The organism is Jiangella ureilytica (genome assembly GCF_004348545.1).
Taxonomy (GTDB): Bacteria; Actinomycetota; Actinomycetes; order Jiangellales; family Jiangellaceae; genus Jiangella; species Jiangella ureilytica.
In genome coordinates this window covers 1-57,261 of sequence record NZ_SMKL01000030.1, presented here as the reverse complement: position 1 = coordinate 57,261, position 57,261 = coordinate 1, and the positions used below count along the sequence as shown (strand labels likewise).

The window sequence follows — 57,261 nt, the reverse complement described above, 5'->3', positions numbered from 1 at the left end:
TGGTCAGCGAGCCGCCGTTCTCGATGTTGCGCGCGGCGCCGAAGAACCGCTTCGGCGGGTACAGCGCGCTGGAGTCGACACCACCGGACAGGATGCGCCCGCTGGCGGGGGCCGCCAGGTTGTAGGCGCGGCCCAGGCGGGTGATGCCGTCGAGCAGGATGACGACGTCGTGACCCAGCTCGACCAGCCGCTTGGCCCGCTCGATGGCGAGCTCGGCGACCATGGTGTGGTCGACCGGCGGGCGGTCGAACGTCGACGCGATGACCTCGCCCTTGACGGTGCGCTGGAAGTCGGTGACCTCTTCGGGCCGCTCGTCGACCAGGACGACCATGAGGTGCGTCTCGGGATTGTTCTGCGTGATGGCGTGCGCCAGCGCCTGCATGATCAGCGTCTTGCCGGCCTTGGGCGGCGACACGATGAGACCACGCTGCCCCTTGCCGATGGGCGCGATGAGGTCGATGATGCGCGTCGCCATGTTCGTCGCCTCGGTCTCGAGGCGCAGGCGGTCCTGCGGGTAGAGCGGGGTCAGCCGCGAGAACTCCGGACGCTGCTTGGCGGCCTCGGGGTCGGCGCCGTTGATGGTGTCGACCCGGACCAGCGCGTTGAACTTCTGCTGCTTCTCGCCCTCGCGCGGCTGGCGCACGGCGCCGGTGACGGCGTCGCCCTTGCGCAGGCCGTAGCGGCGGACCATGGCCAGCGACACGTACACGTCGTTGGGGCCGGGCAGGTAGCCCGACGTACGCACGAACGCGTAGTTGTCGAGGATGTCGAGGATGCCGGCGACCGGGATGAGGACGTCGTCCTCGGAGACCGTGGGCTCCTCGATGCGCTCGCGGCCGCCGCCGCGGCGGTCGCGGTCGCGGTCGCGGTCAGTGCGATCGTTGCGGTCGTTGCGGTCGCGGTTGCTGCCGCGGCGGTCGCGTCGGCGCCGCCGGCGGCCGCGGTCGTCGTCATCGTCCTGGGCGTCGTCGCGGCCACCGCCCTGGCGCCCGCCGTCGGCGTCCTGACGCGCGCCGTCGCGGTCGGGCTGACGGTCGCGGTCGGGCTGGCGGTCGCGGTCGGGCTGCTGGCGGTCGCGCTGCCGGCCACTCTCGCGGTCGGTCTGGCGGTCGCCGTCGCGGCCGCCCTGACGGCTGTCGCGGCCGCGCCGGTCGTTCTGGCGGCCGTCGCGGCGCTCGCCCTGCTCGTCGTCGCCGTCCTGCGAGTCGGCGCGATCGTCGGCGCCGCGGTCGTCGCCCCGCTGGTCGTCGCGGGTGTTCTCGCCGCTGTCGTCGCCGCCGCGGGTGTCGTCGTTGCCGCGGTTGTCGCGCCGGTTGCGGCGCGGGCGCTCCTCGGGCTGCGACTCCTCGCGGGCCTGCGGCTCGGCCGGCACCTGCGAGGGCGCCTTGGCCGGCGCGTCGGCGGCCGGCGCGTCGGCGGCCGGCGCCTCGGCCGGGACGACCACCTCGTCGAGGCGGGACTCGGCGGCGGCCTGCGGGCGCTGGACCCTGCGGCGGCTGCGGCCGGTGGTGGCGGGCGCGGCGGCCGGAGCGGCGGCCGGTGCGGCGGACTCGACCGGAAGCGTCTCGGCGGCGGCCGGCGCCGAGCCGCCGGACTGAGCCGCCTTGATGGCCTCGACCAGCTCGCCCTTGCGCATGCGGCCGGTGCCCTTCAGCCCGAGGCCGGCGGCGAGCTGCTGCAGCTCAGCCAGGACCATGCCCTCGAGGCCGGCAGCGCGGCGGCGCGCGGGGCGCTTCGCCGCGGCGGCGTCGTCGGACGACGCCTGAACGTCCGGCGTCCCAGTGACGCCGGGGATCTCGGTATTAGTCACTCAGGGTCCTTCCCTGGACCGGCATCGGTTCAGACAAGCCGATGCATCGAACACCTCGGGTGGTTCCCGAGGAAAGGCACGACGCGGACTGATGGGCCGCCCCTCTGCCGAATCCGCACGTGCGAACCGTAGGAGATGGGCGAAGACCATGGCCATCGGCGACGAACGTCACCACCATGGGATACCGACCAGCAGAACGTCGGTGCACAGCGAGCGTAGCACGTCGTCAGCCGTTTGACCCACCCCGGTCGGGCCCGCTCACACCGTGGCGGATTCCACAACGGCACCCCGCGTGTCCACTTGCAATGCGCGGACGTCCCACCCCTCGGCGAGTGCCCCGACCCGGCCCGTCTCGTCGCCGGTCGCGAGCACCAGGACGGTCGGCCCGGCGCCGGACACGACGGCCGCCAGACCCTCCGCACGCAGCGCCGTGACCAGCGCGAACGTCGGTGGCATGGCCGGCTCGCGGTAGTGCTGGTGCAGGCGGTCGGATGTGGCGTCGAGCAGCAGGTCCGGCCGCCGGCCGAGTGCGTGGACGAGCAGCGCGGCGCGGCCGGCGTTGGCGGCGGCGTCGGCATGCGGGACGCTGTCGGGCAGCAGTCCTCGGGCCTTCTCCGTCGACACCTCGAACGACGGCACGCACACGACCGGGACCACGTCGGGGTGCACGTCGACGCGGGTCGCCCGGGCGGCGCCGTCGTCGCCGCGCCAGGCGACGGTGAGCCCGCCCAGCAGGCAGGCGGCGACATTGTCGGGGTGTCCTTCGAGGCGGTCGGCCGGCGCGAGGGCGTCGTCGTGCTCCGTGATCCCGCTCAGCGCGCGAGCCGCGACGACGCCGCCCACGATCGCGGCGGCCGACGACCCCAGCCCGCGGCCGTGCGGGAGCGCGTTGCGGCAGCTCAGCCGCAGCGCCGACGGCTGCTCACCGAGATCGGCGAAGGCGGCGCGCAGCGACCGGACGACGAGGTGGCGCTCGTCGAGCGGCACGGACCCGGCGCCCTCGCCGTCGACCGTCACCTCGACCGGAGCCTCGGGCCCGCCGAAGGTCGCCGTCACCTCGACCTCGTCGTGCAGGCTCAGCGCGAGGCCGAGAGTGTCGAATCCCGGACCGAGGTTGGCGCTGGTGGCGGGCGTGCGGACGCGGACCGACGCCGTGGTGGGGCTCACGCCAGGCCCAGCGCCTTCGCGGCGGCGCCGGCCTCGGCCGGGACGACATAGGGGCGGATCTCGCCGTAGTAGGCGCTTGCGGTGTCGACGTCCTTGAGGCCGTGCCCGGTGACCGTGACGACGATGCGCTGCCCGGCGTCGACGCGCCCGGTGCGCGCGTAATGCAGCAGGCCCGCGACGCCGGCCGCCGACGCCGGCTCGACGAACAGGCCCTCGCGGCCGGACAGCTCCTGCTGCGCGGCCAGGATCTGCTCGTCGGTGACGGCGTCGATGAGGCCGCCGGAGTCGTCGCGCGCGGCGATGGCGAGGTCCCACGAGGCGGGGTTGCCGATGCGGATGGCGCTGGCCACCGTCTCGGGCGACGACACCGGGCCGCCGTGCACGAACGGCGCGGCACCGGCGGCCTGGAAGCCCCACATGCGCGGGCGCCGCCTCGCCGGGCCGTCGGCGGCGTACTCGCTGTAGCCCAGCCAGTAGGCCGAGATGTTGCCGGCGTTGCCAACCGGCAGCACGTGCAGGTCGGGCGCGTCGCCGAGGTCGTCGACCACCTCGAACGCGGCGGTCTTCTGCCCGGCCAGCCGGTACGGGTTGACGGAGTTGACCAGCGCGACGGGGTACGTCTCGGCCAGCTCGCGGGCCAGCCGCAGGCAGTCGTCGAAGTTGCCCTGCACCGACGCGATGACGCCGCCGTGCACCACGGCCTGGGCCAGCTTCGGGCCGCTGATCTTGCCGTCGGGCAGCAGCACGACCGGGCGCATGCCGGCCCGGACGGCGTACGCGGCGGCCGAGGCGCTGGTATTGCCGGTGGACGCGCAGACGACGGCCTCGGCGCCCTCTTCGGCGGCCTTCGAGATGGCCACCGTCATGCCGCGGTCCTTGAACGAGCCGGTCGGGTTGACGCCCTCGACCTTGAGGTACACCTCGCAGGACGTCTGCTCGGACAGCCACGCAGCCGGGACGAGCGGCGTCCCGCCCTCGCGCAGCGTCACCACCGGGGTGGCCGCCGTGACCGGCAGCCGGCCGCGGTACTCCTCGATCACGCCACGCCACAGCCGAGACTGAGTCACGACAGCCATGGTGGTCACTCGCCTTCTACGCGCATCACCGAAAGGACAGCACGAACGGTATCGAGTCGCGTGAGCCCGTCGACAGTCGCCGCCAGCGCGTCGTCGGCCGCCTGGTGCGTGACGATCACCAGCTCGGCGTCGTCGGGACCCTCGGCGCGCTGGCGGACGGTCTCGATGGACACGTCGTGCTCGGCGAACACCGCGGCGACGGCGGCGAGCACGCCCGGGCGGTCGTCGACGTCGAGGCTGATGTGGTACCGGGTGACGGTCTGGCCCATCGGGCGCACCGGGCGGTCGGCGTACCACGAGCCGCGCGGCCCGACGGCGTCGCCGATGCGGTTGCGGGCGGCGGTCACGAGGTCGCCGAGCACGGCGCTCGCGGTGGGCACGCCGCCGGCGCCGGGGCCGTAGAACATCAGCCGGCCGGCTGCCTCGGCCTCGACGAACACCGCGTTGTAGGCGCCGCGGACGCTGGCCAGCGGGTGGGTGCGCGGCAGCATGGCCGGATGCACGCGCACGCCGACGCCCTGGCCGTCGGCCGAGAGCTCGCAGATGGCCAGCAGCTTGACGACGGCGTTCATGGCCTGCGCCGACGCGACGTCGGCCGACGTGACCTCGGCGATGCCCTCGCGGTGCACGTCGGCGGCCGTCACCGGCGAGTGGAACGCGATGCCGGCCAGGATGGCGGCCTTCGCGGCGGCGTCGAAGCCCTCGATGTCAGCGGTGGGGTCGGCCTCGGCGTAGCCGAGCGACTGCGCCTCCTCGAGCGCCTCGGCGAAGCTGCTGCCCTCGCTGTCCATGCGGTCGAGGATGTAGTTGGTGGTGCCGTTGACGATGCCGAGCACGCGCTTGATGCGGTCGCCGGCCAGCGACTCGCGCAGCGGGCGCAGCAGCGGGATCGCGCCGGCCACCGCGGCCTCGTAGTAGAGGTCGACGCCGTGCTTCTCGGCCGCGGTGTGCAGCGTGACGCCGTCCTCGGCGAGCAGCGCCTTGTTCGCCGTCACGACGGAAGCGCCGCGCTGCATGGCGGCCAGCAGCAGCCCGCGAGCCGGCTCGATGCCGCCGATGACCTCGACGACGAGGTCGACGTCGTCGCGCTCGACGAGCGCGCGCGCGTCGGTCGTGAACAGGCTCGGGTCGACGCCGGTGATGGAGCGGTCGCGGCCGACCCGGCGCACGGCGATGCCGGCGAGCTCCAGCCGGGCGCCGGCCCGGGCGGCGAGGTCGTCGGCGTGCTCGTGCAGGAGGCGGGCGACCTCTGTGCCCACCACACCGCATCCGAGCAGTGCCACGCGCAGGCTGGCCATCACTCCCCCTTCACCCCGGTCGGACGTTCGGACACCAGTGTCCGGGAGGTCCGGACGATCTCGCGCCTTCCATCCATGATGCGAGACATCCGTCTCACCATGCGCGGCGGGGCCGCAAGTCCTTCGCTCCCCCGCGACGCCCTCGGTGGGCTGCCCTCACCTCCGTCCTTTCCCCTTGCGGCACTCCTGCCGCCTGGGACCTGCGGCCGGCCTTCGGTCGTATGATTCCGCGCGTGAGCGTGCTGCGGGTCACCGTCGGCGGGGTGACCCAGCATTTCCCGCCGTCCGCCGGGGTCGTCCGGATCGGGCGGGCGGCCGGAGCCAACGTCGTCGTCCCCGAGTCCCGCGTCTCACGCCAGCATCTCACCGTCGCGTACGACGGCGGCTGGGTCGCGCGCGACGCCGACAGCTCCGGCGGCACCTGGCGCGACGGCGTCCGGGTCACCGAGGTGCCGGTCGACGACGGTGTCGAGCTGACGCTGGGCGGGCCGTCCGGACCCGCGGTGTCGCTGGCGTCGCGCTCGGTCGCGGCCGGGCCGGGGACGCCGCCGTCGCCGCCGCCGTCGGTCATCCGGGTCGGGCGCGCGCCGGACAACGACATCGTCATCGACGACCTCCTCACCGCCCGCTACCACGCGCGGCTCACCCCGAACGCGGCCGGCTGGTACCTCGAGGACCTCGACAAGCACCACCAGACGTTCCTCCGCGGCGCCGACGTCGAGACCGCGCAGCTGGCCGAGGGCGACGTCGTCACCTTCGGCAAGGTGCGCTTCGTCGTCACCCGCGACGGTGTGCTGCCGGTGCCCGACTCTCCGTCGAGCGGCGGCCTCGACGTCTCCGGCGTCCACTATGCGCTGCCCGACGGCAAGGTGCTCACGTCGGCCGTCTCGCTGGACGTGGCGGGGCCGCGGCTGGTGGCGCTCATCGGGCCGTCGGGCTCGGGGAAGTCGACGCTGCTGCGGCTGATCAGCGGCGAGCTGGAGCCGTCGCAGGGCTCGGTCCGCTACCAGGGCATCGACCCGCACCGGCAGCAGGAGGAAGTGCACGGGCGCATCGGCGTCGTGCCGCAGCACACCATCGCGCACGCACAGCTGACCGCCCGCAAGGCACTGCAGTACGCCGCGGAGCTGCGGCTGTCGCAGGACACCACGGCCGCCGAGCGCAGGCAGCGCATCGACGACGTCCTGCGCGAGCTGTCGCTGTCCGATCACGCCGACACGCAGGTGCGGCGGATGTCCGGCGGCCAGCGGCGCCGGCTCGCCATCGCGTTCGAGCTGCTGACCCGGCCGTCGCTGCTGATCCTCGACGAGCCCACCGCGGGCCTCGACCCCGCCCTCGTCCGGCAGATCATGACCGGGCTGCGCGAGCTGGCCGACGGCGGCCGCCAGATCATCGTCACCACCCACGACCTCGCCCATCTCGATCTCTGCGACGAGGTGATGATCCTGCTGCCGGGCGGGCGCGTGGAGTACTTCGGCCCGCCGGGCGGCATCGAGGCCCACTTCGGCACCAGCGACTGGGCCGACATCTTCGAGCGGCTCAACGCGGCGGTGCCGCCGCCCCCGCCGTCGTCGGGCCCGGCCGTCTCCTCGGCCGACGTGCGCGCGTGGCTGCACCGGCTGAACCCGCTGACCTGGCTGGACCGTGCGAGCGGCTACGGGCGGCCCGACGCGGGAGATCCCGCGGCCAGCGCGCGCCGGCTGGCCCGCCTCGGAACCGCCGGGCCGCGCACCGTCGGAGAGCTGCCCGAGATCGTGGGCCCGCAGGCCATCGACCAGCAGCGCCGCCGCCAGCAGACCTGGGTGCTGGCCCGTCGTCAGCTCCGGCTCATCTGGGCCGACCGCGGCTACGCCGGCTTCCTGCTGGTGCTGCCGATGGTGCTCGCGTTGCTCACCTTCGCCATTCCCGACGAGACCGGCCTCGCCCGGCCGGCGAGCCCGCGCAGCACCGAGGCGATGCGGCTGCTGGTCGTCCTGGTGGTCGGGGCGGCATTCATGGGCATGGCCGCGACCGTCCGCGACCTCGTCGCCGAGCGGCGCATCTTCCGGCACGAGCGAGCAGCGGGGCTGATGCCCGACGCCTACCTTGCGGCGAAGATCGCGGTGTTCTGCGGTGTCGTCGTCGTGCAGACGCTGATCCTGCTGCGGCTGGTGTACTGGTTCCGGGCCGGGCCCGAGGACGGCGTGCTGCTCGGCACCGGCAAGGTCGAGGTGGGCGTGGCCCTGGCGGCGACGGCCATCGTGTCGGCGCTGCTGGGGTTGCTGATCTCGTCGCTGGTCTCCACACCGGAGCAGACGATGCCGCCGCTGGTGGTCGCGATCATGGCGCAACTGGTGCTCTGCGGCGGCCTCATCGAGGTGACGGGCCAGGCCGTCGTGTCGCAGCTGTCCTGGCTGGTCCCGGCGCGCTGGGGCTACGCCGCGGCCGCATCGACGGTCGACGTCACCGAGTTGGTCCCCAACGCCCCGGACGACGCGCTGTGGAGCCACCATCCGGCAGCCTGGCTGGGGGCGCTGATCGCGCTGGCGGTGCTGGGGACGGGCTACGCCTGGCTCGCCCGGAGGCGGTTGCGGAGTATCTGAGGTTGGCCGGGGCGGTGAGGTGGGCGGGGGTTCGAGGTGGGCTCCCCGTCGCCCTTGCTGCCCATTCTCTCGACTCTCCGGGCACCCGCCGATCATCTCCAAGGGCGGGTTGGCTCCTCGCCGAGTCGGTCGGGGGTGATGAGGTGGGCTCCCCGTCCCCCTTGCTGCCCATTCTCTTAACCCCGGGCACCCGCCTCAAGCCGGCGCCCTCTGTGGTCACCCCGCCGCTGTGCTCGCGGGGCTTCGGCTTGACCCGGGCACCCGGGGCCCAAGAACGGGCAGCTATCAGGGGGACGGGGAGAACCTGGGCACGCCTCGCCGCCCGCGTGCCCGTTTCGCCCCGGTTCGCCGGACTGTGCACCGCGATGATCATCGGCGATCCGCTACATCACCAGGCCTTCTGCCACATCACCAGGCATGCATGCCTCGTGAAGCGGCAGAGAACCTCGTGACGGCCCCCCGAAACGCGCCAAATCCCACATCGCGGACGCCAGCAGGCCGCCAGGACGCCGCGCCCGTCGCCAGACTCCCCCGTCCCCCTGATAGCTGCCCGTTCTTAGGCCCCGGACGGGCGGGTCAAGCGGACCCCCAGGGCGCGCAGCGCCCACCGGTCCGCTTGAGGCGCGGATTCGCGGCTAAGAGAATGGGCAGCAGGGGGACGGGGAACTCCACGCACCCCCCACGCACCCCCGACGAAACGTCAGCTCAGGGGGCGTTCCATCGGTCGATGGCGGGCGTCTCGCGCTCCCAGCCGAGCACCGACACCGTCGCCGTGTCCAGCCGCAGGCGAGCGCCGTCGGCGACCGGCAGGCCGACCCAGCGGGCGCCGAGGACACGCAGGATGTGACCGTGCGCGAACACCAGCGCCTTCTCCCCGTCGAAGGATCGCAGCCGCTCGACCACCCGGTCGACGCGGGTCTCGACGTCCTTCGGGCGCTCGCCGCCGGGCGCGCCGTCGGTCCACAGCGACCAGTCCGGGTCGGTCTCGCGGATCTGGGGCGTGGTGATGCCCTCGTAATCGCCGTAGTCCCACTCGCGCAGGTCGTCGTCGAGCTCCGCCGAGGCGAAGCCGGCCAGCTCGGCCGTCACCCGGGCCCGCTGCAGCGGGCTGGAGAGCACCAGGCCGAACGCGGCGCCGTCGAGCCGCGCCGCCAGCGACCTGGCCGCTTCCTCGCCCACGGGTGTCAGCGGCAGGTCGGTGGCACCGGTGTGCTTGCCGTCGCGGCTCCACTCGGTCTGCCCGTGCCGGACCAGCCAGATCTCGGGCCGGTGAGTCGGCTGATCTGTGTGCCGGATCGTCGCCATGCTGGTAACGCTAGTCCGGGGAGTCGGCTCGGTGAGGAGGAAACCGTGACGGTGGGGGAAGGAGGCAGCCGGCCGCGAGGTCCGACGCCAGCCCCAGATGACTGGGCGCTCTACCGCGACGGCCGGTTGCAGCCCGGCCGGGAGTACGACGACGCCGTCGCGGCGGCCCGTGAGCGGCAGGGGTTCGTCTGGGTCCGGCTGCACGAGCCGACGGGCGAGGACGTGCGCGCCGTCGCGTCGGAGTTCGGGCTGCATCCGCTCGTCGTCGACGACGCCCGCGACGAGCGGCATGGCACGAAGGCCGGGCTCTACGACGGGCTGGTCTACCTGGTCCTGCACCGAGTCGCCTACGAGGGCGAGGCCACCGGGGTGCGCGACGCCGGCCGGCTGACGGTGTTCGCCGGGCCCGACTTCGCCGTCACCCTCAGCGAGGGCGGGCCGGACCCCGTTCCCGCGATCGTGCAGCGGCTCGAGGAGCAGCCGAAGCTGCTGGCACACGGCCCGGCCGCGGTCCTGTACGCGACCGCCGACGCCACCGTCGACGAGTACACCGAGGCCGCCGAGGCGTTCGAGTCCGACCTCACCGACATCGAGGCCGCCGTGTTCGACGACACCAGCGGCAACCAGGCCGGGCGCATCTACCGGGCCAAGCGCCGGCTGCTGCAGCTGCGCCGCGCCGTCGTGCCGCTGGGGCCGCCGGTGCGCACGCTGATGCAGCACGCGCCGGAGCCGGTGCAGGCGAAGGTGCAGCAGCTGTTCCAGGGCGTCGGCGCCCACCTCGACCACGTGCACGGCCAGCTCGCCGCCCACGACGACATCATCAACTCGATGCTGCAGGCCAACCTCGCGCAGCTGTCGGTGTCGCAGAACAACGACATGCGCAAGATCACGTCATGGGCGGCGATCGTGGCGGTGCCGACGGCGATCGCCGGCATCTACGGCATGAACTTCACCGACATGCCCGAACTGCACTGGGTGTTCGGCTACCCGGCGGTCATGCTCGTGATGGCGGCGATCTGCGTCGTCCTGTACTGGAACTTCAAGCGCCGCGGCTGGCTCTAGGTCTGCAGCGAGAGCTTGGCCAGGTGGTTGCGGGCTTCGTCGGCGAGCTGGTGCTGGCAGTAGATCTCGTACCGGTTGGCGACGGTGACGCTCTGCGAGGTGAAGTCGCGCCGGCCGCCGGTCAGCGCGTAGCCGACCAACCCGAAGATCATCATGAAGATGGCGCCCCACAGCACGCTGAGCAGGATGATCGCCAGCCACCCCTCGTCGGTGAACAGGCCGAGCAGCAGGCCGACGAACAGGCCCAGCCAGGCGCCCGTCGCCAGTCCGCCGAGGGCCGCCTTGCCCCACGTCAGCCGTCCGGTGACCCGTTCGACCTGGCGGAGGTCGCTGCCGACGATGGCCAGGTTCTCGACGGGGAACTTCTGGTCGGCGAGGAAGTCGACCGCCTTCTGCGCTGCGGGGTAGTCGTCGTACGTGCCGACGACGATGCCGGTCGGGAGACCGGGAACAGGACTCACCATGACGCACCTCCTTGAGGCCGACAGTACTCGCGCGGCCGATCATCCGGCGGCTCATTCGACGCGCGGCGGGCAGACTCCGGCTACGCGGTGGACGCGATGAGCCAGTCGGGCAGGTCCGCGGCCGCCGTGACACCCAGCGCCAGGACCAGCGCGCGGTGCGCCTTGGGCTCGAACGGGTCGACGAGCAGGGTCATGCCCGCCTCGGCCGGTGTGCGGTCGGCCTTGAGCTGGTTGCACGACACGCACGCCGCGACGGTGTTGAGCCAGCTGCGCTGGGCACCGCCGCGGGAGGTCGGCACGATGTGGTCGATGGTGTTGGCGCGGCCGGCGCAGTAGGCACAACGCCGGCCGTCACGCTCGAGCACCCCGCTGCGTGACCACGGCACCTTGCGCCGGTAGGGGACGCGGACGAACCGCAGCAAGCGCACGACCAGTGGAGTGGGCAGTTCGCGGGTGGCCGACCGGATGAGCTTCTCGGTGTCGGCGTGCTCGACGACGGCCTTCTCGGTGAGGATGAGGATGACGGCCCGGCGGACCGAGACCACGGCGAGCGGTTCATAGGAGGCGTTCAGAACGAGTGTGTTCATAGCGCACACGCCTCCTTCCCGAGCCCGGGTCAGGGCTCGTCGCTCTGACTCTAGTGTGGCCTACTCACTCGGCAAGGAACGGAACGGCAAAATCTGGACCAATCGCCGGCGGCGCCCGCCCGTGCGGACCCGCCTCTACAGTGCAACGACACCGCCGCGTTCACAACGGTTTTTCCTTCTGGTCCAGGTCGAGCCGTGGCAGCGACTCGCCCGACACCGAGCGCCACACGTCGGTGACGCGGTCCTGGATGACCTCGACGACATCGCGCAGCGGCTGGCCGGCGAACTCGTCGGGCAGGATCGGCTTGCCGACCCGCAGCCTGATGGTCGGACGGCGGACGACTGAGGTGAACGCGCCGCCGAGGCTGCGCGCGATGGACCCGGAGCCGATGCGCCGGGCATCGTGGTGGGCCACCGGCACGACCGGGGCCTTCGCGTCGGCCGCCAGCCGGCCGACGCCGAAGCGGAACCGCCGCGGCGAGCCGTCATCGGTGGCCGAGACGTCGCCCTCGGGGTAGATGCCGACGACCTCGCCGCGGGCCAGCGCGTCGTAGGCCGCCCGGAGCGCGGCCGCACCCGCCTGACGGCCACCGACCTCGATCATGCCGGCCTGCCGCGCGAGCGGTCCGATGAACGGGTTGGCGAAGACCAGCGACGAGGCCATGAAGCGCACGTGGCCGTGGGTGACGCCGCACCCGTCGCGGTGGCACGGGACGCTGGGCCGCAGGCCGGCCTTGTAGAGCGTGGCCAGCACGGGCGGGACGTCGGCGATGGTGGTGTGGTTGACGGCGACGATGGCCGGACCCTGCAAGGGCAGGTGCGACAGGCCGGTGGGATCGACGCGGCCGAACCACTTGGTCAGACCCACGGCAACCGCACCCACGAGTTCCACGATGGAAGATTATCCCATCGGTCCGACGAGGCGGTGACGGCGCGTCGTCACGGGGTCGGCGTCGCGGTGGGCACCGGGATCTTGGTGAGGTCGACGACGGCGTCCTCGGCCGGCGGCGTGACGGCGACCTCGGTGCCGTAGTCGGTGAAGCTGATGACGCCGGCGCCGGCCGACGCGCCCTTCTCCTCGAGCCGCAACGGCAGCGGCTCGCCCGTGGCGGCGACCCACAGCGTGCCCCCGGTCTCGGGGAACAGCAGGCCGACCGCGGGCTGGCCGTCGACCTCGCGGACCGCCGTCAGCCCGTCGGGGGCGTCGGCGCCGAGCACCGCGGCGGCGAAGGTGGAGCCGTCGGCGAAGATGGCGAAGCCCGACGCGGCCTCGGGCGAGATGAGCAGCCACTTGCCGGCGATGGTGGTGCCGACGTCGGCGCCGACCTGCTCGGCCAGGCTCTCGGTGTCGCCGGTGACATAGACGGCGCCCGGCGTGGCGACCAGCTGGACCGTGGTGTTGCCGCCGACGGTGCCGGTGGAACCGACGCCGTCCTTGAAGGCGATGTCGATGGTGTTGCCGCCCACCGTGGTGCCGGTGACGCGGTAGGAGCCGGTGGCGCGCATGGCCGCCAGCGACTGGTCGAGGACGTCGGCGGGGGCCAGCTCGTCGATGCCGTTGGGAGCCTCGTCCAGGCCCTCCTCGACGCTGATCTGCGCCAGCGGCGAGACCGAGGGGTGTTCAGGACCGGATGTACAGGCGGTCAAGGCGACGGTCATGAGCACGGCGGAACCGGCTGCAGCCAGTCGGCGAACGACCAGATGCATGTGCGGCTGACCTCTTCGTTCGATGTCGGCTCGGGGGCGAGCACGAGGCGGCTCCGGCCGGAGCGCCTGATGGAGCATACCCACGCCTCGGCCGGGTCGTCACCGAAACGTGACCTGGCCATGGCCGTCCGGACGCCCCTGCCGGTGCGTTCGCGCTGATCATCGCGGGTGATGAGAGACGGGTGTAATCTCTTTCACGCGACAACTGAATACCCACGACAGGGGAGCGCTGCAGCGCTGAGAGTGCGGGACGTGCCCGCAGACCCTCGAACCTGATCCGGGTAATGCCGGCGCAGGAAGTCGACACCTCGACCGCAGCAGCGCGTCCCACGGGATCCGTCCCGTGGTGGCGCGCTGCGTCATGTTCGAGCCCCCTCGTCGTACCCCCCGTACGAGAGGAGCCCTTCGATGAGTGAGCAGGCCACCGTCCCTGCACGACGGCACCGCTGGCGCACCGTCGACATCGTCGTCGCGTCCGTCCTGGGCGTGACGTTCGGCGTGCTGTTCGCCGTCTGGAACAACGTCGTCTACGCGACCGTCAGCGCGCCGCTGTCCGGCTCGCCCGCGCAACCGGTCATCGCCGGCGTCTGGCTGATCCCGGCCGTCGTCGGCGGGCTGGTGATCCGCAAGGCCGGCGCCGCGCTCTACACCGAGGTGATCGCCGCAACCGTGTCGATGTTCTTCGGCTCGGCCTGGGGCATGTCGGTCTTCATGTCCGGCGTCTGGCAGGGCCTCGGCGCCGAGCTGGTCTTCGCGCTGCTGCTCTACCGCCGGTGGGGCCTGGTGGCGGCGGTCCTGGCCGGTGGCGGCGCCGGACTGGCGATGGGGGTCTACGAGGTCGTCGTCTACGTCTCGACGTACGCGGCGGACTGGAAGCTGGTCTACGTCCTGTCCGCCGTGGCGACCGGGCTGGTGCTCGCGGGCGGGCTGGGCTGGCTGCTGGTCCGGGCGCTGGCCCGCACGGGCGCGCTGGCGCCGTTCGCCGCCGGCCGGGCCCAGAGCGAGATCTGATGACGGGGTCGGCTGACGGTTCCGGAGGCGCGCGGGGGGTCGCGGTGCGGCTGCGCGGGTTCGGCTGGCGCTATGCCGGCCGGAAGGCGTGGGCCTGCCGCGGGGTGGACCTCGACCTCGAGCCGGGCGAGCGGGTGCTGCTGGTCGGGCCGTCGGGCGCGGGCAAGTCGACGCTGCTGCGCGCCGTCGCCGGGCTGCTCGACCCGGAGACCGCCGCGGAGCACGAGGGCTCGGTGCTGGTCGACGGCGTCCCGGCGGCGGCCGCGCGCGACCGCGTCGGGATGCTGCTGCAGGACCCGGAGTCGTCGCTGGTGATGTCGCGGTCCGGCGACGACGTCGCGTTCGGCCTCGAGAATCTCGGTGTGCCGCCGGAGCACATCTGGCCACGCGTCGATGCCGCGTTCGCGCAGGTCGGCTTCCCGTACGACCGCGACCGGCCGACGGCGGCGCTGTCCGGCGGCGAGCAGCAGCGGCTGGCGCTGGCCGGCGCGCTGGTCCGCCGTCCGTCGGTGCTGGTGCTGGACGAGCCGACCGCCAACCTCGACCCGGCGGGGACTGCGACGGTGCTGGGCGCCGTCTCGTCCGCGCTGGCCGGCGGGTCCGGGGCAGGGACCACCTTGCTCATGGTCGAGCACCGGGTCGACGTCGCGGCCGGGCTGGTCGACCGCGTCGTCGTGCTGGAGCCGGGCGGCGGCGTGGCCGACGACGGGCCGCCCGCCGAGGTCTTCGGCCGGCGCGGCGCGGCCCTGGCGGCGGCCGGGGTCTGGGTGCCGGCGCCGTGGGGGCCGCCCGCTCCCCCGTTCACGTCCGGACCCGGCGGCGACGTACTGCTGACGGCTCGCGACCTGAGCCTGACCTACCCGCGGGCCCGGCGACCGGCACTGTCGTCGGCGTGGTTGTCCGTGCGGCGCGGCACCGCGGTCGCCGTCACGGGGACGAACGGCAGCGGGAAGTCGACGCTGGCGATGCTGCTGGCGGGGCTGCTGCCGCCGGACACCGGCGAGGTGCTTCTCGACGGCGCGGACCGGCCGCTGCACCGCTGGCGACCGCGCGACCTGTGCCGGCGCGTCGGAACGGTCTTCCAGGACCCGGAGCACCAGTTCGTCGCACGCACCGCCCGCGACGAGCTGCTGGTCGGGCCGCGGCGGGCCGGGGTGGCGGCCGGCGAGGCGGCGGCGCGCGCGGACGAGCTGCTGGAGCGGCTGCGGCTGACCCGCCTGGCCGGCGCGAACCCGTTCACGCTGTCCGGCGGCGAGAAGCGGCGGCTGTCGGTCGCGGCGATGCTGGCGACCGCACCTGACCTGCTGGTCATGGACGAGCCGACGTTCGGCCAGGACGCCCGGACGTGGGCGGAGCTGCTGAACCTGTGCGTGGGGCTGCGCGCGGCTGGGACGGCGATCGTGGCGGTCACGCACGACGAGGCGTTCGCGGACGCGCTGGCCGACGAGCGGGTGACGGTGGCCGGCGGCGTGCTCGCCGCCGACGCGAGGGTGCGCTCGTGACGCTGCTGCAGACCCATCTCTCGACCGATCCGGCCGCACCGCTGGCCCGCCGGAACCCCGTCGCGAAGCTGGCGGCCGCCCTGCTGCCGTCGCTGGTGCTGCTGGTCAGCGTCGACCCGGTGTCGTCGGGGCTGCTGCTGGCCGCCTGGCTGGTCTCGGTCCCGGCGTGGGGTGTGGGCTGGCCGGGGCTGCTGCGCCGGCTCTGGCCGCTGGGGCTCGCCCTCGTCATGGTGGCGTTGGGCAACGCCGTGTTCACCGACCGCAAGGGCGGTGCGACGCTGCTCGAGGCAGGGCCGCTGCTGCTGACGGCGGAGAGCCTGGCGACCGGGCTGACGGCGGGCCTGCGGGTCGCGGCGATCGCGCTGCCCGGCGTGCTGGCGATCCTGACCATCGACCCCGTCGACCTGGCCGACGCGCTGGTCCAGCACCTGCGGGTGCCGGCCCGGTTCGCGTACGGGTCGCTGGCGGCGTTCCGGCTGGCGCCGCTGCTGGCCGCCGAGTGGGAGGTGCTGGGGCGGGCGCGCCGGGCCCGCGGACTGGGCGGCGACCGGAACCCGGCGCGCGCCCTGGCGGTGCTCGGCGGCCGGCTGTTCGCGCTGCTGGTGGGTGCGGTGCGACGGGGGACGCAGCTGGCGGTCGCGATGGACGCGCGCGGGTTCGCCGCGTCGGCGCACCGGACGTCGGCGCGTCGTCAGACGTTCACCCGGGCCGACGTCGCGCTGATTGCGGGTTCCGTGCTCCTCACCGCCCTCGCCGTCACCACCGCCGTCGCCACCGGCGCCTGGTCCCCCCTCCTCTCCTAGCACCCATCCCGCCCGCCGGCCCCGGAATGATCACAGCACGAAATCCCGTGCCACACCACGATTGCAGCCGTAGTGCGACACGGGTTCCCGTGCTGTGATCATTCCCAGTCGGGTCAGGTGGAGCCGATGTCGCTCTGGGCGGCGGCACGGAGGACGGCGGAGCGCTCCCGCGGCGTGATCAGCGCCGCGACCTCGGGCTGGTCGAGCACCTCGCCGACATGGCGGACGAACTCGGCGTGGCTGGCCCAGTCCTCGTCCTCGAGGATGAGGTCGCCGACCGTGCAGCCGTCGGCCAGCGCCCGGTTCGGCACGCCGCTGTCGACGCCGCCGACGACGACGGTCTCACGCTCGTCCGGCGACGGGCACGCGGCCGGCTCGTCCTCCGGGTTCACCCTGAAGTGGTCGAACCCGACCTCGACCGGCGCCGTCTGGCCGCGGCCCTGGTGCAGCGGGCCGATGCCGCCGTCGGTGATCGCGGTGTTCTGCACCGTTCCCGGCATCTCGATCCAGGTGACGCCGTCGACGCTGACCCAGCCGGTGAACGTCGTGCCGGACTTCCTCAGCCGGAACCACCACTCGTCGCCCGGGTTGGCCGGCGCCGGCTGCAGGTTCGGCTGCGTCGCCGACGGCACGTCGCCGGTCTCCGAGCGCAGCTCGACCCGCAGCGTCCGCGGCTGGCCGGGCAAGTTGTCCGACACCAGGTCGAGCTTCACGTAGTCGCCGTCGTCCTCGTAGTACTGCAGCCCGACCTGCTGGTAGCGCTGCTCCAGCGGCGCGTGCACCTTGGTCTGGATCAGCCAGTCCTCGCCCGGCTCGACCGGCTGCAGGAACTGGTTCTGCACGGGCGGGTTGTTGTTGGCGCCGAAGTTGCCGCCGGACGTCGTGTTCACCCAGAGCCGGCCGTCGTCGACCCGGTGGTCGGCGGCCGCCTCACGGATGATCCGCGACCACCGGCAGGTGTCCAGCGCCGTCCCGTCGAACTCGTCGTCGCGGACCGGGCACTGCGACGGCGGCTCCTCGACCTCGACGGTGACGTGGGCGCGGCCGACGCTGCCCGCGCTGTCGGTCGCCGTCAGCACGGCGTCGTACGAGCCCGGCGTCGCATAGGTGTGTGTCGCCGTCGCGCCGGTCGCGGTCGCGCCGTCGCCGAAGTCCCATGCGTACGACACGATCTCGCGGCCGGCCGGGCTGGTCGCGCCGCCGGTGAACGTGACCTGCAGCGGCGCCTGCCCCGCCTCGGGCGACGCCGTCGCCGTCACGACCGGGGCGGACGGGTCGGCGACACCGGGGCCGTTGAAGCGCAGCCAGTCGGCGGAGAGCAGGTCGGGACCGCCGGGCGTGTAGCCGGCGCGCGCCTGGAACACCATGAACAACTCGAACGTGCCGCCCGGGTCCGCCAGCTCGACGTCGAGCTCCTGGACGCTGTCCCAGCTGCCGTTGCTCAGCACCTCGACACTGCCGAGGACCTCGCCGTCGGGCGCGTCCTTGCGGAACTCGATGACGCCGCCCTGGCCGCCCGACGACGCCCCCACCGTCACCGAGTCGATGCCGTGGAAGCTCACCGGGTCGTAGGACACCCAGTCGCCCGGCCGGATCTCGCCCAGCCGGACGCCCGCGCTCGAGCCGGGCCGGGCCAGCGGGGTGACCCCGGTGTTGCCGTCGTAGTACTCCGCCTCGGTCGACTTGGTGCGCAGCTCGACGCCGGACGCGCCCGTCAGCGTGCCGACACCGGCGCCGCCGCGGTCGACGTACACGCCTTCGAGCACGTAGTAGAGGTTGACGTCGCCGCCGTGGCCGCCGTCGGTCATGGTCGGGACGACCCCCTCGCAGCCCTCGACGGTGTCCAGCGGGTGGGCGTGCTCGTCGTGGCCGAGCAGGGTCTGGACCAGCACGTCGGCGCAGTCGATGCCGCCGTCGGCGATGGACCCGTCCTCGGCGTCCTCGACCGCCACCTCGTACGGGATCAGGTCGCCGAAGTCGAAGAACCCGCCGTCGGGCGGCAGCTCGACGGTCACCACCGGCCGGGTGTTGCCGACGACCACCTGCACCGCGGCGAGGGCCTCGCGGCCCTCCTCGTCGGTGACGGTGAGCCGTGCGGTGTACGTGCCGTTGGCGGTGTAGACGTGCGCCGGGTTCGCCTCAGTGGAGCTGCCGCCGTCGCCGAAGTCCCAGGCGTACGTCACCGTGAGGCCCTGCGGATGGCCGCTGCCCTCGCTGGAGAACTGCACGGTCAGCGGCGCCTGGCCGTCCGACGGCGTGGCCGCGGCGCGCGCCGTCGGCGGCCGGTCGCCCGCGACGTAGTCGATGCGGTAGATGCCGGAGTCGTCGTTCGGCTCGCCGCGCAGCGCCCCGCCGAAGTTGCTGCCCCACTCGATGACGTAGAGCGAGCCGTCCGGGCCGAAGTCCATGTCCATCGGCCGGATCCAGGTCTGGTCGATGCCCCACGGGTCGACGGAGTAGACGTCGCCCGCGCTCGCCGACGGGTACCGCTCGCCCACGTGGTCCTCGGCCAGGACGGAGACCGTCTTGATCCAGCGCCGGTCCCACTCGGCGACGAACCACTTGCCGTCGTACGACGGCGGGAACTTGGTGTCGGAGTCCAGCTCCGGGTCGTAGTCGTAGATGGGGCCGCCGTGCGGGGCGATGCCGCCGGTGCCGAACTCCGGCCACTCGGGCGTGGCGCCGTAGTTCTCGAACATCGTCGCGCCCTGGATCGGCGGGAGCTCGCGCAGGCCGGTGTTGTTCGGCGAGTCGTTGACGGGGTTCGCGCAGTCGAACGGGGCGCCCGCCGTCGCCGTCGCGAAGTCGTAGTCGTGGAACGGCCGGTTCGGGCCGATGCAGTACGGCCAGCCGTAGTTGCCGGCCTCGGTGATGAGGTTCCACTCGCCGTGCGCCTGCGGGCCGCGGGTCGCGCTGTTGCTGCGCGCGTCGGGCGAGTGCTCGCCGAGCAGCACGTGTCCCGTCTCGTCGTCGACACGGAACCGGAACGGGTTGCGAAAGCCCATCGCATAGATCTCCGGGCGGGCCTGCGCCGGGTCGTGGGTCTCGGCGTCGAAGAGGTTGCCGTCGGGGACGGTGTAGCCACCGTCGTCGGTCGGCGTGATACGGATGAGCTTGCCGCGCAGGTCCGCCGTGTTGGCCGACGTCGACTGCGCGTCGAAGTGCGCCCGGCCGGGCCGCTCGTCCATCGGCGAGTAGCCGCTGGACTCGAACGGGTCGATGTTGTCACCGAGCGCGACGTAGAGGTTGCCGGCCGCGTCGAAGTCCATGGCGCCGCCCATGTGCACGCCGGACCGGTTCAGCTGCCGGTAGGTCGGGATCTCGATCAGCACCTCCTCGGAGGCGAGGTCGAGCTGGTTCTCGGTCGTCAGCGTGAAACGCGAGATCTGGATCTTCGCTTGGGTCGCGTGCGAGTAGGTGAGATAGATCCACCGGTTCGTCGCGAAGTCGGGGTCGATGGCGATGCCCAGCAGCCCGTCGGAGTCGGGTGTGTAGACGGGGACCGTGCCCGCCGTCGTCACCCCGAGCGTCGACTGGTCGATGACCTTCACCGCGCCGCCGCGCTCGACGAAGACGACCTCGTTCTCGTCGAGGAAGCCCAGCGCCATGGGGTCGGCCGGGTTGGAGGCGATCTGCACCTTGTCGAAGCTCTCCTCGACGGTGCCGCCGCAGTCGCCGTCGGCCACGCCCGCGGCCCACTCGATGCCGCCCTTGAGATGCTCGACGAACTCGGCGTCCTGGAACGCCGCGGCGCTGTGCCCGCCCGCGGTGTACCAGGAGCGGCCGCCGTCGTAGATCTGACACCACGAGAACGGATGATGAGGGCCCTCGGTGAGCCCGGAGATGCCGACCTTGGTGTCGACCCAGGTCAGGACGTGTACGTCACCGACGACGCGCTGGTTCCAGTTGTACCATTCCTCCTCGAACTCCCAGAGCTCCGGCAGGTTCGCCGTCGACGGGTGGACGCGGTCGGTCACCTTCACCCGGCCGTTGATCGTCCCGTCGGGGTTCGTGCCCGGCGGATGGTTGGTGAAGATCGAGCCGACCAGGCCCTCGTACCACTCCCAGTCCCGCTCGGCCGCCGTCGCCGCATGCAGGCCCGTGAACCCGCCGCCGGCCTGGATGAACCGCTGGAACGCGGCCCGCTGATCGGCGTTCAGCAGGTCGCCGCTCTGCGGGGTCGAGTTCGTGTTGTTGAAGATCACGACGTCGAACGTGGCGAGGTCCTCGTCGTTGAAGACCGCGGCGTCGTCGGTGCTGACGACCTCGAAGTCGTGCTCCGCGCCGAGCCGCTCGATGAGCGCCCGGCCGGCGGGGATCGACTGATGGTAGAAGTTGGTGACCTTCGAGAACACGAGCGCGCGGAACCGTGGCTCGGCCGGTTCCTCCTGCGCGGTGGCCGTCGACGCGCCTATGAGGGCGGTCAGCAGCAGCGCCAGCGCGGCGACGATCGAGGTGAGGCGGCGGGTGCTCCAGGACATCGGGCCTCCTTGACCGGAAAGCGCCTTCCCACACGCCGCCGAGCGGCAGGTCGATGGGATGGTAAGGGCTTTCCCGCGTACGCTAGGGACTTTCGTCACCCGGTGTCAATAGATCGTCAGAGCCGTTCGATTCGTCGGTTCGCCATGATCATGTCCCTTGTGCGATCGCTGACACGCCGCAACAGCACGTGATGAAAGCCCGGGATACCGCCCGGGTCCGACGCGCGCCACACCGATGGGCCTCAGAGGGAGGGGAACCCGGCCCACCTCAGGATTCGATGCGACGCAGCAGCTCGGTGAGCGTCCGCAGCTCCTGATCGTCGAAGCGGCCGACCACGTAGTCGTGCACTCCGCGCAGGTGGGTCCCGCTGGCGTCGCGCAGCCGCTCGAACCCGGAGTCGGTCAGCACCGCGTAGAAGCCGCGCCCGTCGCGCTCTGCCTGGGTGCGCTCGACCAGACCCTCTTCCACCATGCGGTCGACCAGACGGGTGAGGCCGCTGGGCGAGAGCATGACCCGCTCGGCCAGTTCGCTCATGCGCAACCGCCGGCCGTCGGCCTCGAGCAGGCGCACCAACACGTCGTACCACGCCAGCGGGAGGTCGTGCACGGCGAGCAGGTCGGCCTCGAGGCGGCGCAGCACCCGCGACTGGGCGCGGATGAACAGTCGCCACACCTCGAGCTGCTCGGGCGTGACCCACTGGTCGGTGTCCTTGCTGGCGGTCATGGTGTCCAGATTTTAGACGCCGCCGCCCGCAAGACGGCGCAGAAGCGCGGCGGACGTAGCATCGACACATGAGCGCGCTCCCCACCGTCGACGACGTCACCGCGGCCCTGGCCGGGGTCAAGGACCCTGAGATCAAGCGACCCATCACCGAGCTGAACATGGTCAAGTCGGTCGACGTGGCGGCCGACGGCCGCGTCACGGTCGCGGTGTACCTCACCGTCGCCGGCTGCCCGCTGCGCGACACCATCACCCGCGACGTCACCGCGGCGGTCATGGCGCTGCACGGCACGACCCAGGTCGAGGTCGTGCTCGACGTCATGTCGGCGGAGCAGCGCAAGGAGCTGTCGCAGCAACTGCGCGGCGGCGCGCCGGAGCGCGAGATCCCGTTCACCAAGCCCGGCTCGCTGACCCGCATCTACGCGGTCGCGTCGGGCAAGGGCGGGGTGGGCAAGTCGTCGGTCACGGCGAACCTCGCCGTCGCCATGGCCGCCGACGGCGTCCGCGTCGGCCTGGTCGACGCCGACATCTACGGGCACTCGATCCCGCGCATGTTCGGCGTCGAGGGCTCGCAGCCCACCGTCGTCGAACGGATGATCATGCCGGTGCCGGCGCACGGCGTGAAGCTCATCTCGACGGAGATGTTCAAGCCCGACCGCGACATCCCGGTGGCCTGGCGCGGCCCCATGCTGCACCGCGCGCTGCAGCAGTTCCTCACCGACGTCTACTGGGGCGACCTCGACGTCCTGCTGCTCGACCTGCCGCCCGGCACCGGCGACGTCGCCATCTCACTGGCACAGCTGCTGCCGAACGCCGAGATCGTGGTCGTCACGACGCCGCAGCTGGCCGCGGCCGAGGTGGCAGAGCGCGCGGGCTCCATCGCCATGCAGACCCACCAGCAGGTCGCCGGCGTCATCGAGAACATGTCCTTCCTGCCCTGCCCGCACTGCGGCCCGGAGCACCGGCTCGAGGTGTTCGGCACCGGCGGCGGGCAGCGGGTCGCCGACGGCTTGAGCCGGCGGCTGGGCGCGACGGTGCCGCTGCTCGGCGAGATCCCGCTCGACACCCGGCTGCGCGAGGGCGGCGACGCGGGCACCCCACTGGTCCTCGGCGAGCCCGATGCCCCCGCGGCGGCCACGCTGCTCCAGGTCGCCAAGCGGCTCTCGCACCGCCAGCGGGGCCTGGCCGGCATGTCGCTGAGCCTCTCCCCCGCTGGCTGATGGCAGGGTCGGCGGATGCGCCGCCGCGCACCATCGCACTGCTGCTCACCGTCGCGCTGCTCGTCGCCTGCGGGAGCGACGACGGCGGCAGCTCCGGCTCCGGCGATCCCACCGGTGCGCCGCCGGGCACCGCGATCACCGCGGAGCTGACCGTCCCGCCGGGCACCGTCCTGGCCGGCGCGCCGTTCGCGTACGCCGCCGAGGACGACGGACCGGTGGCCGGCACCGAGGCGCTGCTGCTGGTCACCGGCGACCCGGTCGAGGCGTTCGCCGACCTGGTCGAGCAGGTCCGCACGGCCGGGCTCGACCCGCTGACCTACCACCCGGACGCAGACGCCGAGCCGTCGACCTGCCTGGTCGCCGACGTCACGTACCCGGAGACCGCCGGCGAGCGCTGGCCGCTGGGCAGCGACGACATCCCCGGCGGCGACGACCCGCTCAGCCTGGAGTGCGAGGCGCACGCGTTCGGGCCCAGCGGCTACCGGCTCGACCTGAAGCTCGTGGTCAGCGAGCACTCGGAGCCCTACCTCTCGTTCATCCGGGTCACCGAGGTGCAGGACAGCCCGTCGTCGCCGCTGCCCGATCTCGAGGCCGAGGCGCCGACACCCGAGGGCGACTCGCCGGTCACCGCGCCGGAGTTCCCCGCCGAGCTCCCCGGCCCCGGCGACACCATCGGCGCGCCGTTCACCCCGTCCGGCGAGGAGCACCGACTCCTCGACGGCTACGCGCTGGCGGCGCCGCCGGTGCTGCCGGCGTGCGTCACCGGCGGCCTCGTCGCCGTCGTCGGCGGCACCGAGGACCAGACCACGGACGAGGCCGTCGGCACCTGGGTCGAGCACCTGGGCGCGGACTCGTTCGCGCAGGTCCCCGCGCCCGACAGCGACGTCACGACCACGCACGACGGCGTCAGCCTGCGGCGGGTGGTGCTCAGCGGCCCCGGCGCCGGGACGGTCACCGTCACCGGCGTGGGCGGCTACGTGCTGCTGGACCGCTGCAACGACTGAGCGGCGTCACTCCGGCTCGTTCGCGCCCGGCCCGCCGATGCGGAACGGCGTGTGGACCCCCGTGTAGGCCAGGTGCGCCACCAGCCCCTGGCGGGCGTGCACCAGGTCGTGGCAGTGGTCCAGCCAGATGCCCGGATTGCCGGCGACGAACGCGATCTCGTACGTCTCGTCGCGGCCGACGTCGAGGGAGTCGACGACCCACGGGCTGCCGGTCGCCGGCTCGCCGTCACGGCTCAGCACGACGGCGTGGTGCCCGTGCAGGTGCATGGGGTGGTTGTCGGCGCCGGAGCTCTCGATGCGCATGCGCACCACGTCGCCGTCGCTCACCACGAACATCGGGACGTCCGGGAACATCCGGCCGTTGACCGTCCAGTGCCTGCCCGGCCGCCCGTCGACCAGCCCGAACCGCCGGCCGATGCGGTACTCGAACTCGCGGTCGGGGTCGCCCGGGTCGAACCCGAGCGGCGCCGGCGTGCCGTAGTGCAGCAGGTCGACGTCGTCGGCCGGGGCGTCCTGCGCGTCGGGCGGCGAGACGTCGGCGTCCGGCGGCGCCACCACGACCGTCACCCCGCCCAGCTCGATCCGCACCGCCGTCCCGTCGGCGGGCACCTCGAACCCGAGGTCGGCCCGGCCGCCGGCGGCCAGCACGACGGCGGCCGTCACCGGCCCCGGCTCGTGCACCTCGTGCCCGTCGACCGCGAGCAGCCGGAACGCGACGCCGTCGGCCAGCCACGCCCGCTTGACCTCGTTGTCGGTGTTGACCAGCCGGACCCGGACCGACTCCCCCGGCGCCGCGTCGACCCGCAGCCCGTCGCGCCGGCCGTTCACCGTGGGCCCGTCTCCGTACGTGTGCACGGCCGCCACGACGTCGTGGTCCGCCGCCTCCCCCGTGGGCGGCGCGACCACGAGCGTCCCGAACAGGCCGCCGCGCACCTGGGCGTGCGAGACCTGGTGCGAGTGGTACCAGTAGGTGCCGGCGTCGTCGGCGACGAACCGGTACGTGTGCGTCCCGCCGACCGCGACGGCGTCCTGCGTGACCCCGGCGACCCCGTCCTCGGCGTTCGGGACGTCGACCCCGTGCCAGTGCAGCGTGACGCCGTCCGGCACTGACTCGTTGACCAGCGTCACCTCGACCAGGTCGCCCTGCTCCACCCGCAGCTGCGGCCCGGGCGTGCTCCCGTTCAGCGTGTAGCGGTCGCCGTCGCGGGCCGCGACCAGCTCGACGGCGACGTCGGCCGGCCGGTCCCGCGGGCCGGTCAGCTCGCTCACGTCGCGGTCGCCGGGCTGGCGCGGCGGGCCCTCCCAGCCGTGCGCCGTGTGGCCGCCGTGCACCTCGTCGGCCGGGCCGCCGCCGAACTCGGCGTGCCCCATGCCCATCACCGAGTACGTGGCGGGCAGCCGGCTCGACGACCACAGCAGCCCGACGGTCACCAGGATCGCCAGCGCCGCCAGCGATGCGATGACCAGCCGGTCGTTCCGCCGCCGCCGGCCCGGCTCAGACCCGAGCGGCATCGCCGGTGGTCTCCGCCGCCGCGACCGCCGGACCCGCGGCTGCCCGCGTCGCCACCACCGCCAGCGCCAGGATCACGAAGGCGTTGACGCCGTGCAGCAGCCCGATCGCCGGTGCCTCGAACGCCGCGAAGCCCAGCGTGATCTGCAGCGCGACCGCCAGCAGGAGCAGCGCCGCCCACTTCACGCCGCCGCGGACCTTCGCGACGAACGACACGATGAGCAGCGCCAGCACCAGCAGCGGGATGACCATCGTCCCGCCGATGCCATGCAGCATCGGTCCGGCGTTGGGCAGGTCGGAGTCCGAGGTGACCACCGCCCCGCTCTCCACCTCGTTGATGACCCCGAACGTCCCGAACGCGACGGCCGCGGCCTGGAACACCACCGCCAGCGCGATCAGCCCACTCAACACCCGGTACGTCGCCCGCATGAGGGCCTCCTCTCCTCAGCGACGACGCTACGGAGACGGCGGCCGGCGGGGCAGGGTGCCAGCAGGCGATTCGGCGGGGTGCCAGCACCCGTCAGGAGCCGAGGGCGACCGGCCGGCCCCGGCGCCACCCGTGAGCCGGTTGAGCATCGCTCGTGAGCGCCGGCAGCCGGACGGTCAGCGTCGCACCCCCACCGCTCCCGACGGTGATCGTGCCGCCGTGCGCGTGCACGATCGCCTCGGCGATGGCCAGCCCGAGCCCGGTCGAGCCGCCGGCCCGGTTCCGGGCGGTGTCGGCGCGGCTGAACCGCTGGAACAGCCGCGGCCGCAGGTCCGCGGGGATGCCCGGCCCGTCATCGCGCACCTCGACGACCACCTCGTCACCCACGACGCGACAGGACGCCCACACCGTCGTGCCCGCCGGCGTGTGCACCCGCGCGTTGCCGAGCAGGTTCGCCAGCACCTGCCGCAGCCGGCCCTCGTCGCCGCAGACCAGCACCGGCGCCGGTGACGGACCGAGGTCCAGCCGCCAGACGTGGTCCGGCCCGGCGGCGTGCGCGTCGGCGACGGCGTCGACGGCGAGCGCGGCCAGGTCGACCGGCGCCCGCTCCAGCGGCCGGCCGGCGTCGAGGCGCGCGAGCAGCAGCAGGTCGTCGACGAGCCCGGTCATGCGGCCGGCCTCGGCCTCGACCCGGCCGATCGCGTGCGCGGCCGACGGCGGCACGGTGTCGGGCGAGCGGCGCACCAGTTCGGCGTAACCGCGGATCGAGGCCAGCGGCGTGCGCAGCTCGTGGCTGGCGTCGGCGACGAACCGGCGCACCTGCTGCTCGGACTCGTGCCGCGCCGACAGTGCCGTCTCGACGTGGCCGATCATGCGGTTGAACGCCGCGCCCACGCGGCCGACCTCGGACCGCTGCGCCGCGAGGGCGGGCGGCACCCGCGGGATCGTGTCCACCTCGCCGCGGTCCAGCGGGAGCTCGGTGACCTGGCGCGCGGCCTCGGCGACCCGGTCCAGCGGCCGCATCGCCCGCCGGACCAGCACCGTCGCCGCCCCCGCGGCGATCGCGACCCCGGCGGCGGCCAGCCCGACCTCCAGGCCGATGTACGAACGCAGCGTGCCCGCGACGTCCGCGGTGCTCATGGCCGTGACGACGGAGTCGCCGCCCCCGGCCGGCTGGCAGACGGCGTGGAACGCACCCAGGCCGGGCAGGGCCGCGACGCGGATCTCGCCGTCGCACGGCAGCGCCGTCAGCACCGCCGTCTGGGCGTCGTCGAGCGGCTGGAACTCGCCCGCCGCGTCGACGTAGCCGGCCTGCCCGACCTGCCCGTCCTCGGCGTAGACCTCGACGGTGCCGGCGGCCTGGCCGGGCACGGCGTGCGGCTCGTCCGGCCCGCCGAACCCGTGGCCGCCCGGGTCGGCCGACCCCTTGGCCCGGTCGGCCGCCGCCAGCAGCCGGCTGTCCAGCTGGTCGTACAGCGACGAGCGCAGCACCAGCGCCGACACCAGCGCGAGCGTCGCCGTCACCGTCAGCACCAGCGCCACGACCGTCCAGACCAGCCGCCGCCGCAGCGGGTGCCGGGTCACGGGCCGCTCGCCGGCTTGAGCTGGTACCCCACGCCGCGCACGGTGTGGATCATCGGCGTGCGCCCCTTGTCGATCTTGCGCCGCAGGTAGGAGACGTACAGCTCGACGATGTTCTCCTGGCCGCCGAAGTCGTACCGCCAGACGCGGTCCAGGATCTGCGCCTTGGACAGCACCCGGCGCGGGTTGCGCATGAAGTAGCGCAGCAGCTCGAATTCGGTGGCGGTGAGGTGGATCGGCTCGCCGTCGCGGCCGACCTCGTGCGCCTCCTCGTCCATGACCAGGTCGCCGACGGTGAGGACGGCGTCCTGGCGGGCCCGCGTCGCCCCGGCCCGGCGCAGCAGCCCGCGCAGCCGCGCGACCAGCTCCTCGAGGCTGAACGGCTTGGTCACGTAGTCGTCGCCGCCCGCGGTGAGCCCGGCGACGCGGTCCTCGACGGCGTCGCGGGCGGTGAGGAAGAGCACCGGGACGTCCGGCCGGTGCGCCCGGATCCGCCGCATCACCTCGATGCCGTCGAGGTCGGGCAGCATCACATCGAGCACGACGGCGTCCGGCGGCTGTTCGATCGCTGCGCGGACGGCGTCCTGGCCGGTCATGGCCGTCGTGGTGGACCAGCCCTCGTACCTGAGGACCGAGGTCAGCAGCTCGGCGAGGTTCGGTTCGTCGTCGACCACCAGCACGCGCGGGAGGGTGTCGGTCATGCGTCCGGTCTACGCGCCGAGATTGAGAGGCTGCTGAGCCGACCCTGTGAAGTTGCTGTGAGACGCCCGGGAGCCGCCACCGGCGACGGCGACGGCTCCCGGTGCGGACGCCGGTCAGGTGGTGGCGGTGCTGCTGGACTCCGCATCCGGCGTGGACTGTTCCGGCGCGGATCCCTCCTCGTCGCAGCCCTCGCCGCGGCCGCCCGGCGCGTCCGGCCGGGCCCGGTTCGGCTCCGTGGTGTCCGGCGACTCCGGCTGCGCGGACTCCGGCGCGGACTCCGGCGCGGACTCCGGCGCGGACTCCGGCGCGGACTCCGGTGCGGACTCCGGCGCGGACGGCGACGACGGGGCGGGCGTGGAGTCGGCGGCCGCGGCGATGCCGTAGCCGCCGAGCAGCACTCCGCCCGAGACGGCCGCCGCCACGATCGGCGTGCGCCAGCGCCTCAGGCGGTCGCGGGTGAGTGTCGTGCTGTCGGACATCGGTCCTCCCGTGGGGTGGGTGAGCGCGCACCGGCCGGTGCACGTGCGCTCCACGGTCGGCGCCGAACCTGTGCTCAGGCCTCGCCGGAGCTGTGTGCTGGCTGTGCGTCGACGGCGCCGGCGATGGTCACGTCGACCAGCCGCCCGCCCACCCGCAACCCGCGCAGCACCGCCGACCGGTCCACCGACGCGAGCCGCGACGACACCGTCAGCGACCCGTCCAGCTCCGGACGCAGGCCGAAGAACCCCTCGACCACCAGCGCGGACCACGCGCCGGCCGACGAGCAGGACCAGTCGATGAGGTACGGGAACTGCGGCGGCGACTTCACCGCGCCGCCGTTGACCGGCTCCCCCGCCTCCTCGACGAAGTGCGCCTGCCCGGGCGGGCCCTGGTTCGCCGACCGCGCGAGCCCCGGCAGCCAGGCGGCGGCGACGTCGGGCCGGCCCAGCTCGATCAGCGACCGCGCGGCGTCGGCCGGCCAGGCCGGGTAGGCGCCGTTCCACTGGTGGTCCGGGCGCAGGCTGAAGGCGGCGTCGTCGTCGTACGGCGACAGCGCCCGCATCCAGGCCGGCGTCTGCAGCTCGCGGACGAAGAACGCCACCATCTCCTCGCGCCGCCGCTCCGGCAGGTCGGCCGCGATGGTCATGCCGACGGTGGTGAAGTCGTAGCAGTGCCGCACCGGGACCAGCCGGCCGTCGGGCCGGCGGGCGTGCCAGAAGCCCTGCCCCTCGACGTACAGCTCGCCGACCTCGGGCACCAGCGCATCGGCCTTCTTCCGCAGCTCCTGCGCGCGGCCGCCGTCGCCGCGCAGCTCTGCCACCTCGGCCGCCGCCCGCAGGCACCACACGTTGGCGGCGTTGAGGCCGGCCACCTCGTGCACGTAGGAGCTGACGCACTCGAGCAGGTTGTCGATCTCGCCGTAGTCGGCCAGCGCGTGCGACGTGCGCAGGCCCTCCCAGGCGGTGGCCCAGTCGGCGACGTGCTCGGCGACGGCCTTCGCCGGACCATCGTGGGCGGCCAGCTCGACGCCGAGGAAGTCCGGCGCGCCGTTCCAGCGCACATAGTCGCGGACCAGCCGGATCATCGCATAGTCGTTGACGGAGTACCAGTAGCCGGCCGGGCCGCCGGTCTGCCACTCGGTGCCGAAGTGCCGGTGGATGTCGAGGGAGATCCAGTGCTCGATCTGCCGGCGCATCGGCTCCGGGTCCAGCAGCGCGTGGATCATCGAGCTGAGGCTGAAGTCCCAGATGAACGTGGTGCCCTGCCAGTACCGCGGCATCAGGGTGTCGTAGACGCGGCCGAGGTGGCTGGCGGGGCTGTCGCGGCGGAACCAGATGACGCCCATGACGCCCCACCAGTACAGCCGGCGCAGCGCGTCGTTGGACGTCTCGAGCGTCGGCACATGCCCGCTGAACTGGTCGTTCCCCGGCGTGAACGCGGCCTCGAGCGTGGCGTCCCAGAGACGGCGGGCGGCCTCGACCTGCCCGAGCACATCGGCGACGACGGTGTCGTAGGCGGCCAGCGCGCCCTCGGCGTCGGTGCCCACCACGTGCACGTAGCCGAACCGGTATCGCTCGCCGGGCTCCAGCCGGACGTCGACCTCGAGCATCCGCTCACGCACGCGGGCGCCGTCGGCGTCGAGGCCCTGCACGCTCACCGCCTCGGTGGTCGCGGCGCGGCCCAGCAGCGCGGCGCGGCCGGGCACGGGCGCGAGTGTGTTGGGCTCCGACGGCGGCTCGGGCGTGCGCCACGCGCCGGCCTGCGTCGCCGTCGACGCCACGGACAGGCCCAGCCGGACTCCGCGCTCCGCGGCCGACGTGTTCGTCACGACGACGTCGACGGCGACCCCCGCGACACCGGGCGGCGTCACCGTCGTCGACTCCACGATGAGGTCGCCCAGCCGGGTGGAGCGGACGACGCGGTCGGGCCGCCACTGGATCGCGACCGCCGCCCCGAACGAGCGCAGCAGCCGTCCGTCGATCCACAGCGAGCCGGTGACGGTGTCGCCGTGCGAGACCGGGGCGAAGTTGACGCTTCGCACCGCCGTGACGTCATGGTCGGCCTGCACGGCACCGAGGAAGTTCGTCAGGCCGGGCGGGTTGACCATGTCGTCGTAGGCCTGCACGACGGGGTCGGAGGTGAAGTCGTCGACGGTGGGGATGAGCCGCATCGGTCAGCGTCCTCCGAGGTCGACCGGGCCGCCCTGCGCCGGGTCGGCCCAGTCCGAGTTGGGCAGCAGCGGATACCAGCCGGGCCGGCCGGGATCGCGGTCGTATGGGTACCCACCCAGTTCCCGATACAGCTCGGCGTACTCGGCGACCTTGTCGCGGTCGAGCTCGACGCCGAGCCCCGGCCCGTCGGGCACGTCGATGCCGCCGCCGGTGTACCGGAACGGCCCGCCGGCGATGACGTCACCGGTCAGGTGGTGGTAGTGCGCGTCGGCGGCGAACGACAGGTTCGGCACGACGGCGCCCAGGTGCAGCATGGTGGCCAGCTGGATGCCCAGCTCGCCGGACGAGTGCACGGCCACGCCCAGCTGGAACGTCTCGCAGACCGCCGCCGCCTTGACGCACTGACGGATGCCGCCCCAGAACGTGGTGTCGAGCAGCACGACGTCGACGGCGGGATCGCGCACGTTCGCGGCCAGCTGCTCGAAGGTCACGACGACGGTGTTCGTGGCGATCGGGATGGCGGTGTTCTCGCGGACCCGGCGCAGCCCGTTCATCCCCCAGGTCGGGTCCTCGAGGTAGTCGTTGCGCAGCCCCTCGATGGCCGCGGCGAACCGGACCGCCTCCTCGGCCGACCAGGCGCCGTTGGGGTCGTGGCGCAGCCGGTCGCCGGGGAACGCCTCGGCCAGCGCGCGGTAGCACTCGAGCTCGTAGTCGGGCGGGAACACGCCGCCCTTGAGCTTGTGCACCGTGAAGCCGTGCCGCTCCTTCAGCTCGCGGGCGTGCGCGACCAGCTGCGCGGGCGTGCGCACCTCGCCGCTGCCGTCGGCGCCCGGGTAGCGGAAGAACAGGTAGCTGGCGAACGCGACGCGGTCGCGTACCTTGCCGCCGAGCAGTTCGTGCACCGGCACGCCGAGGTGCCGGCCCTGCAGGTCCAGGCAGGCGAACTCGACGGCCGCCAGCAGCTGGGTGCGGTTGTTGTAGAGGCTGGCCGTCGGGTTGGCGAGCATGAACCGCAGCGCCTCGGTGCGGGCGGGGTCGTGGCCGACCAGGTAGTCGCGCAGGCCGCGGACGGCGTCCTCGGCGCTCTGACCGCCGCCGCCCATCTCACCCAGCCCGACCAGCCCGTTGTCGGCCTCGACCTCGACGATGGTGCGGACGAACCGGCCCCAGTGCGCGCCGTTGCTGTGCCGCAGCGGCGCCTCGAGCGGCACCGTCACGGTGGTCGCCCGCACGTCGACGATCTTCACGTGCTCAGCTCTCCTTCTCGGGCAGCGCCACCGCGAGCGCGGTGCGCAGGCCGCCGTCGACCACCAGGTCGGTGCCGGTGACGAAGCTGGCCCGCGGGCTCGCCAGGTAGGCGACCGCCTCGGCCACCTCGGCCGGCCGGGCGACCCGGCCCAGCGGGTGGGTCCGGCCCCACTCGGCGACGACGTCATCGGCGGGCCGGCCGCCGGCGAACCGCTGCGCCGCCCAGCGCAGCATGGGGGTGTCGACCGAGCCGGGCAGGACGGCGTTGACGCGCACGCCGTCGGGCGCGTGGTCGAGGGCCATGGCGCGGACCAGCGCGACCAGTGCGCCCTTGGACGCCGCGTAGGCCGCGACGCCGGTCTGCACCTGGTACGCCTGCACGGACGCCACGACGACGACCGAGCCGCCGCCGTGGGCCCGCAGCAGCGGCATCAGGAAATGACAGACGGCGAAGACGCCACGCAGGTTGACGCTCATGACCTCGTCGAACAGCGCCAGGTCCGTCTCTTCGACGGTGCCGTAGCGCTGGATGCCGGCCGCGCAGACCAGGGTGCCGATGCTCCCGAACTCCTCGGTCAGGTCGGCGGCGCAGCGCTCGACGGCGGCGTCGTCGGCCACGTCGAGCTCTCGGACCCGGACGTCCCAGCCGCGCGCCGCCGCCTCGGCTGCCAGCCCGCCGAGCGCCGTCGCGTCGCGATCGAGCGCGACCACGAGGTCGCCGTCGCCGGCCAGCCGCTCCACGACGGCCCGGCCGATGCCCGCCGCGCCGCCGGTCACCACGGCCACAGTCATCGCTACGCCTCCTAGAACTGGCCGAGGTTGAGGCCCCGGCTGAAGATCCGCTGGGTCGACAGGAACAGCACCACCGTCGGCAGCGACACCAGCAGCCCGCCCGCCAGCACGGTCACCAGCGACGACCCGCCGTAGGTGTCCTGCAGGCCGGTGAGTGCCGTCATCAGCGGGCGGACCTCGTCGGACTGGCTGAGCGTGAGGCCCAGCAGCAGGTCGTTCCAGACGAACGTCGCCTGCAGGATGAACACCGCCACCAGCGCGCTGCCGGACATCGGCAGGTAGATGCGCCAGAAGATGCGCCACGTGCTCGCGCCGTCGACGACCGCGGCCTCGAACACCTGGTGCGCGATGCCGCCGAGGAAGTTGCGCATGACCAGCGCCGCGAACGGCACCGAGATGGCCGTGTAGATCGCCACCAGGCCCAGGCGGGTGTCGAACACGTCGGCCTCGACGTAGCCGACGAACAGCGGCATCAGGATCATCTGCAGCGGGAAGATCGTGCCGCCGAACACCAGCACGAACCAGAAGAACCCGTGCTTCAGACGCAGCGCCACGATGCCGAAGCCGACGGCGGCGCCGATCAGCACCGCCAGCGCCGGCGCCACCACGCTGTAGATGACGGTGCTGGTGACGGCGTCGGCGAGGCCCGCAAGGTCCCAGGCCTCGCGCAGATTGTCGACGAGTGCGAACTCGCCGATGGGCCGCCACACCTGGTCCGACGCGTAGCGCGCGGCGGGCTTGGCGGCGTTGACGATCAGCAGGTAGAGCGGCGCCAGCCAGACGACGCCGAGGATCAGCAGGATGGCGGGGCGCAGCACACGGGCGGCCATGTCACACCGTCCGCTCGGTCGACAGCTGACGGCGCAGGTAGGTGATGGCGGCGAGGAACGTGACGGCGCTCAGGAACACCGCGACGGCCGACCCGGAGCCGTAGGCGCTGTTCACGAACGTCTCCTCGTACATCGTGACCGCCAGGGTCTCGGAGTTCCGGCCCGGCCCGCCCTGCGTCATGATCCAGACGATGTCGAACGTCTTCAGGCTGGCCACCAGCCCCAGCCCGACGACCACCGTCGTCAGCGGCCGCAGCATGGGCCAGTACATGTGCCGGAACATCCGCCAGCCCGACGCCCCGTCCAGGCGCGCCGCCTCGATGGGCTCGCGCGGGATCGACTGCAGCCCGATGACGAACAGCAGCGCGTTCACGCCGGTCTGCTGCCAGGCCGCCGCGCCGATCATGACGACGGTGTTCATCGGCGCGTCCAGCAGCCATCGGGTGTCCGCCCCCGGCAGCCCGAACGTGTCGAGGGCCTGGCTCAGCCCGCCGCCGTTCTGCAGCACGAACACCCAGACGATGCCGACGGCGACGCCGGAGATCGCGTATGGGAGGAGGAACGGCAGCCGCAGCCACGCCCCGAACCGCAGCCCGTGCGAGAGCATCGCGATCAGCAGGCCCAGGGCGACCGGCACCGTGATGGTGCCGGCCACCCAGATCAGCGTGTTGCGCAGCGACGTCAGGAAGTTGGCGTCGTCGAACATCGCGCGGTAGTTGTCCAGCCCCACCCACTCGGGCGAGCCGAGGCCGTCGTACTCGGTGAGGCTGATCCAGGTGGTCCAGAGGAACGGCAGGTACAGCAGGACCGCGACCACCACGACCGCGGGCAGGCTGAACGCCCGCGCCGGCCAGCCGTAGGCGTTCCGGTCGCGCCGCCGCGGCTCGCGCGGTGCGGAGCCGCCGGCGGACGTCGGGGGTGCGGCGGTGGCCGGCGCGGACATCGTCGTTCTCCCTCAGCCCTGCTCGCTCCAGTAGGCGTCGGCCTCGGCCTGGATGGTCTCGAGGATCGGCATGGGGTCGCCCGGGTTCGTGACGAAGGCCCCGAAGCCGTCGAGCGCCGCCGTCAGCACCGGCGTCGGCGTCGCCTCGAAGTACCGCTCGAGCAGCAGGTAGTCGTCGCCGGCGGACTGCTCGTTCAGCTCGGCGAGCGCCTGGTCCTGTACCAGCGCCTTCGGGTTGAACGACACGTCGCCGCGGGCGTTGGCCCAGGTGGTCTGCGCCTCCTCGGACATCCACCACTCGGCGTACTGCAGCGCCGACGTCTCGTTCTCGGCGTCCTTGGCGGTGCACATGGGGCCGGTCTCGAAGATCAGCGAGGTCTGCGGCAGCTCGGCGTTGGCGTTCGGGATGACGAAGAAGTCGTAGTCGGTGCCCGACACCATGCTGACGCTGTTGAGCTGGCCGCTGAGGAACGTCCCGAAGTTGATCATCGCGACGGTGCCGTTCTTCAGCTGGTCCTGCGGCGTGGTCTGGTCGCCCGGGTCGCCGAAGTAGCCGGTTTCGAGCATGGTCCGCCACTGCTCCATGACCTCGACGATGCCGGGGTCGGTGTAGCTGGCCTCGCCGTTGGAGAGCGCGTTGTAGAGATCGGGATCGGTGCCGGCCAGCAGCGTCTGGAACCAGACGAACGAGAACAGGATGTTGGTCTCGTAGAACGGGGTGACGCCGTTGGCCAGCAGGGTGTCGGCGACGGTCATGAGCTCGGTCCAGCTGGTGGGCTCGGCCAGGCCGTACTGCTCGAAGAGCGGCTTGTTGTAGTACATGACCCAGTAGGCGGCGTTCATGGGCACGCAGTACTGCTCGTCGCCGACGGTGAAGTGCTCGCGCAGCGCCTCGGGCACGTTGCCGTCGCTGATGGCCGACTCCCAGATGTCCGTGGTGGGCGCCAGCAGGTCCTCGGCGACCAGGTCCTCGAGCTCGCTGCCGGTGTGCCAGGTGAACAGGTCCGGCTTCTCGTTGGTCCGGAACGACTGCCGGATGAAGGCCGAGTACTGGTCGGCGTCGGAGTAACCGGTGAAGTCGAGGCCGAGGCCCAGGCTCAGCTCCGACACGTCGGACACCTCGAGGAACTGAGGCTCCCAGGCGCCCTTGTCGGTGTAAAAGTTGATCATGCCGGGGCCGGCGGAACCCTCGGTGTCGTCGTCGTCCCCACCGCCGCACGCGGCCAGGACCAGCGCTGAACCGGCCACGGCTGCGAGCACCGCACTGTGACGCATTCTCACGATGATTCACCTCGTTGCATTCGTGTATGACATCGGGTGTAACCCGTCAGCATGTGCCCGTGACAGGTCGGCATGACGGCCTTGTGGCTATCGGCCGGATTCGGGTGCCCTGGCGCGGATCGCCTCGATGACGTTGTCGAGGTGCTCCTTGCTGGCCCGGTAGGCCTCGCCCGCGTCGCCGCCGAGCACCGCGCGCGCAATGCGCCGGTGCTCCTCGAAGTCCTCGTCCTCGTCGCCGTGCAGTCGCAGGATCTCGCGCTGTTCCTGGGCGTGGACCAGCACGATGGAGTCGACCACCTCGGCCAGCACCGTGTTTCCCGACGCCTGCGCGACCGCCCGGTGGAAGTCGAGGTTGACCAGCCACAGCCGCTCGTTGCGACTGATCAGGCACTGCTCGGCCTCGGCCAGCGTCTCGGAGATGCGCGCCACCCCGTCCTCGTGCCGGACGGCGGCGGCCACGGCCGCGATGGGCGGCTCGATGGTGCTCCGCGCCTGCAGCAGGTCGACCAGGCTCTCGCTGGTCAGCAGCGGCCCGTGCGGGTTCGGCAGCACCGAGCGGCGCACGTTCTCGCCCACGTACACCCCGGACCCGTGCCGCAGCACGACCACGCCCATCGCCTCGAGCCGGCGCAACGCCTCGCGCATGGTCGGGACGGCGACGGCGAACCGCTCGGCCATGGACCGGACGGTGTCCATCTGCGCGCCCGCCTCGAGCCGGCGCTCACGGATCAGCTGCACGACACCCGCCGCCAGCTCGTCAGCCAGCGTCCGGCGACCCGCTTCTCCGGTGGTCATGGGAGTGATTAGATCACTAAATCACTTTTCTGTCGATAGGGCTGACTACGCGCGGGACCACAGTCACGTGTTGTCATGCGAGCCGGGATCGGCCGATCGCGGCGTTCGCCGAGGTGAGCGGCAGCGTGCGGGCGTCCGCCGGGAAACCGGGGTTGGCGGGGGTTTGAGGTGGGCTCCCCGTCCCCCTGCTGCCCATTCTCTTAGCCCCGGCCGCCCGCCTCAAGCCGGCGCCCGCTGTGGTCACCTCGCCGCTGTGCTTGCGGGGCTTCGGCTTGACCCGGGCACCCGGGGCTTAAGAACGGGCAGCTATCAGGGGGACGGGGAGGAACTGGGCACGCCTCACCGTTTCGCGTCCCCGTTTCGCGTCCCCGTTCGCGCCCCCGTTTCGCGTGCCCGTTTCGCCCAGTTGGCCCGGTTCGCCGGGCTGTGCACCGCGATGATCATCGGCGATCCGCTACATCACCAGGCCTTCTGCCACATCACCAGGCATGCATGCCTCGTGAAGCGGCAGAGAACCTCGTGATGCCCCCGCCAACGCCGCCAAATCCCACCACGTGGACACCAACAGGCCCGATGACGCCGCGCCCGTCGCCAGACTCCCCCCGTCCCCCTGATAGCTGCCCGTTCTTAGACCGCGGGGACCCGGGTCAAGTCCAAGCCCCCAACCACACGGCCAAGCAACCACAGAGGGCACGGACTTGAGGCGGGTCCCCGCGGCTAAGAGAATGGGCAGCAGGGGGACGGGGGAACCCCACCAACCGGATCAGGTGGCGTCCGGGTCGAACCGCGGCGACCTGGAGGCCTCGGCGTTCACCGGCACCTGCTCCTGCTCGTCGTCTGCCGATGCGACGACCGGCTCGGCGGGCGGGCCCTCGGGGGTGTCCTCCATGGGAGGCGGCGGGTTGTCGAAGTCGGGGACGTCGTCCTCCGGCGGAGGCGGGACGTCGGCGGACGGGGGCGGCACGTCGACCACCTCGCCCACGTGCTCGGTCCCCGTGCTCGCCGCCGTCGACGGGCGGGTGCCGTTGACGCCATTGGTGCCGTTGGTGCGGCTGGAGCCGGCGTCGTCGTCGTCGAGGCCGAGGTCGATGCCGTCGAGCACCTTGGAGCGCACGAAGGACTTGGGGTTGCGCAGGTCCGAGAGGGTCTTCAGATCCTCTTTGTCGATGCCGAGATCGCCGACACTGCCGGAGAGGTCCTTGCGGGCGTTGGCCACCATGGTGCGCAGGTCGCGGACGAACCCGGCGGCCTGCTTGGCCATCTCGGGCAGCCGGTCGGGGCCGAAGACGAGCAGGGCCACGACGAGTAGCACGAACACCTCGCCGATACCTATGTCGAACACAGCCGGCCCCCACGTCCGCTACGTACGTGCATCCGTCCCCGCAAGACTACGTGCTGCGTCAACCTACGGCCGAGCCCAGGGTGAGGGTGAAGGTGAGCTCCTCGCCCTCGCGGTCGACGACCACCTCGATCTGGTCGCCGGGCTCGTGCGCGCGCAGCCGGACGATCAGCTCGGCCGGGGTGCGGATGTCTTGGCCGTCGACCTCGACGACGACGTCGCCGGACTCGATGCCGACCTCGTCGGCCGGGCCGCCTGGGCTGACGCCGGGGCCGTTGTCGCCGTTTTCGGCCACCCGTGCGCCGGTGCCGACGAAGCCGTTGTCGAGCAGCACGCCCATGACCGGGTAGACGGCCTCGCCGTCGGCGATGAGCTGCTGCGCGGTGCGCTGCACCTGCTCGATGGGGATGGCGAAACCGAGGCCGATGGAGCCGACCTGCTCGCCGAGGCCGAGGCTGGCGATGGCGGAGTTGACGCCGATGACGCGCCCGGCGCTGTCGACCAGCGGGCCGCCGGAGTTGCCGGGGTTGATGGCGGCGTCGGTCTGGAGCGCGTTGATGTAGGACTGGTCGTCCTCGCCGCCCGCGGTGACCGGCCGCTCCAGCGCCGAGACGATGCCGCTGGTGACGGTGGCGTCGAGGCCCAGCGGGCTGCCGATGGCGACGACGGGGTCGCCCACGGCCACGGAGGCGGAGTCGCCGAAGACCACCGGCTGGAGGTCGTCGGCGTCGACGCGCAGCACGGCGATGTCGTAGCTGGGGCTGGTGCCGACCAGCTCGGCGGTGAGCCGGCGGCCGTCGACGAAGGCCAGCTCGATGCCGTCCTCACCCGCGGAGGCGATGACGTGGTTGTTGGTGATGACGTAGCCGTCCTCGGAGATGATGAAGCCCGAACCGCCGGCGTCGGCCACACTGACCGACACCACGCTGGGCAGCACGCTGGCGGCCACGCCCGCGATGGACTCCGGCGGCCGCTCGACCAGCCCGGCGGGGTCGGCGCCGATGACGGTGACGGTGTCGCCGCCGCCCGACGCGTCGTCGTCGATGGCCTCGGCCACCAGGCCGCCCGTGGCGCCGGCGGCCAGCGCCAGCAGCAGCACGCCGAACGTCGCCAGGCCGCGGCGGCGCTTCGGCGCCCGCCCGTGCCCGGGCGCGCCGGCCGGGACGCCGTTGCCGTGCGGCGCGGTCTCGATGAACCGCGTCGGCGCCTCGACGGGCCGGGTGGTCGCCGGTGCCGTCCCATTGCCGGCGGCGGCACCGGCACCGGCGCCCGCGGCCAGCCGGCGCGTGACCGCGCCGGGGTCGGCGAGGCCCGGAGCCGGCCGGCTCGTGCCCTCGGTGTACCGCCAGGACCCGCCCGCCCAGGGGTCGGCGCCCGTCCGCTCCTCGGGCGACGTGACGTGCCCCAGACTGGTCCAGCCTGCCTTCATGGCGTCATTCTCCCAGCCGACGGCGCGCCGCGCACCGTCCGGTCGTGATGAGTGCGGATCAGTCGAAGGGGTTGAGCCACGACCCCACCCGCTGCGCGCCCCGGGCGATGCGGTCGCCGAAGCCGTCCTTCTTCTGCTCGGGTTCGGCGGCGGGGTCGGGCGGCAACTGCTGGAGCAGGTCGCGGACGCTGGCCAGCGGCGCCTCGGCGACGACGGTGATGACGCGACCGCCGCTGGACCACATGAGCCGGGCCGGCGGGCCGGGGCGGGTGTAGACGACGCCGTCCTCGTAGTCGGCGGTGTCGTAGCCCTCGAGCTCATCGGGGTCGAGCCAGCCGGACTGCTCGAACACCGACACCGTCATGACGCCGTCGGAGTAGCTGAGCTGGATGGCGTCGCCGACCCGCCGCGCCTCGTAGAGGTCCATGCCCTCGCCCAGCGAGCCGGGGCAGTGCCAGCCGTCCTCGCGCAGGTCCTCGATGTCGTCCCAGCGGAGCATGGTGTCTTCGGGCTGCTCGTACACCGCCGCGGAGCCGACCCCCGAGGGCGACTCGCAGCACAGGTCGGGACCGCCGATGGTGATGTCGATGAACGCGCTGGCGCTGAGCGGATAGCCGTCCTGCGCGAACGACTCGCGGCGCAGCGGCAGGCCGGTCTCGCGGTCGAGCCAGAGCTTCGCGGCGACGGAACCGTCGCTGCGGAACGCCTCGATGACATCGGTGTAGCGCCCGGCGACGGCGTCCTCGCCGGCCAGCCGGACGGTGTAGGCGCCGAGCAGGAGGTCGGCCGGGCCCTCGCCGGCCAGCCAGCGCGAGGCGGTGCGGCCGTCGAGGATGGCGGTCTGGCGGTCGTGCAGGCTGATCTCGGTCTGGCCGCCGGCGCCGTGGCGCACCTGGACGATGGCGCTGGTCGACTCGGCCGACTGGGTCAGCGCCGACCACGTGGAGACGTACTGGGTGCCGTGGTACGAGACGTGCTCGGCCGCCGTGGCCGACTGGCGCAGCAGCTGGACGGCGCGGGGATCGTCGCCGACGTCGCGCGAGGCGGCCGGGACCACCTGCACGAAGACGGCGAGCGCCCCGACCAGCAGGGGTACGGCCAGGGCCGGCACGACCAGGGCGGCCAACCCGCCGGTCCTGCCGTGCCCGACGCGGTAGCCCAAACTCACCAGCCGTCTCCGGAGCGACTTTCGTTGGTGACCAGCAGCGACGACGGCTCGCCGAAGGGCAGCCCGCCGACGGAGCGCGCGTGCTCGAAGGTGAACTCGTCGAGCGGCGGCACCACGCTGACCGGGGTGTCGGGCGTGCCGGGCGAGTCCGAGCCCGTGCCGCCGATGGAGGCCAGCAGGATGAGCATGGCGCCCGTGGTGCACATGCCCAGCGCGACCACGCGCACAGCGCGGACGCGGCGACCGGAGCGGGCGCCGGGGCGTGAACCGGACGGGCCCGACGACGGCCGGGAGTCGCGCGGGCGCCAGCCGGCCACCGGCGCCGGGTGCGCTGCGGACGCGGGCGGGGCGGGGGGCAGCGGCTCGCCGGGCTCGGCCAGCGCGAGCAGGCTCGCCACCAGCTTCTGCGACGGCGCGACGTCGGGCAGCGAGCGCAGCGCGTTGCGGGCGTCGCGCTCGATCTCGACGGCCTCGCGGCAGTGCTCGCAGACGGTCAGGTGGACCAGCGCGCGGTCGCGCTCGTCGTGTTCGAGGCGGTCGTCGACGAGGTCGCTGATCCGCTCGTCGAGGTGTTTCATACCGGGTCTCCGTGGTCGCGCGGCGCCTCGGCCTCGGTGTCGCGGAGGCTGAGCGCACGGGCGTCGTCAGGGGCGCGGTGGTCCAGCGCGGCGCGCAGCTGGGCGCGGCCCCGGTGAATGCGGCTGCGGACGGTGCCGAGCTTGATGCCGAGAGTGGCCGCGATCTCCTCGTACGACAGACCCTCGATGTCGCAGAGCACCACCGCCGCCCGGAAGTCGGGCGGCAGCGCCTCGAGCGCCTTCTGGATGTCGGCCTCGAGCATGCTGTCGGTGATGACGCGCTCGGGCGTGGGCTCGCGGCCGTGCAGCCGCTCGGCGGCGTCGTCGGCCAGGGCGTCGAACCGGATGCGCTGCTTGCGGCGGACGGAGTCGAGAAAGAGATTGGTGGTGATGCGGTGCAGCCAGCCCTCGAAGGTGCCGGGCGTGTAGGAGGACAGGGAGCGGAACACCCGGACGAAGACGTCCTGGGTGAGGTCCTCGGCGTCGTGCGCGTTGCCGGTCAGGCGGTACGCCAGTCGGTAGACCCGCCCCGAGTGCTCGCGGACGATCTCTTCCCAGCTGGGCGGCGTCCAGGTCTCAACGTCGACCACGCGGGGTCCTTCCTCGACACGGCTCGTCGGCACGAGCGCTACGTCCATCGTCACCCATTGCCCCTCTCGTGGCCAATCAGGGAAGCCCCCCATCTATTCCCGACGTTCCCTGTACCTCAGAACGATCCAGGACGCCGCAGAGGTTCCGGTCCCTCCATGTGGAACCTTGACGGCCTAAGCTCAGGACTGACACAGTTCGCGCGCGACACTGGCGACACACTGGACGTTCGGACCAGGAGGCGGTCATTTCCACGGGCAGCACCACCGCGATCTCGTCGGAGTCGTGGGCCTACGCGGAGGCCTACCTCGACGAGGACCAGGTCATCGGCCGCGCCCGGCAGCGGGCCGCCGAGGTCGGCGCCGTCCCCATCGGGCCCGGCGGGGGCGCCGCGCTGCGGCTGCTCGCGGCGGCGCTCGACGCGCGCACCGTCGTCGAGGTCGGCACCGGCTGCGGTGTCTCCGGCCTCTACCTCCTCAACGGCATGCGCACCGACGGCGTTCTGACCAGCGTCGACATCGAGTCCGAGCACCAGCGGCTGGCGCGCGAGGCGTTCACCGAGGCGAACGTCCCGGCCAACCGCACCCGGCTCATCGCCGGCCCGGCGCTCGAGGTGCTCCCCCGGCTCACCGACGGCGCCTACGACCTCGTCTTCTGCGACGGCGACAAGAACGAGTACAGCGACTACCTCCAGCAGGCACTGCGGCTGCTGCGCCCGGGCGGCGCCGTGGCCTTCGACAACGCGCTCTGGCACGACCGCGTCGCCGACTCCGCCCAGCGCGACCCCGAGACCGTCGCCATCCGCGAACTGGTGCGCCTGGTCCGCGACGACGACCACCTGGTGCCGGCGCTGCTCCCGGTCGGCGACGGCCTGCTGGTCGCCGTCAAGCGCGCCGACTGACGGGCAGCGCCCCCGTCACGAATCGGCACGATTCGGCGATCCGGCCGAATGACGGGCATGGATCGGGGCACGATAGGTCCCGTGCCGGAACTGGTCCGCCCCACCGTCGACGTCCACGAGTCGTGGCTCGAGGCCGTCGGCGAGCCGGGGTACGAGCCGCGATGGGCCGACGACCTCCAGCTCGCCGACATGGTGCGACCCGAGGGCTTCGCCGCCTACGTCCGCCGGCAGATCGACGACGAGCGCGAGGACGCCCCGCGCTCGCGCGGCATGGTCCCGTCGACGCACCTCTGGTACATCGACGGGCCGCTCTTCCTGGGCCGGCTGTCCATCCGGCACCACCTGACGCCCTGGCTGCGCGACTACGGCGGCCACATCGGCTACGACGTGCGCCCCACGGCCCGCCGCCGCGGCCACGCGACGGCCATGCTCCAGCAGGCGATGCCGTGGTCGGCCAAGCTCGGCATCGACCCGGCGCTGGTGACGTGCGATGTCGACAACGTCGCGTCGCGCAAGGTCATCGAGGCGGCCGGCGGGCAGTTCGAGGACGAGCGGCACGGCAAGCTGCGCTACTGGGTCCCCGCCAGCTGACCCGGATTCGCCGGGACGAAGACCTGTGCACGGCTGTCGCCGGTGAAGGGCGTGCGATGCCGGTCGCTGCACCGGTCCTGCGGCACCAGTCCGCCGCGCCCGGCGCGACCACCGGGTCGACGGCGGAGGGCTCGAACGGCTCGGGCCAGAGCTGCTCGTAGCGTTCCGCCACCCGGTCGCCGACGTGCGACTCGGCCAGGTCAGACGACGGCGTCCAGCGTGGGCGCCACGCGGACCCGCTCGGCGTGGGTGTAGACGTTCATCCCGCCGCCGCGGACGAAGCCGACCAGGGTGAGCCCGCACTCGTCGGCGAGGTCGACGGCGAGGCTGGACGGCGCGGAGACGGCGGCCAGCACCGGCACGCCGGCCGCGGCCGCCTTCTGGACCAGCTCGAACGACGCCCGGCCGCTGACCTGCAGGACGTGACCGGCCAGCGGCAGCAGCCCGGCCATGAGGGCCGAGCCGACGACCTTGTCGACGGCGTTGTGCCGGCCGACGTCCTCGCGGACCGCCACCACGACACCGTCGGCGCCGAAGAGACCGGCCGCGTGCAGGCCGCCGGTGCGGTCGAACACCCGCTGCTCGGCCCGCATGCGGTCGGGCAGCGCGGCCAGGACGCCGACGTCGACGCGAGTGGGGTCGTCGGCCAGCCGCCACCGCAGGGACGCGCGGACGTCGACCACGCGGTCGGCGCCGCAGACGCCGCAGGCGCTGCTGGTCTCGAAGGCGCGGGCCCGCGGGGGTGCGACGCCGTGGGCGAGGGTGACCTCGACGGTGTTCTGCTCGTCGACGCACTCCTTCATGCCGGCGACGTCGCTGCGGTCGCCGGCGGCGCCCTCGCTGACCAGCCACCCGGCGATGAGGTCGAAGTCGTGCCCGGGAGTGCGCATGGTGGAGGTGAGGATCCGGTCGCCGACCCGGACCAGCAGGGGCTCCTCGACCGCCAGCGTGTCGGGGCGCTCGGCCGACCGGCCCGGCCGCAGCCGAAGCACCGGCCGCCGTGTCGTCATCTGCCCCATGGGACCACCGTACGGTCCCGGCCCGGCCCGCGTCTCGTCCCGGTGCGAACCGCGTCCGACAACCGAGCCGGAAGGATCGTCATGGAGGTTTGGTACGCGCTTATCGCCATCCGATAAGCCTTGTTCACAAGCCCGGCGACGACGCGGCAGATTGCCTGGCACCAGCGCAACGAAGCGACCGGGGAGAGGTGCCGATGCGAGCCGTCCGCGTCCACGAGTACGGCAAGGAGCCGGTCGTCGACGACGTGCCCGAGCCGGTGGTCTCGGGCCCGCTCGACGTGCTGGTCCGGATCGACGCGGCCGGCGTCTGCCGCACCGACCTGCACATCGTCGAGGGCCAGTGGGCGCAGAAGAGCGGCGTCACGCTGCCGTACACGATCGGGCACGAGAACGCCGGCACGGTCGTCGACATCGGGCCCGCGGTCACCAACGTCGCCGCCGGCGACCGCGTCATCCTGCACCCGCTCGTCACCTGCGGACTGTGCCGGGCCTGCCGCGGCGGCGACGACGTGCACTGCGAGAGCTCGCGGTTCCCCGGCATCGACGCCGACGGCGGCATGGCCGAGCTGCTGCTCACCGGCGCCCGCTCCGTCGTGAGGCTGGCCGACAACCTCGCCCCGCGCGACGTCGCGGCGCTGGCCGACGCCGGGCTGACGGCCTACCACGCGGTCCGGAAGGCCTGGCCGCTGCTCCATCCGGGCACGCACGCCGTCGTCATCGGCGCGGGCGGGCTCGGCCACATCGGCCTGCAGACGCTGCTGGCGACGACGGCGGCCGAGGTCACCGTCGTCGACCTGTCGGCCGAGGCTCTCGAGCTCGCCGCCGGCCTGGGCGCCCACCACACGATCCGGTCCGGCGGCGGCCACGTGGCCGAGGTGATCGACCTGACCGGCGGCGGCGCGCACGTCGTGTTCGACTTCGTCGGCGAGAAGGGCACCGAGGCCGAGGGCGTGGCGATGACCCGCCGGGCCGGGTCGTACTACGTCATCGGCTACGGCGGCCACGTCGACGTCCCGACGATCGACCTGATCTCGAGTGAGATCAACGTCATCGGCAACCTCGTCGGCTCGTACAACGACCTCGACGAGCTGATGGTCCTGGCCGCGCGCGGCAAGGTCAGGCTGCACACGAAGCTCTACGCGTTCGACGACGCGCTGCAGGCGCTGTCGGACCTCCACCACGGCCTGGTCCCCGGCGGCCGCGCCATCCTCGTCCCGGCCCTTTAGAGGAGACACGCATGTACAGCAAGGACGGCCAGAGCTACTTCGTGGTGGACGGCCACATCCACTATTGGGACGGGACGCCGGCCAACCAGGCCAACCGGTACGGCGAGGGCTTCCTGAACTGCTTCTACGACTACCACCGCAACCTCAGTCCCGAGGACGAGGTCTGGTCGCTGGAGCACTTCCAGCGCCAGTCCGAGGACCAGGTGATGCACGACCTGTTCGAGGTGGGCTACGTCGACAAGGCGATCTTCCAGCCGACCTACCTCACCGACTTCTTCGTCAACGGCTTCAACACCACCGAGCAGGACGGCGCGCTGGCCGAGAAGCACCCGGGCCGGTTCATCGTCAACGGGTCGTGGGACCCGCGCGACGGCGAGGCGGGCCTGGAGCGGCTGGAACAGCTGGCCGAGCGCTGGCACCTGCGCGGCGTGAAGCTCTACACCGCCGAGTGGAAGGGCGACTCGAAGGGCTGGAAGCTGTCCGACCCGTGGTCCTACCGGTACCTGGAGAAGTGTCAGGAGCTGGGCATCCGCACCATCCACGTGCACAAGGGCCCGACCATCTACCCGCTCAACCGCGACGCGTTCGACGTCGCCGACGTCGACGAGGTCGCCTCGGCGTTCCCGGGGCTGACGTTCGTCGTCGAGCACGTCGGCCTGCCGCGGCTGGAGGACTTCTGCTGGATCGCCACACAGGAGCCCAACGTCTACGGCGGGCTGGCGGTGGCCATGCCGTTCATCCACTCGCGGCCGCGGTACTTCGCCCAGGTCCTCGGCGAGCTGCTCTACTGGATCGGCCCCGACCGCATCACGTTCGCCAGCGACTACGCCATCTGGACGCCGCGCTGGCTGATCGAGCGGTTCGTCGACTTCCAGATCCCCGAGGACCTGCAGTCCGAGTACGGGACGCTGACCACGGAGATCAAGAAGAAGATCCTCGGCCTGAACGCCGCCCGGCTGTACGACATCGACGTGCCGGCCGACCTGCGGCTGCCCGACGGCGTCACGGACGGCGACGGCGAGGCGATCGGCTCCGAGCCGCTCAGCCCGGCCGCTCCGGTGGCCTCGTGACCGCCTCCACCGCGTCGAGCGCCGCTAGCCCCCCAGCCGGCGCCGACGCCGCCCGGGCCGGCGGCCGCCCCTCCGCCGGCCCGGTGACGGCGGCCGTCCTGCGTGCGCTGGACGCCGTCGTCGACCCGGAGCTGGACGAGCCGGTGACGGAGCTGGGCTTCGTCTCGTCGGTGCGCGTCGAGGACGGCACCGCGCGCATCCGGCTGCGGCTGCCGACCTACTTCTGCGCGCCGAACTTCGCCTACCTCATGGTCGCCGACGCCTACGAGGCCGCCCGCGCGGTGCCGGGGGTCGACGCCGTCGACGTGCGATTGGAGGACCACTTCGCGGCCGAGGAGATCAACGGTGGTGTGGCGGCCGGCGACGGGTTCGCCGCGGCCTTCGAGGGCCTCGCCGAAGGTGAGCTGCAGGAGCTGCGGGTGACGTTCTGGCGCAAGGCGCACGCCGCCGAGCAGGAACGGGTCGCGTCCGGACTGGCGCAGGACGGGGTCGACCTCGCCCGAGCCCTGCTGGGTGACGTGCCGGGCGACGACGGCGTCAGGTTGCGTCGCCGCCGGGCTCGTCTGGGGCTGCCGGCCGACGACGACGCCCCGCTGCTGGTCGACGACGACGGCGCCCCGATTCCGCCCGAGGCGCTGCCGATGCGGCTGCGGCTGGCCCGCACGACGCGGATCAGCATCGAGGGCAATGCCGGGCTCTGCCGGGGGCTGCTGAGCACCCGGTACGGCAGCTACGCTGGGTGAGTGGGGCAGGTGTCGGTGCGGTCCTCGCCAGGAACCATCGCCTCAGTGGCGAAGGCGCTGCGGGTCATGGAGGTCGTGGCCTCTGATCCGCGCGGCGTCACGGCGCGCAGCATCGCCGAGGAGCTCGGGCTCGCGCTCCCCACCACCTATCACCTGCTCAGCACGCTCATCGACAGCGGCTACGTCGTCCACCTCGCCAGCGAGCACCGCTACGCGCTGGGCTACGGCGTGCGCCGGCTCGATCGCGCGCTGCACCGCCAGCTGGCCGTCGAGGACGACGTCGCGGCGGCCGTCCGGGCGCTGCACCACGACGCCGACGCCGCCGCCTACTACGCCGTGTTCCGCGAGGCCGGCATCGTCATCGCCCACATCGCCGACTCCGAGCGGCGCCGCCGGGTCCAGCTGCTCGACGTCGGGTTCGACGAGTCGGCGCACGCCACGGCGTTCGGCAAGGTCATGCTCGCCGGAATGGACCGCGACCAGCTGCACTGCTATCTCGACCAGGCCGGCATGGCCGATCTCACCCGGTCCACCATCGTCGAGCCCGACCAGCTGGAGCGGCATCTGTCGCACGTCCGCGAGTCGAACGTGGCCCTCGAGATCGGCGAGCTGCAGGCCGGGCTGTCGTGCATGGCGGCCCCGGTCCGCTCCGCCGGCGGCGAGGTCATCGGCTCCGTCGCCATCTCGCTGCCGTCGCCGGAGTTCCAGGCCCGCCGCTGGGACATCGAGCGCGCGGTCCGCACCGGCGCCAACCGCGTCACGAGGGCGCTCCGGGCGGCACACCGGCGGGCGCCTGGCGCTACCGTCGGTACATGACCACTCCGCCGCCCAAGGACGATCACGACGAGGCCGGCCTGCGGGTGAGCCCGCCGCCTGCCAGCGCGGCGGGGGTGCCCGGTGTCCTGCACGGCGTCAAGGCGGTTCTCGAGCAGGCCGGCGTACGCCGCGGCGTGACGACGCTGCGCCTGGTCAACCAGCAGCGCGGCTTCGACTGCCCCGGCTGCGCCTGGCCCGAGCCGGGCAAGCCGCACCTGGCGGAGTTCTGCGAGAACGGCGCCAAGGCGGTCGCCGAGGAAACGACGATCCGCCGGGTCGACGCCGCGTTCTTCGCCGCCCACCCGGTCGCGGAGCTGTCCGAGCGCTCCGACCACTGGCTGGGCCAGCAGGGCCGGCTCACCGAGCCCATGCTGCGCGACACCGGCGACACCCACTACCGGCCCGTCAGCTGGGACCGTGCGCTCGACATCATCGCGACCGAGCTGCGCGGGCTGGCCAGCCCCGACGACGCCGTCTTCTACACGTCCGGCCGCACCAGCAACGAGGCCGCGTTCCTGTACCAGCTGTTCGCGCGGACCCTGGGCACCAACAACCTGCCCGACTGCTCGAACATGTGCCACGAGTCGTCCGGCGCGGCGCTGACCGAGACGCTGGGCGTCGGCAAGGGCAGCGTCTCGATCACCGACATCACCGACCACGCCGACCTCATCGTCGTCGTGGGGCAGAACCCGGGCACCAACCACCCGCGCATGCTGACCGCACTCGAGCAGGCCAAGCGGCGCGGCGCCCGCATCGTCGCCATCAACCCACTGCCCGAGGCCGGCCTGCACACGTTCAAGAACCCGCAGACGGTCCGCGGCGTCGTCGGCAAGGGCACCCTGCTCTCCGATCTCTACCTGCAGGTCCGGCTCGGCGGCGACCTCGCGTTCTTCCAGGCGGTCAACCGCCTGCTGACCGACGCCGGCGCCGTCGACCACGCGTTCATCGACGAGTTCACGACGGGCTATGACGACGCCGTCGCCGCCTGGCAGAAGATCGACTGGGACGACGTCGCGACGGCGACCGGCCTGACCCGCGAGGCGCTCGAGGCGTTCGTCGCCGAGGTGCGGCAGGCCCAGAGCATCATCGTCTGCTGGGCCATGGGCCTCACGCAGCACAAGAAGGCCGTGCCGACCATCCGCGAGATCGTGAACTTCCTGCTGCTGCGCGGCAACGTCGGCCGCCCCGGCGCCGGCGCCTGCCCCGTCCGCGGGCACAGCAACGTGCAGGGCGACCGCACCATGGGCATCTGGGAGAAGCCGCCGGCCGCGTTCCTCGACGCGCTCGAGGCCGAGTTCGGCATCACGGCGCCCCGCCGGCCGGGCCACGACACCGTCGACACCATCAGGGCCATGCGCGACGGCAAGGTCGCCGTGTTCATGGCCATGGGCGGCAACTTCGCCTCGGCCACCCCTGACAGCGACCTGACGGCGGCCGCACTGCAGTCGGTGCCGCTGACAGTGCACGTGTCGACCAAGCTGAACAAGTCGCACGCGCTGGCCGGGCGGCGCTCGATCATCCTGCCGTGCCTGGGCCGCACCGAGCGCGACGTGCAGGCCGGCGGCGAGCAGTTCGTCACCGTCGAGGACTCCATGAGCGCGGTGCACGCCTCGCGCGGCACCCTGCGCCCGGCGTCTGACCAGCTGCGCAGCGAGGTCGCGATCGTCTGCGGGCTGGCATCGCGAGTGTTCGGCGACGACGGCGCCAGCGCCGTCCCGTGGGGGTCGTTCGCCGCCGACTATTCCGCGGTGCGGGCGCGGATCGCCCGGGTCGTCCCGGGGTTCTCCGACTACGAGGCGAAGGTGGCGGTGCCGGGCGGCTTCGTGCTGCCGCACCCGCCGCGCGACTCGCGATCTTTCCCCACCGCCAGCGGCAAGGCGCAGTTCAGCGTCAACGAGCTCGAGGTGCTGCGGGTCCCGCCGGGCCGGCTGATCCTTCAGACCGTCCGTTCGCACGACCAGTTCAACACCACCATCTACGGCCTCGACGACCGCTACCGCGGCATCCGCGACGGCCGCCGGGTGGTATTCGTGAACCCGGCCGACCTCGTCGAGCTGGGCATCGACGACGGCGCCATGGTCGACCTCGTGAGCGAGTGGCACGACGGCGACCGCCGCGCGCCGTCGTTCCGCGTGGTGTCGTACCCGACGGCGCCGGGCTGCGCGGCTGCGTACTTCCCCGAGACGAACGTGCTGGTGCCGCTCGACCACACCGCCGAGATCAGCAACACCCCGGCCTCGAAGTCGGTGATCATCCGGCTGGAGCCGGCCTCGGCCTGATCTTCCGCGGCGCATCGACCAGGCTCTGGAGCGCACGGAGGTCGCCGGTGACGGACAGCCGGCCGGCGGCGACGGCGTCGGCGAGCGGCTCGGCGCCGTCGAGCACCGCCTGCCAGGCGGCCTTCGTGGTGCGGACCAGCACGTCGGGGGCGGTGCCGGCCGGGCCGCGGGCGAGCTCCGTCAGGCGGCCGTGCTCGACCCGCAGCCGGTAGACGTCGCTGCCGAGGGTGACCTCGTAGGAGGCCGACCACGGCGCCGGACGCGGGCTGACGCCGTCGCCGTCGTCGGCCGAGAAGAAGGTGCGCAGGCCGAGCATGACGGAATCGGCGCTCACCTCGCCGGTCAGCGGCAGCACGGGCGAGCGGACGCCCCAGCGGGCCAGCGCCTGGAAGACCGGCTCGAGGCCGGCGCCCCACTCCGTCAGCTCGTAGACCTTCGCGGCGGCCGGCGGCGGCAGCTCGCGCCGGTGCAGGACGCCGTACTCCTCGAGCTCCCTGAGCCGCTTCGAGAGCACCGCCGGCGTGATGCCGCGCAGCGCAGCCTGCAGGTCGCTGTAGCGGCGCGGGCCGAGCCGCAGCTCACGCACCACGAGCAGCGCCCAGCGCTCGCCGACGATGTCGAGCGAGAGGGCGATCGGACAGCCCTCGCCGTAGGTCCGGGTCACTTGCGCCTCCTCGAAAACTATGAAAAGAATATCACCTACTACGTTTTTCATAGCAAGCGAGGAGCCAGCGATGACGGAGACGATGATCCCGGCCGGTGACGCCCAGCTGTGTGCCGAGGCGTTCGGCTCGCCGGACCACCCGGCGATCCTGCTGATCGGCGGCGCGGCCGCGTCCATGGACTACTGGGAGGACGAGTTCTGCTCGCGGCTGGCCGCGCCTGGTCGCTTCGTCATCCGGTACGACTTCCGCGACACCGGCCGGTCGACGGCGTATCCGGCCGGGTCGCCGGGGTACTCGGGGGCCGACCTGGTGACCGACGCCCTGGCGGTGCTGGACGGCTACGGCGTGGCCGCCGCGCACCTCTACGGCATCTCGATGGGCGCCGGCATCGCCCAGCAGATCGCCGTCGACCACCCCGAGCGGGTGCTCTCGCTGACGCTGCAGTCGACCAGCCCCACGGGGCCCCTCGGGCCGGACAACCCCGACCTGCCGCCGATGTCGGCGCAGCTGGCCGAGATGTTCGCGTCCGAGGAGCCCGGGCCGGACTGGTCCAACCGCGATGCCGCCCTCGCGGCCCTGGTCGACGGACTGCGCCCGTTCGACGGCGCCATCCCGCCCGACCTCGACGGCGAGCGCACCGTCGCCGCTCGCATGTACGACCGCACCGCCGACATCGCCGCCAGCCAGACCAACCACTGGATCCTCGAGGGCGGCGGGTTGGAGCGCGGCCAGCTGGCCCGGATCACCGCGCCGACGCTGGTCCTGCACGGCACCGCCGACCCGCTGCTGCCCCTCCCGCACGGCGAGGCGCTGGCCGCTGAGATTCCGGGTGCGCGACTGGTGCCGCTCGAGGGCATGGGCCACCAGTACCCGCCCCGCGCCGTCTGGGACACCGTCGTCGCCGAGGTGGTCGCTCACACCGCAGGTTCGCCGGGGGTTTGAGGTGGGCCGGGGGTTCGGGGTTGGCTCCCCGTCCCCCTGCTGCCCATTCTCTTAACCCCGGGCACCCGCCTCAAGCCGGCGCCCGCTGTGGTTGCTTGACCGTGTGCTTGCGGGGCTTCGGCCTGACCCGGGCACCCGGGGCATAAGAACGGGCAGCTATCAGGGGGACGGGGAGACCCTGGGCACGCCTCACCCTCCGCATGCCCGTTTCGTCCCGGTTCGCCGGGCTGCGAACCGCGATGATCATCGGCGATCCGCTACATCACCAGGCGTTCTGCCACATCACCAGGCATGCAGGCCTGGTGAAGCGGCAGAGAACCTCGTGATGGCCCCGCGAACACCGCCAAATCCCACATCGCGGACGCACCAAGGCCCGCCGACCCCGCGCACGTCGCCAGACTCGCCCCGTCCCCCTGATAGCTGCCCGTTATTAGGCCCCGGACGGGCGGGTCAAGCGGACCCCCAGGGCGCGCAGCGCCCACCGGTCCGCTTGAGGCGACCGTCCGGGGCTAAGAGAATGGGCAGCAGGGGGACGGGGGGAACCCACCCAACCCCACGACCCCGGCCGCGCGCAAGCACAGAGCGCGCGGACTCGAGGGCACCCCGCGCGGCTCAAGAGAATGGGCAGCAGGGGGACGGGGGAACCCCACGCAACCCCACGGACCAACAGCTCAAACAGGCCCCGGGCCGGCGGCGAACCCGGAGCTACCCTCGGCGACCGCGACCACGTCGAACGTCTCTTGGAACACCGGCGCCGACCCGATGATCTTGGAGCCCGGGGAGTCGGCGGCCACCTCGGCGAACGAGGCGGCGAAGGCGTCGCGGGCGGCGGCGGTCTCGAAGACGTAGGTGCCTTCGAACCACTCGCCCGGCCGGGTGCGCCAGGTCTTGAACCGCAGCCCTTCCATGCCGGTGAACCGGGCCAGCGAGGTGTCGTGGACGTACTCGCGCAGCGCGGTGTCGGTCCCGTCGGGCGCCGACGCCAGCGACCAGCGCACGCTCAGTCCGTACATGGTTCCTCCGAAAGAGACGTCAGGAGACCGGGGCGCCGGCCTCGAGCCAGTAGAGCAGCGCCCGCACCCCGAACCCGGTGCCGCCCTTGGTCAGCTCGCCCTTGTCGGAGTCGGCGCGGGCGGGGCCCGCGATGTCGAGGTGCGCCCACGGCACGTCGCCGACGAAGCGCTGCAGGAACAGCGCGGCGGTGATGGACCCGCCGCCCACGTGCTCGGTGTCGATGTGCGAGATGTCGGCGATGGAGGACTCGAGCGCGGAGCGGTAGTCCTCGACCAGCGGCATGCGCCACAGTAGTTCGCCCGACGCCTCGCCGGCCGAGCGCAGGGCGTCGGCCAGTGCGTCGGACGGCGAGTAGAGCGCTCCGTGGCCGCGCCCGAGCGCCGTCGTCGCCGCGCCGGTGAGGGTGGCGACGTCGACGACGACCGTCGGCTCGAGCTCGGCGACCGCGTAGCCGATGCCGTCGGCGAGCACGAGGCGGCCCTCGGCGTCGGTGTTGAGCACCTCGACGGTGGTGCCGTCGTACTGCCGGATGACGTCGCTGGGCCGCTGCGCGGCGGCGCCGAGCGCGTTCTCGGCCGCCGCGACCAGGCCGGTGACGCGCACGCCGACGCCGAGCTCGCGCACGGCCGACAGCACGCCCATGACCACGGCGCCGCCGGTCATGTCCGCCTTCATCGGGACCATGCCCTCGCGCGGCTTCAGCGACAGACCGCCGGTGTCGTAAGTGATGCCCTTGCCGACGAGGACGACGTGCGGTGTGTCCCGGCCGGCCTTCGGCGGCTCGTAGCGCAGCGCGATGAGCCGCGGCGGGCGCTCGGAGCCCATGCCGACGGCCAGGATGCCGCCGAAGCCCTCGTCGGCCAGCGCCTTCTCGTCACGCACCCGCACGTCGAGCCGGTGCTCGGCGCCGAGACGGAGAGCCTGCGCGGCCAGCCACTCGGGGTCCTTGATGTTCGACGGCGTCTGCGCGAGATCGCGGGCGGTCCAGCCGGCCCGTGCGACGGCGACGGCGGCGGCCACGACGTCGACGCGGGCGCCGTCGCCGGTCAGGACCAGCGTGCCCAGCGGGAGCCGGGTCTCCCGAACGGGCGTGCTGCGGAAGCCGCCCAGCGTGTAGGTGGCGAGGACGGCTCCCTCGACGAACGCGCGGGTGGCGGCGTCGTCGGCGGTCGCGGTGACGGCGGACGCCAGCCGGTCGACGCCGCGGGCGGCCCGGGCCAGCGCCGCGCCGGCCTTCCGGTACGCGGCCGGCGACCCGTCTCCGAGGCCGACCAGCAGCACCTCGGTGACGTCGACCTCGCCGTCGACGCTCGCGGCGCCGCGGCCCTCGGCGAACACCTGGACGGCGACGACCTCACCGGCCTTGCCGGTGGCGTGGTCGCGGTCGAGCGCGGCGAACAGATCGAGGCCGAGCGCGTCGGCGACCTCGGCGCCGCCGGGGCCGACCCAGGGCGAGCTGTCGCCGTCGGGCCCGGCAGGAGCGGCATCGTCGCGCGACACCCGCTCGGACGGCTGGTCCGGGGCCTCGCCGGGCCACACCGCCAGCGCGAGGACGCCGGCCTCGGCGTCCAGCAACGGCCGGGCGTCGACCACGACCTCGGTGGGGCTGACTGTGTTCTCGGCCGACACGTGCACTCCTCGTTCTGCGATTCCCGGTCCTCCGGGCAGAGTAATGCCCCCGCCCAGCGCCACCGGCGCCGGACGAGGGCACCTATTCAATGCTCACGGCAACGACACGTCAGCCGACAACATCCTTCAACGCATCACCCAGCGCGCCGGCCTCGTCAGCCGTGAGCTCGACGACCAGACGACCGCCACCCTCGATCGGGACACGCATGACGATGCCGCGCCCCTCCTTGGTGACCTCGAGCGGCCCATCGCCAGTCCGCGGCTTCATCGCCGCCATCCGCGCACCCCTTCCTTTTCAGGCGCACACCCAAACTCCCTGATGGCCAGGGAGCACCAGCCGTGTGCGTCACGATGGAGGTCATTATCCCGCATGTTGGTCGCCGCGGGGAGACCGCGGTCGGTATGTCCTCACCTGGGGATGCCGGAGTAGCGGACCGGGCTGTCAGTGCGGACTGGCAGGATGGTGGACTGTGAACGCCAGATCCGCCCTGTTCGACCTCTATGGCGATCACGTGCGCTCGCGTGGCGGCAGCGCCCGGGTCGCCGCGCTGGTGCGGCTGCTCGCCCCGCTGGGCGTCGCCGCGCCGGCGGTCCGCACCGCCGTGTCGCGCATGGTCAAGCAGGGCTGGCTGCGCCCGGTGCGCATCGACGGGTCGCCCGGCTATGAGCTCACCGAGCGCGCCGACCGCCGACTCGAGGACGCCGCCACCCGCATCTACCGCACCAACGGCCGCGGCGACTGGGACGGCCGCTGGCACGTCGTCGTGCCCGAGCGGTCGGCGCAGCGGGCCGCGCGCGAGCGGCTGCGCAACGGCCTGGCCTACCTCGGTTACGCGCCGGTCGGCGACGGCACCTGGATCGCCGCCCGCCCCTCGCCCGAGCTGCCCTCGCTGCTCGAGGCCGAAGACCTCCGCGCCGAGAGATTCAGCGCCCGGCACCAGGGCGACGACGCCGAGCTCGTGCGCCGCGCGTGGGACCTCGACGCCGTCGGACGGTCCTACCTGCGCTGGCTCTCCGAGGCACGGTCGCTGCTCGGCTCGCTGCCCGGCCAGCCCTCCGACGAGCAGGCGTTCGCCGTGCGCAGCCGGCTCGTGCACGAGTGGCGCAAGTTCCTGTTCACCGACCCCGGCCTGCCGCGCGAGCTGCTGCCCGAGGTCTGGCCCGGCGACGACGCCGCCACCTTCTTCGACGAGCACGCGGCCCGGCTGCAGCCCGCCGCCGGCCGGTTCGTCGACGCGTGCCTGTCCGCCCGACCCACCAAGGAGGGTGACCCGTGACCCCGGTGCGCTACGAGGCCGACGACGGCGTCGGCGTCATCACGCTCGACCGGCCCGAGGCCATGAACAGCCTCGACACCGCCACCAAGGTCGCGCTGCGCGACGCCGTGCTCGCCGCCGCCGACGACGACACCGTGCGGGCGGTGGTGCTCACCGGGTCCGGCAAGGCGTTCTGCGTGGGGCAGGACCTCAAAGAGCACGCCCAAGCGCTCGCGTCGGGCGACTCCGGGCTGGCCGAGACGGTGCGCGAGCACTACAACCCCACGGTGAAGGCGCTGCTCACCATGCCCAAGCCGGTGGTCGCGGCCGTCAACGGCGTCGCCGCCGGCGCGGGGGCGTCCTACGCGTTCGCCTGCGACCTGCGCATCGTCGCCGACACCGCCGGGTTCAACCTCGCCTTCGCGGCCATCGGGCTGTCGTCCGACACCGGGTCGTCGTGGACGCTGCCGCGGCTGGTCGGCTGGGCGAAGGCGCGCGAGCTGCTGTTCCTCCCTCGCACGGTCAAGGCCGACGAGGCGCTCGCGCTGGGGCTGGCGACCGAGGTCGTGCTTGCCGACGACGTGCTGCCGCGGGCCCTGGAACTGGCGCGCGGGTTCGCCGCCGGGCCCACCCGGGCGTACGCGGCGCTGCGGCGGGCGCTGGAGTTCTCCGCCACGCACGGCCTCGACGACTCCCTCGGCCACGAGGCCGACATGATGCAGTGGACCGGCGCCTCCCACGACCACCGCGCCGCCGTCGACGCGTTCCTCAGCAAGCAGAAGGCGGTGTTCCGTGGCCACTGACCTGGTCGACGGTCGCGACGGGCGGCCGCGCTGCTCGTGGGGCCTCAGCGCCCCCGACTACATCGCCTACCACGACGACGAGTGGGGCCGGCCCGTCCACGGCGACACCGCGCTGTACGAGCGGCTCACCCTCGAGGCGTTCCAGTCCGGGCTGTCATGGCTGACCATCCTGCGCAAGCGCGACGGCTTCCGGAAGGCGTTCGCGGGCTTCGACGCCGCGGTGGTCGCCGGCTACGGCCCTGACGACGAGGCGCGGCTCATGCAAGACACCGGCATCGTGCGCAACCGTGCCAAGGTCGCGGCGGCCATCACCAACGCGCGGGCCCTGGTGGCGCTGCAGGACGCCGACGGCGACGGCGCCCTCGACCGGCTGGTCTGGTCCTTCGCCCCCGACCCCGTCGGCCGCCCGGTGCCCACCTCGCTCGGCGACGTCCCCGCGACGACACCGGAGTCGACCGCCCTGGCGAAGGCGCTGAAGAAGAACGGCTTCGTCTTTGTCGGGCCCACCACCGCCTACGCGGCCATGCAGGCCTGCGGCCTCGTCAACGACCACCTCGCCGGCTGCTTCGCCCGCTGACCAGAGTGCGCTGAGAGGTGGGCGGGGTTCGCGGTTGGCCGGGGTTCGCGGTTGGCCGGGGTTCGCGG

The 57,261-nt window shown here is 72.9% G+C and carries 51 protein-coding genes, 2 pseudogenes and 1 riboswitch (1 of these 54 only partly in view); of the genes and pseudogenes, 20 read left to right on the top strand and 33 right to left on the bottom strand.

The features are described 5' to 3' along the window. The 4 genes from rho to E1212_RS14955 all read right to left on the bottom strand — a co-directional run. Positions 1–1,810, bottom strand: partial view of a transcription termination factor Rho gene (gene rho, locus E1212_RS14970; protein WP_131983792.1) — the 5' portion only. 356 nt of this gene lie to the left of the window's left edge; only the first 1,810 of its 2,166 coding nucleotides appear in the window; its start codon is at positions 1,808–1,810; its stop codon lies off the left edge, out of view. Positions 1,811–2,068: 258 nt separating this feature from the next. Then, positions 2,069–2,977: a homoserine kinase gene (thrB, locus tag E1212_RS14965; RefSeq protein ID WP_131983790.1), complete on the bottom strand. Its 909-nt coding sequence runs from the start codon at positions 2,975–2,977 to the stop codon at positions 2,069–2,071. Then, the gene (gene thrC / locus E1212_RS14960) at positions 2,974–4,044 is read right to left on the bottom strand and encodes a threonine synthase (protein ID WP_238992352.1); all 1,071 of its coding nucleotides are present in this window, start codon (positions 4,042–4,044) and stop codon (positions 2,974–2,976) included. The genes thrB and thrC overlap by 4 nt, the downstream gene beginning before the upstream one ends. 14 nt (positions 4,045–4,058) lie before the next feature. Continuing rightward, positions 4,059–5,351 carry a homoserine dehydrogenase gene (locus tag E1212_RS14955; RefSeq protein ID WP_131983786.1) on the bottom strand — a complete coding sequence of 431 codons (1,293 nt, stop codon included), beginning with the start codon at positions 5,349–5,351 and terminating at the stop codon, positions 4,059–4,061. Positions 5,352–5,572: 221 nt separating this feature from the next. On the opposite strand from E1212_RS14955, the pseudogene E1212_RS31100 reads away from it, so the two are divergent. The 3 genes and pseudogenes from E1212_RS31100 to E1212_RS31090 all read left to right on the top strand — a co-directional run. Next, positions 5,573–6,121 (top strand): annotated as a pseudogene (locus tag E1212_RS31100) (FHA domain-containing protein); the annotation flags it as partial. Positions 6,122–6,277: 156 nt separating this feature from the next. Beyond that, positions 6,278–6,754: pseudogene (locus tag E1212_RS31095) on the top strand (ABC transporter ATP-binding protein); the annotation flags it as partial. Positions 6,755–6,790: 36 nt separating this feature from the next. Next, complete coding sequence (locus E1212_RS31090) at positions 6,791–7,933, top strand: ABC transporter permease (protein ID WP_420814381.1); 1,143 nt, start codon at positions 6,791–6,793, stop codon at positions 7,931–7,933. A 705-nt stretch (positions 7,934–8,638) separates the two neighbouring features. Here E1212_RS31090 and E1212_RS14945 read toward each other — a convergent pair. After that, positions 8,639–9,238, bottom strand: coding sequence for a histidine phosphatase family protein (locus E1212_RS14945; RefSeq protein ID WP_131983782.1), 600 nt, complete (start codon positions 9,236–9,238; stop codon positions 8,639–8,641). A 45-nt stretch (positions 9,239–9,283) separates the two neighbouring features. On the opposite strand from E1212_RS14945, the gene E1212_RS14940 reads away from it, so the two are divergent. Then, positions 9,284–10,300, top strand: coding sequence for a magnesium and cobalt transport protein CorA (locus tag E1212_RS14940; RefSeq protein ID WP_162605477.1), 1,017 nt, complete (start codon positions 9,284–9,286; stop codon positions 10,298–10,300). Here the strand turns inward: E1212_RS14940 and E1212_RS14935 are convergent. From E1212_RS14935 to E1212_RS14920, 4 genes are all read right to left on the bottom strand, one after another. Continuing rightward, entirely contained in the window at positions 10,297–10,764 is a 468-nt protein-coding gene (locus tag E1212_RS14935; protein WP_131983778.1) for a YflT domain-containing protein, read from the bottom strand. The two genes, E1212_RS14940 and E1212_RS14935, sit on opposite strands and share 4 nt — an antisense overlap. A gap of 80 nt (positions 10,765–10,844) precedes the next feature. Next, positions 10,845–11,351: an HNH endonuclease gene (locus E1212_RS14930; RefSeq protein ID WP_131983776.1), complete on the bottom strand. Its 507-nt coding sequence runs from the start codon at positions 11,349–11,351 to the stop codon at positions 10,845–10,847. A 160-nt stretch (positions 11,352–11,511) separates the two neighbouring features. Beyond that, positions 11,512–12,219: a lysophospholipid acyltransferase family protein gene (locus E1212_RS14925; protein WP_162605476.1), complete on the bottom strand. Its 708-nt coding sequence runs from the start codon at positions 12,217–12,219 to the stop codon at positions 11,512–11,514. A 71-nt stretch (positions 12,220–12,290) separates the two neighbouring features. Beyond that, positions 12,291–13,010, bottom strand: a complete 720-nt coding sequence (locus E1212_RS14920) for a hypothetical protein (protein WP_162605475.1) — start codon at positions 13,008–13,010, stop codon at positions 12,291–12,293. Between the two features lie 258 nt (positions 13,011–13,268). Continuing rightward, positions 13,269–13,374, top strand: a riboswitch (TPP riboswitch). Between the two features lie 92 nt (positions 13,375–13,466). Between E1212_RS14920 and E1212_RS14915 the strand changes: the two genes are divergently transcribed. Genes E1212_RS14915 through E1212_RS14905 form a run of 3 tightly spaced genes read left to right on the top strand, consistent with a single transcriptional unit; the run spans position 13,467 to position 16,374 of the window. Continuing rightward, positions 13,467–14,069, top strand: coding sequence for an ECF transporter S component (locus E1212_RS14915; RefSeq protein WP_131983770.1), 603 nt, complete (start codon positions 13,467–13,469; stop codon positions 14,067–14,069). Further along, positions 14,069–15,571 (top strand): ABC transporter ATP-binding protein, encoded by a 1,503-nt coding sequence (locus E1212_RS14910; protein WP_131983768.1) that lies wholly within the window; start codon positions 14,069–14,071, stop codon positions 15,569–15,571. Before E1212_RS14915 ends, E1212_RS14910 begins: the two co-directional genes overlap by 1 nt. Before the next feature lie 2 nt (positions 15,572–15,573). Further along, entirely contained in the window at positions 15,574–16,374 is an 801-nt protein-coding gene (locus E1212_RS14905; RefSeq protein WP_420814380.1) for an energy-coupling factor transporter transmembrane component T family protein, read from the top strand. Positions 16,375–16,487: 113 nt separating this feature from the next. On the opposite strand, the gene E1212_RS14900 is transcribed toward E1212_RS14905, so the two are convergent. Together E1212_RS14900 and E1212_RS14895 are read right to left on the bottom strand one after the other, a co-directional pair. After that, positions 16,488–20,855: a ThuA domain-containing protein gene (locus E1212_RS14900; protein ID WP_131983766.1), complete on the bottom strand. Its 4,368-nt coding sequence runs from the start codon at positions 20,853–20,855 to the stop codon at positions 16,488–16,490. A 268-nt stretch (positions 20,856–21,123) separates the two neighbouring features. Then, positions 21,124–21,579: a MarR family winged helix-turn-helix transcriptional regulator gene (locus E1212_RS14895; RefSeq protein WP_131983764.1), complete on the bottom strand. Its 456-nt coding sequence runs from the start codon at positions 21,577–21,579 to the stop codon at positions 21,124–21,126. Between the two features lie 68 nt (positions 21,580–21,647). Here E1212_RS14895 and E1212_RS14890 point away from each other — a divergent pair, with 68 nt between their 5' ends. Further along, positions 21,648–22,796, top strand: coding sequence for an Mrp/NBP35 family ATP-binding protein (locus E1212_RS14890; RefSeq protein ID WP_131983762.1), 1,149 nt, complete (start codon positions 21,648–21,650; stop codon positions 22,794–22,796). Continuing rightward, positions 22,796–23,800, top strand: coding sequence for a hypothetical protein (locus E1212_RS14885; RefSeq protein ID WP_131983760.1), 1,005 nt, complete (start codon positions 22,796–22,798; stop codon positions 23,798–23,800). Before E1212_RS14890 ends, E1212_RS14885 begins: the two co-directional genes overlap by 1 nt. 6 nt (positions 23,801–23,806) lie before the next feature. Here the strand turns inward: E1212_RS14885 and E1212_RS14880 are convergent, their stop codons facing one another. The 17 genes from E1212_RS14880 to sigE form a co-directional block, all read right to left on the bottom strand. Next, entirely contained in the window at positions 23,807–25,312 is a 1,506-nt protein-coding gene (locus E1212_RS14880; RefSeq protein ID WP_131983758.1) for a multicopper oxidase family protein, read from the bottom strand. Continuing rightward, complete coding sequence (locus E1212_RS14875; protein WP_131983756.1) at positions 25,296–25,739, bottom strand: hypothetical protein; 444 nt, start codon at positions 25,737–25,739, stop codon at positions 25,296–25,298. Before E1212_RS14875 ends, E1212_RS14880 begins: the two co-directional genes overlap by 17 nt. Before the next feature lie 91 nt (positions 25,740–25,830). Then, the gene (locus tag E1212_RS14870; protein ID WP_131983754.1) at positions 25,831–27,321 is read right to left on the bottom strand and encodes a sensor histidine kinase; all 1,491 of its coding nucleotides are present in this window, start codon (positions 27,319–27,321) and stop codon (positions 25,831–25,833) included. Continuing rightward, entirely contained in the window at positions 27,318–28,019 is a 702-nt protein-coding gene (locus E1212_RS14865; protein WP_131983752.1) for a response regulator transcription factor, read from the bottom strand. Before E1212_RS14865 ends, E1212_RS14870 begins: the two co-directional genes overlap by 4 nt. Positions 28,020–28,133: 114 nt before the next feature. Beyond that, positions 28,134–28,499, bottom strand: a complete 366-nt coding sequence (locus E1212_RS29455; RefSeq protein WP_162605474.1) for a hypothetical protein — start codon at positions 28,497–28,499, stop codon at positions 28,134–28,136. 74 nt (positions 28,500–28,573) lie between these two features. Continuing rightward, on the bottom strand, positions 28,574–30,670 hold the full coding sequence (locus E1212_RS14855) for a glucosidase family protein (protein WP_131983750.1): 2,097 nt from the start codon (positions 30,668–30,670) through the stop codon (positions 28,574–28,576). Between the two features lie 3 nt (positions 30,671–30,673). Next, complete coding sequence (locus E1212_RS14850; protein ID WP_131983749.1) at positions 30,674–31,918, bottom strand: enolase C-terminal domain-like protein; 1,245 nt, start codon at positions 31,916–31,918, stop codon at positions 30,674–30,676. Positions 31,919–31,922: 4 nt separating this feature from the next. After that, positions 31,923–32,711, bottom strand: coding sequence for an SDR family NAD(P)-dependent oxidoreductase (locus tag E1212_RS14845; protein ID WP_131983747.1), 789 nt, complete (start codon positions 32,709–32,711; stop codon positions 31,923–31,925). Between the two features lie 11 nt (positions 32,712–32,722). Beyond that, a complete protein-coding gene (locus E1212_RS14840) occupies positions 32,723–33,541 on the bottom strand; it encodes a carbohydrate ABC transporter permease (protein ID WP_131983745.1) in 819 nt (272 codons plus the stop codon). Between the two features lies 1 nt (position 33,542). Further along, positions 33,543–34,484: a carbohydrate ABC transporter permease gene (locus tag E1212_RS14835; RefSeq protein WP_131983743.1), complete on the bottom strand. Its 942-nt coding sequence runs from the start codon at positions 34,482–34,484 to the stop codon at positions 33,543–33,545. Between the two features lie 12 nt (positions 34,485–34,496). After that, positions 34,497–35,765, bottom strand: coding sequence for an ABC transporter substrate-binding protein (locus E1212_RS14830; protein WP_131983741.1), 1,269 nt, complete (start codon positions 35,763–35,765; stop codon positions 34,497–34,499). Between the two features lie 87 nt (positions 35,766–35,852). Next, positions 35,853–36,560, bottom strand: coding sequence for a FadR/GntR family transcriptional regulator (locus E1212_RS14825; protein WP_131983739.1), 708 nt, complete (start codon positions 36,558–36,560; stop codon positions 35,853–35,855). 763 nt (positions 36,561–37,323) lie between these two features. Beyond that, complete coding sequence (locus E1212_RS14820) at positions 37,324–37,902, bottom strand: twin-arginine translocase TatA/TatE family subunit (protein ID WP_131983737.1); 579 nt, start codon at positions 37,900–37,902, stop codon at positions 37,324–37,326. A 58-nt stretch (positions 37,903–37,960) separates the two neighbouring features. Next, positions 37,961–39,328, bottom strand: coding sequence for a S1C family serine protease (locus E1212_RS14815; protein WP_162605473.1), 1,368 nt, complete (start codon positions 39,326–39,328; stop codon positions 37,961–37,963). Positions 39,329–39,386: 58 nt separating this feature from the next. Beyond that, entirely contained in the window at positions 39,387–40,496 is a 1,110-nt protein-coding gene (locus E1212_RS14810) for a sigma-E factor regulatory protein RseB domain-containing protein (RefSeq protein ID WP_131983733.1), read from the bottom strand. After that, complete coding sequence (locus tag E1212_RS14805) at positions 40,493–41,074, bottom strand: anti-sigma factor family protein (protein ID WP_131983731.1); 582 nt, start codon at positions 41,072–41,074, stop codon at positions 40,493–40,495. The genes E1212_RS14810 and E1212_RS14805 overlap by 4 nt, the downstream gene beginning before the upstream one ends. Beyond that, positions 41,071–41,712 carry an RNA polymerase sigma factor SigE gene (gene sigE, locus E1212_RS14800; RefSeq protein WP_131983836.1) on the bottom strand — a complete coding sequence of 214 codons (642 nt, stop codon included), beginning with the start codon at positions 41,710–41,712 and terminating at the stop codon, positions 41,071–41,073. Before sigE ends, E1212_RS14805 begins: the two co-directional genes overlap by 4 nt. 197 nt (positions 41,713–41,909) lie before the next feature. Here sigE and E1212_RS14795 point away from each other — a divergent pair, with 197 nt between their 5' ends. Both E1212_RS14795 and E1212_RS14790 read left to right on the top strand, forming a co-directional pair. Continuing rightward, the gene (locus tag E1212_RS14795) at positions 41,910–42,563 is read left to right on the top strand and encodes an O-methyltransferase (protein WP_338033791.1); all 654 of its coding nucleotides are present in this window, start codon (positions 41,910–41,912) and stop codon (positions 42,561–42,563) included. A gap of 81 nt (positions 42,564–42,644) precedes the next feature. Further along, a complete protein-coding gene (locus E1212_RS14790) occupies positions 42,645–43,154 on the top strand; it encodes a GNAT family N-acetyltransferase (protein ID WP_131983727.1) in 510 nt (169 codons plus the stop codon). A gap of 200 nt (positions 43,155–43,354) precedes the next feature. Here the strand turns inward: E1212_RS14790 and fdhD are convergent, their stop codons facing one another. Next, complete coding sequence (fdhD, locus tag E1212_RS14785) at positions 43,355–44,173, bottom strand: formate dehydrogenase accessory sulfurtransferase FdhD (protein WP_203416875.1); 819 nt, start codon at positions 44,171–44,173, stop codon at positions 43,355–43,357. Between the two features lie 194 nt (positions 44,174–44,367). On the opposite strand from fdhD, the gene E1212_RS14780 reads away from it, so the two are divergent. The 5 genes from E1212_RS14780 to E1212_RS14760 are packed head-to-tail and all read left to right on the top strand — an operon-like array spanning position 44,368 to position 50,307. Further along, entirely contained in the window at positions 44,368–45,399 is a 1,032-nt protein-coding gene (locus tag E1212_RS14780; protein WP_131983723.1) for an NAD(P)-dependent alcohol dehydrogenase, read from the top strand. 11 nt (positions 45,400–45,410) lie between these two features. Further along, on the top strand, positions 45,411–46,469 hold the full coding sequence (locus E1212_RS14775) for an amidohydrolase family protein (RefSeq protein WP_131983721.1): 1,059 nt from the start codon (positions 45,411–45,413) through the stop codon (positions 46,467–46,469). Next, entirely contained in the window at positions 46,466–47,212 is a 747-nt protein-coding gene (locus tag E1212_RS14770) for an iron-sulfur cluster assembly protein (RefSeq protein ID WP_203416874.1), read from the top strand. The genes E1212_RS14775 and E1212_RS14770 overlap by 4 nt, the downstream gene beginning before the upstream one ends. A 45-nt stretch (positions 47,213–47,257) precedes the next feature. Beyond that, positions 47,258–48,028, top strand: coding sequence for an IclR family transcriptional regulator (locus E1212_RS14765; RefSeq protein WP_203416873.1), 771 nt, complete (start codon positions 47,258–47,260; stop codon positions 48,026–48,028). Further along, complete coding sequence (locus E1212_RS14760) at positions 48,025–50,307, top strand: FdhF/YdeP family oxidoreductase (protein WP_131983719.1); 2,283 nt, start codon at positions 48,025–48,027, stop codon at positions 50,305–50,307. The genes E1212_RS14765 and E1212_RS14760 overlap by 4 nt, the downstream gene beginning before the upstream one ends. On the opposite strand, the gene E1212_RS14755 is transcribed toward E1212_RS14760, so the two are convergent. Next, complete coding sequence (locus tag E1212_RS14755) at positions 50,279–50,971, bottom strand: winged helix-turn-helix transcriptional regulator (protein WP_203416872.1); 693 nt, start codon at positions 50,969–50,971, stop codon at positions 50,279–50,281. The two genes, E1212_RS14760 and E1212_RS14755, sit on opposite strands and share 29 nt — an antisense overlap. A gap of 70 nt (positions 50,972–51,041) precedes the next feature. Between E1212_RS14755 and E1212_RS14750 the strand changes: the two genes are divergently transcribed. Then, positions 51,042–51,914, top strand: coding sequence for an alpha/beta fold hydrolase (locus E1212_RS14750; protein WP_131983715.1), 873 nt, complete (start codon positions 51,042–51,044; stop codon positions 51,912–51,914). Positions 51,915–52,585: 671 nt separating this feature from the next. On the opposite strand, the gene E1212_RS14745 is transcribed toward E1212_RS14750, so the two are convergent. The 3 genes from E1212_RS14745 to E1212_RS14735 form a co-directional block, all read right to left on the bottom strand. Next, positions 52,586–52,927, bottom strand: a complete 342-nt coding sequence (locus tag E1212_RS14745) for a hypothetical protein (protein WP_131983713.1) — start codon at positions 52,925–52,927, stop codon at positions 52,586–52,588. Positions 52,928–52,946: 19 nt separating this feature from the next. Then, complete coding sequence (locus tag E1212_RS14740; protein ID WP_203416871.1) at positions 52,947–54,557, bottom strand: leucyl aminopeptidase family protein; 1,611 nt, start codon at positions 54,555–54,557, stop codon at positions 52,947–52,949. Between the two features lie 109 nt (positions 54,558–54,666). Beyond that, the gene (locus E1212_RS14735; RefSeq protein WP_069114398.1) at positions 54,667–54,834 is read right to left on the bottom strand and encodes a DUF3117 domain-containing protein; all 168 of its coding nucleotides are present in this window, start codon (positions 54,832–54,834) and stop codon (positions 54,667–54,669) included. A 193-nt stretch (positions 54,835–55,027) separates the two neighbouring features. Between E1212_RS14735 and E1212_RS14730 the strand changes: the two genes are divergently transcribed. Genes E1212_RS14730 through E1212_RS14720 form a run of 3 tightly spaced genes read left to right on the top strand, consistent with a single transcriptional unit; the run spans position 55,028 to position 57,193 of the window. After that, positions 55,028–55,834, top strand: a complete 807-nt coding sequence (locus E1212_RS14730; protein WP_131983711.1) for a PaaX family transcriptional regulator — start codon at positions 55,028–55,030, stop codon at positions 55,832–55,834. Next, on the top strand, positions 55,831–56,616 hold the full coding sequence (locus E1212_RS14725; protein WP_238992350.1) for an enoyl-CoA hydratase-related protein: 786 nt from the start codon (positions 55,831–55,833) through the stop codon (positions 56,614–56,616). The genes E1212_RS14730 and E1212_RS14725 overlap by 4 nt, the downstream gene beginning before the upstream one ends. Next, a complete protein-coding gene (locus E1212_RS14720; RefSeq protein WP_131983709.1) occupies positions 56,606–57,193 on the top strand; it encodes a DNA-3-methyladenine glycosylase I in 588 nt (195 codons plus the stop codon). Before E1212_RS14725 ends, E1212_RS14720 begins: the two co-directional genes overlap by 11 nt. The last annotated feature ends 68 nt before the right edge of the window (positions 57,194–57,261 follow it).

Excerpts from the sequence above, each read along its gene's own strand:
- E1212_RS14955 (WP_131983786.1), bottom strand. The coding sequence starts at position 5,351 with ATGGCCAGCCTGCGCGTGGCACTGCTCGGATGCGGTGTGGTGGGCACA.
- E1212_RS31090 (WP_420814381.1), top strand. The coding sequence starts at position 6,791 with ATGATCCTGCTGCCGGGCGGGCGCGTGGAGTACTTCGGCCCGCCGGGC.
- E1212_RS14945 (WP_131983782.1), bottom strand. The coding sequence starts at position 9,238 with ATGGCGACGATCCGGCACACAGATCAGCCGACTCACCGGCCCGAGATC.
- E1212_RS14935 (WP_131983778.1), bottom strand. The coding sequence starts at position 10,764 with ATGGTGAGTCCTGTTCCCGGTCTCCCGACCGGCATCGTCGTCGGCACG.
- E1212_RS14930 (WP_131983776.1), bottom strand. The coding sequence starts at position 11,351 with ATGAACACACTCGTTCTGAACGCCTCCTATGAACCGCTCGCCGTGGTC.
- E1212_RS14920 (WP_162605475.1), bottom strand. The coding sequence starts at position 13,010 with ATGACCGTCGCCTTGACCGCCTGTACATCCGGTCCTGAACACCCCTCG.
- E1212_RS14915 (WP_131983770.1), top strand. The coding sequence starts at position 13,467 with ATGAGTGAGCAGGCCACCGTCCCTGCACGACGGCACCGCTGGCGCACC.
- E1212_RS14910 (WP_131983768.1), top strand. The coding sequence starts at position 14,069 with ATGACGGGGTCGGCTGACGGTTCCGGAGGCGCGCGGGGGGTCGCGGTG.
- E1212_RS14900 (WP_131983766.1), bottom strand. The coding sequence starts at position 20,855 with ATGTCCTGGAGCACCCGCCGCCTCACCTCGATCGTCGCCGCGCTGGCG.
- E1212_RS14895 (WP_131983764.1), bottom strand. The coding sequence starts at position 21,579 with ATGACCGCCAGCAAGGACACCGACCAGTGGGTCACGCCCGAGCAGCTC.
- E1212_RS14890 (WP_131983762.1), top strand. The coding sequence starts at position 21,648 with ATGAGCGCGCTCCCCACCGTCGACGACGTCACCGCGGCCCTGGCCGGG.
- E1212_RS14885 (WP_131983760.1), top strand. The coding sequence starts at position 22,796 with ATGGCAGGGTCGGCGGATGCGCCGCCGCGCACCATCGCACTGCTGCTC.
- E1212_RS14880 (WP_131983758.1), bottom strand. The coding sequence starts at position 25,312 with ATGCCGCTCGGGTCTGAGCCGGGCCGGCGGCGGCGGAACGACCGGCTG.
- E1212_RS14875 (WP_131983756.1), bottom strand. The coding sequence starts at position 25,739 with ATGCGGGCGACGTACCGGGTGTTGAGTGGGCTGATCGCGCTGGCGGTG.
- E1212_RS14865 (WP_131983752.1), bottom strand. The coding sequence starts at position 28,019 with ATGACCGACACCCTCCCGCGCGTGCTGGTGGTCGACGACGAACCGAAC.
- E1212_RS29455 (WP_162605474.1), bottom strand. The coding sequence starts at position 28,499 with ATGTCCGACAGCACGACACTCACCCGCGACCGCCTGAGGCGCTGGCGC.
- E1212_RS14855 (WP_131983750.1), bottom strand. The coding sequence starts at position 30,670 with ATGCGGCTCATCCCCACCGTCGACGACTTCACCTCCGACCCCGTCGTG.
- E1212_RS14845 (WP_131983747.1), bottom strand. The coding sequence starts at position 32,711 with ATGACTGTGGCCGTGGTGACCGGCGGCGCGGCGGGCATCGGCCGGGCC.
- E1212_RS14840 (WP_131983745.1), bottom strand. The coding sequence starts at position 33,541 with ATGGCCGCCCGTGTGCTGCGCCCCGCCATCCTGCTGATCCTCGGCGTC.
- E1212_RS14835 (WP_131983743.1), bottom strand. The coding sequence starts at position 34,484 with ATGTCCGCGCCGGCCACCGCCGCACCCCCGACGTCCGCCGGCGGCTCC.
- E1212_RS14825 (WP_131983739.1), bottom strand. The coding sequence starts at position 36,560 with ATGACCACCGGAGAAGCGGGTCGCCGGACGCTGGCTGACGAGCTGGCG.
- E1212_RS14815 (WP_162605473.1), bottom strand. The coding sequence starts at position 39,328 with ATGAAGGCAGGCTGGACCAGTCTGGGGCACGTCACGTCGCCCGAGGAG.
- E1212_RS14805 (WP_131983731.1), bottom strand. The coding sequence starts at position 41,074 with ATGAAACACCTCGACGAGCGGATCAGCGACCTCGTCGACGACCGCCTC.
- sigE (WP_131983836.1), bottom strand. The coding sequence starts at position 41,712 with ATGGACGTAGCGCTCGTGCCGACGAGCCGTGTCGAGGAAGGACCCCGC.
- fdhD (WP_203416875.1), bottom strand. The coding sequence starts at position 44,173 with ATGGGGCAGATGACGACACGGCGGCCGGTGCTTCGGCTGCGGCCGGGC.
- E1212_RS14780 (WP_131983723.1), top strand. The coding sequence starts at position 44,368 with ATGCGAGCCGTCCGCGTCCACGAGTACGGCAAGGAGCCGGTCGTCGAC.
- E1212_RS14775 (WP_131983721.1), top strand. The coding sequence starts at position 45,411 with ATGTACAGCAAGGACGGCCAGAGCTACTTCGTGGTGGACGGCCACATC.
- E1212_RS14760 (WP_131983719.1), top strand. The coding sequence starts at position 48,025 with ATGACCACTCCGCCGCCCAAGGACGATCACGACGAGGCCGGCCTGCGG.
- E1212_RS14750 (WP_131983715.1), top strand. The coding sequence starts at position 51,042 with ATGACGGAGACGATGATCCCGGCCGGTGACGCCCAGCTGTGTGCCGAG.
- E1212_RS14745 (WP_131983713.1), bottom strand. The coding sequence starts at position 52,927 with ATGTACGGACTGAGCGTGCGCTGGTCGCTGGCGTCGGCGCCCGACGGG.
- E1212_RS14735 (WP_069114398.1), bottom strand. The coding sequence starts at position 54,834 with ATGGCGGCGATGAAGCCGCGGACTGGCGATGGGCCGCTCGAGGTCACC.